Annotated in this window: 55 protein-coding genes (2 of these 55 running past the window's edge); 35 read left to right on the top strand and 20 right to left on the bottom strand. The window is 58.3% G+C overall.

Annotated features, from left to right (window positions below; translation table 11 throughout):
- The 4 genes from ACR0CA_RS00300 to ACR0CA_RS00315 form a co-directional block, all read left to right on the top strand.
- Positions 1-2,239 carry the 3' portion of a sarcosine oxidase subunit alpha family protein gene (locus ACR0CA_RS00300; protein WP_480897129.1) on the top strand. Its footprint begins 791 nt before the window's first position, so the window shows 2,239 of its 3,030 coding nt (coding positions 792-3,030); its start codon lies beyond the left edge, outside the window; its stop codon occupies positions 2,237-2,239.
- Positions 2,232-2,798: a sarcosine oxidase subunit gamma gene (locus tag ACR0CA_RS00305; protein ID WP_480897130.1), complete on the top strand. Its 567-nt coding sequence runs from the start codon at positions 2,232-2,234 to the stop codon at positions 2,796-2,798. Before ACR0CA_RS00300 ends, ACR0CA_RS00305 begins: the two co-directional genes overlap by 8 nt.
- A gap of 60 nt (positions 2,799-2,858) precedes the next feature.
- Positions 2,859-3,470 carry a hypothetical protein gene (locus tag ACR0CA_RS00310; protein WP_480897131.1) on the top strand — a complete coding sequence of 204 codons (612 nt, stop codon included), beginning with the start codon at positions 2,859-2,861 and terminating at the stop codon, positions 3,468-3,470.
- Positions 3,471-3,990: 520 nt separating this feature from the next.
- Complete coding sequence (locus ACR0CA_RS00315) at positions 3,991-4,434, top strand: hypothetical protein (RefSeq protein WP_480897132.1); 444 nt, start codon at positions 3,991-3,993, stop codon at positions 4,432-4,434.
- A 23-nt stretch (positions 4,435-4,457) separates the two neighbouring features.
- Here ACR0CA_RS00315 and ACR0CA_RS00320 read toward each other — a convergent pair whose 3' ends face one another.
- A complete protein-coding gene (locus tag ACR0CA_RS00320; protein WP_480897133.1) occupies positions 4,458-5,198 on the bottom strand; it encodes an FkbM family methyltransferase in 741 nt (246 codons plus the stop codon).
- Positions 5,199-5,319: 121 nt separating this feature from the next.
- On the opposite strand from ACR0CA_RS00320, the gene ACR0CA_RS00325 reads away from it, so the two are divergent.
- Positions 5,320-5,919, top strand: a complete 600-nt coding sequence (locus ACR0CA_RS00325) for a superoxide dismutase (protein ID WP_480502602.1) — start codon at positions 5,320-5,322, stop codon at positions 5,917-5,919.
- A 192-nt stretch (positions 5,920-6,111) separates the two neighbouring features.
- Here ACR0CA_RS00325 and ACR0CA_RS00330 read toward each other — a convergent pair whose 3' ends face one another.
- Positions 6,112-6,858 carry a calcium-binding protein gene (locus ACR0CA_RS00330; protein WP_480874414.1) on the bottom strand — a complete coding sequence of 249 codons (747 nt, stop codon included), beginning with the start codon at positions 6,856-6,858 and terminating at the stop codon, positions 6,112-6,114.
- Between the two features lie 509 nt (positions 6,859-7,367).
- Here ACR0CA_RS00330 and ACR0CA_RS00335 point away from each other — a divergent pair.
- Complete coding sequence (locus ACR0CA_RS00335; RefSeq protein WP_170788863.1) at positions 7,368-7,820, top strand: host attachment family protein; 453 nt, start codon at positions 7,368-7,370, stop codon at positions 7,818-7,820.
- A 35-nt stretch (positions 7,821-7,855) separates the two neighbouring features.
- On the opposite strand, the gene ACR0CA_RS00340 is transcribed toward ACR0CA_RS00335, so the two are convergent.
- Positions 7,856-8,419, bottom strand: coding sequence for an LOG family protein (locus ACR0CA_RS00340; protein WP_480502600.1), 564 nt, complete (start codon positions 8,417-8,419; stop codon positions 7,856-7,858).
- Positions 8,420-8,545: 126 nt separating this feature from the next.
- On the opposite strand from ACR0CA_RS00340, the gene ACR0CA_RS00345 reads away from it, so the two are divergent.
- The 3 genes from ACR0CA_RS00345 to ACR0CA_RS00355 all read left to right on the top strand — a co-directional run bounded on the left by ACR0CA_RS00345 (position 8,546) and on the right by ACR0CA_RS00355 (position 12,217).
- Positions 8,546-9,901, top strand: coding sequence for a LysM peptidoglycan-binding domain-containing protein (locus ACR0CA_RS00345; protein ID WP_480897134.1), 1,356 nt, complete (start codon positions 8,546-8,548; stop codon positions 9,899-9,901).
- A 93-nt stretch (positions 9,902-9,994) separates the two neighbouring features.
- Positions 9,995-11,785, top strand: coding sequence for an ABCB family ABC transporter ATP-binding protein/permease (locus ACR0CA_RS00350; protein WP_480897135.1), 1,791 nt, complete (start codon positions 9,995-9,997; stop codon positions 11,783-11,785).
- A gap of 84 nt (positions 11,786-11,869) precedes the next feature.
- A complete protein-coding gene (locus ACR0CA_RS00355; RefSeq protein WP_480897136.1) occupies positions 11,870-12,217 on the top strand; it encodes a DUF2147 domain-containing protein in 348 nt (115 codons plus the stop codon).
- 25 nt (positions 12,218-12,242) lie between these two features.
- On the opposite strand, the gene ACR0CA_RS00360 is transcribed toward ACR0CA_RS00355, so the two are convergent.
- Positions 12,243-16,031, bottom strand: a complete 3,789-nt coding sequence (locus tag ACR0CA_RS00360; RefSeq protein WP_480897139.1) for an efflux RND transporter permease subunit — start codon at positions 16,029-16,031, stop codon at positions 12,243-12,245.
- Positions 16,028-17,260 carry an efflux RND transporter periplasmic adaptor subunit gene (locus tag ACR0CA_RS00365; protein WP_480897141.1) on the bottom strand — a complete coding sequence of 411 codons (1,233 nt, stop codon included), beginning with the start codon at positions 17,258-17,260 and terminating at the stop codon, positions 16,028-16,030. Before ACR0CA_RS00365 ends, ACR0CA_RS00360 begins: the two co-directional genes overlap by 4 nt.
- A gap of 227 nt (positions 17,261-17,487) precedes the next feature.
- On the opposite strand from ACR0CA_RS00365, the gene ACR0CA_RS00370 reads away from it, so the two are divergent.
- The 5 genes from ACR0CA_RS00370 to ACR0CA_RS00390 all read left to right on the top strand — a co-directional run bounded on the left by ACR0CA_RS00370 (position 17,488) and on the right by ACR0CA_RS00390 (position 22,837).
- Positions 17,488-18,159, top strand: a complete 672-nt coding sequence (locus tag ACR0CA_RS00370) for a hypothetical protein (RefSeq protein WP_170770408.1) — start codon at positions 17,488-17,490, stop codon at positions 18,157-18,159.
- A gap of 42 nt (positions 18,160-18,201) precedes the next feature.
- Positions 18,202-19,524 (top strand): PQQ-like beta-propeller repeat protein, encoded by a 1,323-nt coding sequence (locus ACR0CA_RS00375; protein WP_480897142.1) that lies wholly within the window; start codon positions 18,202-18,204, stop codon positions 19,522-19,524.
- A gap of 48 nt (positions 19,525-19,572) precedes the next feature.
- Complete coding sequence (gene der / locus ACR0CA_RS00380) at positions 19,573-21,036, top strand: ribosome biogenesis GTPase Der (RefSeq protein WP_480502593.1); 1,464 nt, start codon at positions 19,573-19,575, stop codon at positions 21,034-21,036.
- Between the two features lie 165 nt (positions 21,037-21,201).
- A complete protein-coding gene (locus tag ACR0CA_RS00385; protein ID WP_480897143.1) occupies positions 21,202-22,188 on the top strand; it encodes a fatty acid desaturase in 987 nt (328 codons plus the stop codon).
- Between the two features lie 76 nt (positions 22,189-22,264).
- Positions 22,265-22,837, top strand: coding sequence for a helix-hairpin-helix domain-containing protein (locus ACR0CA_RS00390; protein WP_170770415.1), 573 nt, complete (start codon positions 22,265-22,267; stop codon positions 22,835-22,837).
- Positions 22,838-22,890: 53 nt separating this feature from the next.
- Here the strand turns inward: ACR0CA_RS00390 and serS are convergent, their stop codons facing one another.
- On the bottom strand, positions 22,891-24,183 hold the full coding sequence (serS, locus tag ACR0CA_RS00395; protein ID WP_480857487.1) for a serine--tRNA ligase: 1,293 nt from the start codon (positions 24,181-24,183) through the stop codon (positions 22,891-22,893).
- A 72-nt stretch (positions 24,184-24,255) separates the two neighbouring features.
- Positions 24,256-25,917, bottom strand: coding sequence for a mechanosensitive ion channel family protein (locus ACR0CA_RS00400; RefSeq protein WP_170770419.1), 1,662 nt, complete (start codon positions 25,915-25,917; stop codon positions 24,256-24,258).
- A gap of 201 nt (positions 25,918-26,118) precedes the next feature.
- Here ACR0CA_RS00400 and yajC point away from each other — a divergent pair, with 201 nt between their 5' ends.
- The 10 genes from yajC to ACR0CA_RS00450 all read left to right on the top strand — a co-directional run bounded on the left by yajC (position 26,119) and on the right by ACR0CA_RS00450 (position 33,110).
- A complete protein-coding gene (yajC, locus tag ACR0CA_RS00405) occupies positions 26,119-26,406 on the top strand; it encodes a preprotein translocase subunit YajC (RefSeq protein WP_170770420.1) in 288 nt (95 codons plus the stop codon).
- A 33-nt stretch (positions 26,407-26,439) separates the two neighbouring features.
- The gene (gene secD, locus ACR0CA_RS00410; RefSeq protein ID WP_480897144.1) at positions 26,440-28,101 is read left to right on the top strand and encodes a protein translocase subunit SecD; all 1,662 of its coding nucleotides are present in this window, start codon (positions 26,440-26,442) and stop codon (positions 28,099-28,101) included.
- A gap of 2 nt (positions 28,102-28,103) precedes the next feature.
- A complete protein-coding gene (gene secF / locus ACR0CA_RS00415) occupies positions 28,104-29,072 on the top strand; it encodes a protein translocase subunit SecF (protein WP_170782655.1) in 969 nt (322 codons plus the stop codon).
- A complete protein-coding gene (locus ACR0CA_RS00420; RefSeq protein WP_480897145.1) occupies positions 29,053-29,811 on the top strand; it encodes a TSUP family transporter in 759 nt (252 codons plus the stop codon). Before secF ends, ACR0CA_RS00420 begins: the two co-directional genes overlap by 20 nt.
- A 9-nt stretch (positions 29,812-29,820) precedes the next feature.
- A complete protein-coding gene (locus tag ACR0CA_RS00425) occupies positions 29,821-30,174 on the top strand; it encodes an Mth938-like domain-containing protein (RefSeq protein WP_170788846.1) in 354 nt (117 codons plus the stop codon).
- 146 nt (positions 30,175-30,320) lie between these two features.
- Positions 30,321-30,935 (top strand): heme ABC exporter ATP-binding protein CcmA, encoded by a 615-nt coding sequence (gene ccmA / locus ACR0CA_RS00430; protein WP_170770425.1) that lies wholly within the window; start codon positions 30,321-30,323, stop codon positions 30,933-30,935.
- Entirely contained in the window at positions 30,932-31,588 is a 657-nt protein-coding gene (ccmB, locus tag ACR0CA_RS00435; RefSeq protein ID WP_480897146.1) for a heme exporter protein CcmB, read from the top strand. Before ccmA ends, ccmB begins: the two co-directional genes overlap by 4 nt.
- Before the next feature lie 61 nt (positions 31,589-31,649).
- Entirely contained in the window at positions 31,650-32,423 is a 774-nt protein-coding gene (locus ACR0CA_RS00440) for a heme ABC transporter permease (RefSeq protein ID WP_170770428.1), read from the top strand.
- A complete protein-coding gene (gene ccmD / locus ACR0CA_RS00445; RefSeq protein ID WP_170770430.1) occupies positions 32,420-32,578 on the top strand; it encodes a heme exporter protein CcmD in 159 nt (52 codons plus the stop codon). Before ACR0CA_RS00440 ends, ccmD begins: the two co-directional genes overlap by 4 nt.
- Entirely contained in the window at positions 32,571-33,110 is a 540-nt protein-coding gene (locus ACR0CA_RS00450) for a DsbE family thiol:disulfide interchange protein (RefSeq protein ID WP_170782651.1), read from the top strand. The genes ccmD and ACR0CA_RS00450 overlap by 8 nt, the downstream gene beginning before the upstream one ends.
- A 111-nt stretch (positions 33,111-33,221) precedes the next feature.
- Here the strand turns inward: ACR0CA_RS00450 and acnA are convergent, their stop codons facing one another.
- Positions 33,222-35,912, bottom strand: a complete 2,691-nt coding sequence (acnA, locus tag ACR0CA_RS00455) for an aconitate hydratase AcnA (protein ID WP_480897147.1) — start codon at positions 35,910-35,912, stop codon at positions 33,222-33,224.
- Between the two features lie 227 nt (positions 35,913-36,139).
- On the opposite strand from acnA, the gene ACR0CA_RS00460 reads away from it, so the two are divergent.
- Entirely contained in the window at positions 36,140-36,841 is a 702-nt protein-coding gene (locus ACR0CA_RS00460) for a DUF1223 domain-containing protein (RefSeq protein ID WP_480897148.1), read from the top strand.
- Between the two features lie 12 nt (positions 36,842-36,853).
- Here ACR0CA_RS00460 and ACR0CA_RS00465 read toward each other — a convergent pair whose 3' ends face one another.
- The 5 genes from ACR0CA_RS00465 to purB all read right to left on the bottom strand — a co-directional run bounded on the left by ACR0CA_RS00465 (position 36,854) and on the right by purB (position 41,265).
- Entirely contained in the window at positions 36,854-37,777 is a 924-nt protein-coding gene (locus tag ACR0CA_RS00465) for a lysophospholipid acyltransferase family protein (RefSeq protein WP_480897149.1), read from the bottom strand.
- A gap of 106 nt (positions 37,778-37,883) precedes the next feature.
- Positions 37,884-38,948, bottom strand: a complete 1,065-nt coding sequence (locus ACR0CA_RS00470) for a flagellar motor switch protein FliG (RefSeq protein WP_480897363.1) — start codon at positions 38,946-38,948, stop codon at positions 37,884-37,886.
- Between the two features lie 95 nt (positions 38,949-39,043).
- Positions 39,044-39,586 (bottom strand): tetratricopeptide repeat protein, encoded by a 543-nt coding sequence (locus ACR0CA_RS00475; protein ID WP_480897150.1) that lies wholly within the window; start codon positions 39,584-39,586, stop codon positions 39,044-39,046.
- A gap of 103 nt (positions 39,587-39,689) precedes the next feature.
- Positions 39,690-39,842, bottom strand: a complete 153-nt coding sequence (locus tag ACR0CA_RS00480) for an adenylosuccinate lyase (protein WP_170788837.1) — start codon at positions 39,840-39,842, stop codon at positions 39,690-39,692.
- 115 nt (positions 39,843-39,957) lie between these two features.
- Positions 39,958-41,265: an adenylosuccinate lyase gene (gene purB, locus ACR0CA_RS00485; RefSeq protein WP_480897151.1), complete on the bottom strand. Its 1,308-nt coding sequence runs from the start codon at positions 41,263-41,265 to the stop codon at positions 39,958-39,960.
- An 89-nt stretch (positions 41,266-41,354) separates the two neighbouring features.
- Between purB and ACR0CA_RS00490 the strand changes: the two genes are divergently transcribed.
- The 5 genes from ACR0CA_RS00490 (at position 41,355) to ACR0CA_RS00510 (ending at position 43,790) form a co-directional block, all read left to right on the top strand.
- On the top strand, positions 41,355-41,687 hold the full coding sequence (locus ACR0CA_RS00490) for a hypothetical protein (RefSeq protein ID WP_170788836.1): 333 nt from the start codon (positions 41,355-41,357) through the stop codon (positions 41,685-41,687).
- The gene (locus ACR0CA_RS00495; RefSeq protein ID WP_480897152.1) at positions 41,684-42,106 is read left to right on the top strand and encodes a DUF6314 family protein; all 423 of its coding nucleotides are present in this window, start codon (positions 41,684-41,686) and stop codon (positions 42,104-42,106) included. The genes ACR0CA_RS00490 and ACR0CA_RS00495 overlap by 4 nt, the downstream gene beginning before the upstream one ends.
- A gap of 77 nt (positions 42,107-42,183) precedes the next feature.
- Positions 42,184-42,771, top strand: coding sequence for a biotin transporter BioY (locus ACR0CA_RS00500; protein WP_170770450.1), 588 nt, complete (start codon positions 42,184-42,186; stop codon positions 42,769-42,771).
- A gap of 135 nt (positions 42,772-42,906) precedes the next feature.
- A complete protein-coding gene (locus ACR0CA_RS00505; RefSeq protein ID WP_480857471.1) occupies positions 42,907-43,455 on the top strand; it encodes a hypothetical protein in 549 nt (182 codons plus the stop codon).
- A gap of 11 nt (positions 43,456-43,466) precedes the next feature.
- On the top strand, positions 43,467-43,790 hold the full coding sequence (locus ACR0CA_RS00510; RefSeq protein ID WP_170782644.1) for a hypothetical protein: 324 nt from the start codon (positions 43,467-43,469) through the stop codon (positions 43,788-43,790).
- A 6-nt stretch (positions 43,791-43,796) separates the two neighbouring features.
- Here the strand turns inward: ACR0CA_RS00510 and ACR0CA_RS00515 are convergent, their stop codons facing one another.
- Positions 43,797-45,011, bottom strand: coding sequence for a bifunctional alpha/beta hydrolase/OsmC family protein (locus ACR0CA_RS00515; protein ID WP_170770456.1), 1,215 nt, complete (start codon positions 45,009-45,011; stop codon positions 43,797-43,799).
- Positions 45,012-45,252: 241 nt separating this feature from the next.
- On the opposite strand from ACR0CA_RS00515, the gene ACR0CA_RS00520 reads away from it, so the two are divergent.
- Entirely contained in the window at positions 45,253-45,435 is a 183-nt protein-coding gene (locus tag ACR0CA_RS00520; protein ID WP_170788833.1) for a hypothetical protein, read from the top strand.
- Here the strand turns inward: ACR0CA_RS00520 and dddP are convergent.
- Positions 45,432-46,775 carry a dimethylsulfonioproprionate lyase DddP gene (gene dddP, locus ACR0CA_RS00525; protein ID WP_480897153.1) on the bottom strand — a complete coding sequence of 448 codons (1,344 nt, stop codon included), beginning with the start codon at positions 46,773-46,775 and terminating at the stop codon, positions 45,432-45,434. The two genes, ACR0CA_RS00520 and dddP, sit on opposite strands and share 4 nt — an antisense overlap.
- A 123-nt stretch (positions 46,776-46,898) precedes the next feature.
- Here dddP and ACR0CA_RS00530 point away from each other — a divergent pair, with 123 nt between their 5' ends.
- On the top strand, positions 46,899-47,639 hold the full coding sequence (locus tag ACR0CA_RS00530; protein WP_480897154.1) for a heme-dependent oxidative N-demethylase family protein: 741 nt from the start codon (positions 46,899-46,901) through the stop codon (positions 47,637-47,639).
- A 36-nt stretch (positions 47,640-47,675) separates the two neighbouring features.
- Here the strand turns inward: ACR0CA_RS00530 and ACR0CA_RS00535 are convergent, their stop codons facing one another.
- From ACR0CA_RS00535 to ACR0CA_RS00555, 5 genes are all read right to left on the bottom strand, one after another.
- Complete coding sequence (locus ACR0CA_RS00535) at positions 47,676-48,596, bottom strand: hypothetical protein (RefSeq protein WP_331252086.1); 921 nt, start codon at positions 48,594-48,596, stop codon at positions 47,676-47,678.
- A 198-nt stretch (positions 48,597-48,794) separates the two neighbouring features.
- A complete protein-coding gene (locus ACR0CA_RS00540; RefSeq protein ID WP_170770463.1) occupies positions 48,795-49,583 on the bottom strand; it encodes a lytic murein transglycosylase in 789 nt (262 codons plus the stop codon).
- A gap of 70 nt (positions 49,584-49,653) precedes the next feature.
- Entirely contained in the window at positions 49,654-50,283 is a 630-nt protein-coding gene (locus ACR0CA_RS00545) for an MSMEG_1061 family FMN-dependent PPOX-type flavoprotein (RefSeq protein ID WP_480897156.1), read from the bottom strand.
- Between the two features lie 100 nt (positions 50,284-50,383).
- Positions 50,384-51,790 (bottom strand): type I glutamate--ammonia ligase, encoded by a 1,407-nt coding sequence (gene glnA, locus ACR0CA_RS00550; protein WP_170354533.1) that lies wholly within the window; start codon positions 51,788-51,790, stop codon positions 50,384-50,386.
- 30 nt (positions 51,791-51,820) lie between these two features.
- Positions 51,821-52,159 carry a P-II family nitrogen regulator gene (locus ACR0CA_RS00555; protein WP_170354532.1) on the bottom strand — a complete coding sequence of 113 codons (339 nt, stop codon included), beginning with the start codon at positions 52,157-52,159 and terminating at the stop codon, positions 51,821-51,823.
- A 170-nt stretch (positions 52,160-52,329) separates the two neighbouring features.
- On the opposite strand from ACR0CA_RS00555, the gene ACR0CA_RS00560 reads away from it, so the two are divergent.
- The 3 genes from ACR0CA_RS00560 to tig all read left to right on the top strand — a co-directional run.
- Positions 52,330-53,925, top strand: coding sequence for an NAD(P)H-hydrate dehydratase (locus tag ACR0CA_RS00560; protein ID WP_480897157.1), 1,596 nt, complete (start codon positions 52,330-52,332; stop codon positions 53,923-53,925).
- 291 nt (positions 53,926-54,216) lie between these two features.
- On the top strand, positions 54,217-55,341 hold the full coding sequence (locus ACR0CA_RS00565) for a porin (RefSeq protein WP_480897158.1): 1,125 nt from the start codon (positions 54,217-54,219) through the stop codon (positions 55,339-55,341).
- 184 nt (positions 55,342-55,525) lie between these two features.
- Positions 55,526-55,822: the start of a trigger factor gene (gene tig / locus ACR0CA_RS00570; protein WP_170788826.1), read on the top strand. The gene runs 1,035 nt beyond the window's last position; only the first 297 of its 1,332 coding nucleotides appear in the window; it begins with the start codon at positions 55,526-55,528; the stop codon falls past the right edge of the window.

The following is a 55,822-nucleotide window of genomic DNA, read 5'->3' on the forward strand; positions in this document are numbered from 1 at the left end:
CAAGCCGGGCACTCAGGGCCCACGTCACCGGCTGTGGCGCATCCGCGCCAAACAGGTTGTAAATGCCACCGGCGCGATCGAGCGTCCGCTGTCCTTTGCGGGCAACGATGTGCCGGGCGTGATGCTGGCCTCGGCCATGCGCGACTATGTGGTGAACTGGGGCGTGACCCCCGGCGACCGCGTAATCGTTGCGACCAACAATGATGACGCCTATCGCACTGCGATCATCCTGAAACAGGCCGGTGTCGAGGTTCTGCGTATCGTGGATGCGCGCACGACAGCCGGACCGCTGGCCGATGAGGCGCGCCAGCTTGGCATTCAGGTCGATCCGGGCAAAGCCATTGCCAAGGTCAAGGGCGGCAAACGCGTCAAAAAGGTCGAACTGTGCAATCAGGAAGGCATCGGCGGTGCACGCGAAGAGGTCGAGTGCGACGCGGTCGCCATGTCGGGCGGCTGGTCTCCGGTCGTGCATATGTGGTCGCATTGCGGCGGCAAACTGATCTGGGATGAGGCGCAGGCGCATTTCCGGCCTGACCCGTCGCGGCCTCCTCTGGGCGCTGATGGTGAAGGGTTCGTTCTGGCCGCGGGCTCGTCGAATGGTCCGCTGGCGCTGGGCGATGTTCTGACCGACGCGGATGCAGCGGGCAAGGCAGCAGCCAAGGCGGCTGGTTTCACAGCGAAACGCACCAAGGCTCCGGTCGGTGAGACCACGGCTGAGGCTCCGATGGCGGCGGTTTGGTTGATGCCCGCCAATGCCGAGATCGGTTTGCGGATGAAATCTTGGCTGGATTTCCAGAACGACGTCAAAGTCTCCGACGTACAATTGGCCGCGCGCGAGGGTTACGAAAGCGTGGAGCACACCAAGCGCTACACGACGCTGGGCATGGCGACCGACCAAGGTAAGTTAAGCAACATCAACGGCTTGGCGATCCTTGCTGATGCGCTGGATTCCGAAATCCCGAAGGTCGGCACCACCACCTTCCGCCCGCCCTATACGCCCATCTCGCTGGCGTCGATTGGCGGTGAGGCACGCGGTGAGGTGTTCCAGCCGATCCGTCAAACCCCGATGCATGATTGGCACGACAAGAACGGCGCTGATTGGGAGCCGGTCGGCCATTGGCGCCGGACCTATGCCTATGTCCGTCCCGGTGAATCTGTGCATGACGCTGTCAATCGCGAGGTGAAGAACACCCGCGAAAACCTCGGCCTGCTGGATGCCTCGACGTTGGGTAAGCTGATCGTCAAGGGCCCCGATGCGGGCAAGTTCCTGGACATGCTGTATACCAACATGATGTCCACGCTGAAGGTCGGCAAATGCCGCTATGGCCTGATGTGCTCGGAAAACGGCTTCCTGATCGACGACGGCGTTGTTGCCCGCATCGATGAGGACACGTGGCTGTGCCACACCACCACCGGCGGTGCCGAGCGTATCCATGGTCACATGGAAGAGTGGCTGCAGACCGAGTGGTGGGACTGGAAAGTCTACGTCGCCAACGTGACCGAGCAATACGCACAGGTCGCCGTGGTCGGCCCCAACGCTCGTAAGGTGCTGGACAAGCTGAACGCACAGGCGGGCGGCGGCATGGATCTGTCGAAAGAGGCGCTGCCATTCATGGAATGGCGCGATGGCAAGATCGGCGCGTTCGACGCGCGGGCCTATCGCATCTCGTTCTCGGGCGAGCTGTCCTATGAGATCGCGGTTCCCGCATCTCAGGGTCAGGCCTTCTGGGACGCTCTGATGGACGCGGGCAAAGAATTCGGCGTGATGCCTTACGGCACCGAATGTCTGCACATCCTGCGGGCCGAGAAGGGCTTTATCATGATCGGCGACGAGACAGACGGCACCGTGATCCCGCAAGATCTGGGGCTACACTGGGCGCTGTCGAAAAAGAAAGAGGACTATCTGGGCAAACGCGCTCATACACGCAGCCACATGGCCGATCCGGACCGTTGGAAACTGGTCGGGCTTGAGACTGTGGATGGTTCTGTCCTTCCCGATGGTGCCTATGCGGTGGGCGAAGGCGTCAATGCCAACGGTCAGCGCAACATGATCGGGCGCGTGACCTCGACCTATTATTCGGCCAATCTGGGCAAAGGCATCGCCATGGGCCTGATCAAGCACGGCCCTGACCGGATGGGCGAGATTGTCGAGTTCCCGGGCACCGACGGAAAAATCTACAAAGCGAAGATCGTGGACCCGATCTTCTTCGACAAGGACGGGGAGAAGCAGAATGTCTGAACCCATCAGCGCACTGAACCACGCCAGCTTTGAGGGCATCGCCAAAGTCGAAGAATGCGGCCTGCAAGGCATGATCACGCTGCGCGGCGATCTGTCCGATAAGGCGCTGGCGAAGGCCGTCAAAGACGCAACCGGGCAAAAAATGCCCGGTCAGCGCGAAGTTTTCGTCGAAGGCGAGTCCGGCGTGTGCTGGATGTCCTCGGACGAATTGCTAGTGCTGGTGCCCTATGCCGAAGTCGACGCCAAGCTGGCGGCCATGACCAAGACACTAAGCGGCACCCATTCGTTGGCTGTAAACGTGTCGGACGCGCGGGCTGTGTTCCGCGTCTCGGGCGCCAGTTCCCGCGAGGTTCTGGGCAAAATCGCCCCGGTTGAGCTGTCGGCCGAGGCCTTCCAACCCGGTCAAATCCGCCGCTCGCGCCTTGCACAGATCGCCGGAGCGTTCTGGATGGACGACACCGAGACTTTCCGCGTTGTCTGTTTCCGTTCGGCTGCGGATTACGCGTTCAACTTGCTTAAAGTGGCCGCGCAACCGGGCAGCGAGGTTGGGATCTACTGAATCTGAACCTTTATCGTTTTGAAGTAGGGCCGCCATGTCTTGTACTGGTGGCCTTTCTTTTTGAGCGCCCAATTAGTCGGTAAAGCCTACTTTGCAGCACAATTTATTGTCGTGCCGTGCTACGTTCTTTTCCCCCATTGCGGGTGCCTGACCTATGCGGTAGCAATAGACGAAATATTAATAGTGACGTCGGTAATGAGAATTTCAAAATTACTTGTGTATGGCTTCATTGCCGGTCTGAGCCTGCCAAACTTTGCCGCTTCCGAGACATATGCAGAATCGTTTGAATGTGTCTTCGGTAAAGGCCTGGTAAACCGTCCAACACCAACGCGAGTCGTTTTTTCAGTTGATGAAAGTCAACGTTCCATTGTGCTTCACGAAGTTGAAATGCAGGGAATCAATACTCCGAAAACCTGGGCTTTGATCAACAGAACCAGCTATCGTCTACTTTCATTCAGTTGGTTCGGCGAGCCGTATACGTTTTCCGAAAACGGTCGTCGTACCAGGGTTGGCGACCCCAGAACCAAAGTTCTGGATATTGGGCGTCAAGAATTTTCAATCTTTTTGAATCGCCAGACTATGCGCGCAATTGCGAGTTCAAGATCCAATGTGCAGACGTCCCATGATGGCAATGCGAACGGGACCTGCGTTGAGATTGAGTTTTCAAGTTGAATAGCGAAAAGGTTGGCAAGTGAGGCCAAATTCAAGCGCAATTGCTCTCATTTGTGCTTTAACCATCATCCCGGTCGCTTCACTCTCTCAAACTTTCAAAGAGACGTTCGAGTGCGATTTCGGTCCGGGTATTGTTAGCAGCCCTACGCCTCAGCATCTTGTCTTTTCAGTCGATGAATATGGCCGATCTGCCTATCTTCACGAGGTGCAGCTGCCAAATGTCGATACACAGCCTGGGCACGCCCGCATCAAGCGCGACGGCGTCCGAAACCTGTCAATCGCGTGGTCCGGAAAAGACGATGTCTATTCTGATACAGGGCGCACTCTTTCTTCCAGTGCATCACGCTCGGACGTTGTTGATCTGAAGGATCAAGAGTTCGCGGTTTTCTTGGATCGCAAAAATATGAAAGCGACAGCCCGGTCGGAATCCTACCTTGCTGTATTTTCACGTACCGGTTTCGCAGAGGGGAATTGCAGAGCAGTTCCTACACCAAATTAACCAAATGAAGGAAAAATATAGATGAAAGTTGCACTCGTCGCGCTGGCATTTTCTATCGCCGGAACAATGGCTCAGGCGGAAATTGTAAACTATGACTGTGAATTGCATAGCATGGAAGCGCAGGGCTGGATTCCCCCTCGGGTATTGCTGAGCGTGGATGCCGACAACAAGCGCGCGCGCGCCTACGATGGGGCGATTGCCTCGTACAACGAATACAAAGGCTGGTCGGATGAAAAACCGATGGACACAAAATTCAAGGTCAACCGAAAAGACCAGTATCAGATGCAATGGAAAGTGACGCTGTCGACCAGCACGACCCAAAAGCTTCGGGTGTCCTACATGGCGCGTCTGGACCCGAAGACAAACAGGTTTGACATGACAGCCCGGTTTCCAATGGTGGACGTTGTAAACCGCCCCAGTGGTGTCGGACGGTGCAAGCCGGTTCCCAGTCCGAACCTGTATTGAACGAAGGAACGTCAGATCGGCATTTAGCCGTTCAGAAGGAATGTTTGGAAACCGGTCAGGGCAGGGGCTGAGGTAAAGGACTGCAATCCGACCTCGGCCCTGGTCGCATCCTTGCAGGACTTATAGAATGACAAGAGCTGCGCCAATGCTGCCATCCTGTCAGCGCGCTGCTCCTCTGGCAACAAAGGCGCGTGGGTCGACAGGTACAGGGCCGGACGGTGTTCCTCCAGAAATGATATCAGGCTGGGCAGCACGGTGAATTCGGCGCCCTCAATATCCATCTTGACCAGTGACACTTGGGACAGGTCATTCACCGCCTGGAATTGATCCCAAGCAATGGTCAGCGCGTCAGTACCATGAGCGCCATCATGCAGCAGCGAGCTGGTGGAATCGCCGGGCTCACCCCGGACTGAGGCCATACGGGCGACGCCGAACTGATCCGACAAGGCCACCCCAAAGGCCGAGACATTGCGGATGTCATTCAGATCCAGGTTCCACGCCAGATAGCGGAACGCCGTGGGATCAGGCTCGAAACACCAGACCTGCCGTGCACGGCGTGCGCCATACAGAACCGTTGGCCCGATCCACGCACCGATATCCAGATAGTCGCGGTCGGGTGAAAGGTGCTCATCCAGAACCGCGAATGTCTCTGGCTCCCACTTTCCTGCAGTTGCCTTGCGCCAGAATTTCGAGTGATAGGGATCCAGGTGAAACGCTTCACCATTCAGGGACCCAGCATAGTACCCGCGGGCGCGGTAAAACATCTTGCGCGCCTGTGTAAGCATCGCGGACCTTTCGGTTTTGTGATCTCTGCCCTTGACCTATGGCCGTTGCCAAAGCATTTAACCTTTGGAACCGCAACAATCATTTCAACAGGGGGCCGAGATGGCTTTTGAACTTCCTGATCTTCCTTATGCACATGACGCACTGGCAGCCAAGGGCATGTCCGCGGAAACATTGGAATATCACCACGACCTGCACCACAAGGCCTATGTCGACAACGGCAACAAGCTGATCGCTGGCACCGAATGGGACGGCAAGTCGCTGGAAGAGATCATCGTGGGCACCTATGACGCAAATGCTGTCGCCCAGAATGGTATCTTCAACAACATCAGCCAGTTGTGGAACCACAACCAGTTTTGGGAGATGATGGGCCCCGGCGACAATGCCATGCCCGGCGAGCTGGAGAAGGCTTTGGTTGAGAGCTTTGGCTCGGTCGACGAATTCAAATCGCAATTCAGCGCGGCAGGTGCCGGTCAGTTCGGCTCGGGCTGGGCATGGCTGGTCAAGAACGCTGACGGCTCGCTGGCTGTCACCAAGACCGAGAACGGCGTGAACCCGCTGTGCTTTGGCCAGACCGCGCTGCTGGGTTGCGACGTTTGGGAGCACTCCTACTACATCGACTTCCGCAATAAGCGTCCGGCCTACCTGACCAACTTCCTGGACAATCTGGTCAACTGGGAAAACGTCGCCTCGCGGATGTAATCGGCTCATCGGTTATACGTTTTGAAAGGCCTGCTTGCGTAAGTGAGTAGGCCTTTTTCGTTACGTGACGAGTGCTTAAGGTGATAGGGGTTGCCGCAGCAGTTCTTTCGATGACTGTTTGAGCCCAAAGAAGACGTTTGGATCAAGCGCGGCGAATGACTGCATCAATGGTGGTTCAAACGATCTTCCACACTAGGCAAATACGAAATCGTCAGCACTTATTCCGACTACTCCCAGCAGTGTAATTTCGTCTAAGTCTAAAGCGGTGCCATCAAGGTCGATGATCGTGTTACCGTCTATCTCTTGAATATTCAGCGACAAGAAGTCTGTCTCGGCAATACCATAGCCGGAAATGTCCAGTTTATCTTTACCCACTTCAAAGTCATGGACGGTATCTAGCCCACTATTCGGGTTAAAGACGAAACTATCGGCTCCTCCCACGGCCTCGTCAAAGAGAGAACCATCTCCCCAGAGGTCGTCGTTTCCAGCCCCTCCGATAATGATATCGTTCCCTCCGACAGTGTCTCCGTATAGGTTCGGAGCGTCGCCAACGATCAGGTCATCGTCTGCTCCACCGTTCAGAATATCGTCAGAGCTCTGGCCAGAACCAACTGCCCAATCCGTATCTCCGAACAAATAGTCGCCACCATCACCGCCCGAGATCGTGTCATTCCCATACAGTCCGACGACCACGTCGTTCCCGCCACCCATTTCGGCGACATCGTCCAAGTCAGTGAGAATAACATCCTCGCTGACATCGCTGCCAATAACATGAACCGGAGCCTGTTTTCCCTTGGCGGAAAAAAAATCGAAGTGAGGAACATTCTCCTCTTCAGTGAAAAGGTGATCTATAAAGCTATCGAAATTCTTTTTTGACGCAAGCACGCCTAAATCAACTACAGAGCTTTCGCTATCGTTTTTCGGTGGTTTTCGCGGCATTGTATTTCCCTCGAAGATGGAAAGGAATTGCTTCTGCCTGATCTGCCTTCGGCTAACGGTATAGCATCGGTGTGATTGCGTCTACCGGCATTGATTTCGGACGACCGGAGCTTGAGGGTTTCACGTACCTGTCAAAGTTCAGAAATAGTCTTTGGAAATTTGAGAATGTGGGCTTAAGGCTTTCCTCGACTGACAGAGATGCGCGCAATGTGAACAATGATTTCCAGACAACATGCTGCGCAATTTGTTTTTCGGCTCACGTTTTAGCATTTGGATTTGCTTGACGTCTGCTCTCTTGCTGACCGGTAATTTCCCGCCGATAAATTCGAATTAATCTGAATGCGTATTGTACGGGCCGCTCTAGTCCCTAGCTATATAGAGCGGAGGGAGAGAACCGCCAATCTACTAAAAACACTTAAGCAGCGTGCCGAAAAACCGTTGGTACGCAACGGGATGCCTATGTCTGTTGAACAAGGGATGGTCACATAAAACCATAGCAGGAGAAAACGATGGTTGCACTTTCACAGGGAACTTGGATTGTCATCGCAGATGGCGAAAAGGCTTTGTTCATGGAGAATATCACCGATGCCGAAGACCCCAATCTGGTGGTTGTCTCCGTTGAAGAAACCGATGGGGCCAGCAGCAAGCCCTCGGACCGGGCGGGACGGCGGGCGGATTCGGGTCCGAACCAGAAATCTGCCGTTGAAGAACCCAAGTGGAAAGCGCATGCGAAATCCCTGTTCGTGCAGGATGTGGCCAATCTGTTGAACCGCAAGGGGCTGAAAGGCGCGTATCAACGCCTTGTTTTGGTCGCCAGTCCGCATGTTCTGGGCCTGTTGCGCCGTCGCCTTCATGGAGAGGTGCTGAGCAAAGTGGTCGCCGAGGTCGACAAGACGTTGACAAATCATCCGCTCCACAAGGTCGAGCAGGTGCTGATCAATCGTTTGAAACCAGCGACTTAAGCGGAGTTTTGAAAGCAGGTGACGTGGTCGCCTGCTTACCCTATGCTGGGTTCCAATAAATGCCGCAGATTGGTCATCGCTGCATCCGGCCCATCGACCCATGTGATGAAATCACCCAGCGATGCATCAGCAAAGCCCTGACCTATGACCTGCTGCACAAGATCGTGCAGCGCGTCCCAGTAGCCATCCACATTTATCACCAGAATGGGTTTGTCATGCAGACCCAACTGCCGCCATGTCAGCGCCTCGAACAGCTCGTCAAGCGAGCCAGGGCCGCCAGGCAGCACAACGACCGCATCCGCGTTCATGATCATGACCTTTTTGCGCTCGTGCATCGTTTCGGTCACGACAAAGCGGGTCAGATCGGTCTTGCCAACCTCGCGTTGCAGCAGGTGCACGGGGATGACGCCGAACGTGTCGCCACCAGCGTCCTGCGTGGCGCGGGCAACCTCGCCCATCAGACCTACATCTCCGGCGCCATAGACCAGTCGCCAGCCTTCTTGTGCCAGCAACTGTCCGAACCGGTGTGCAGCCTGCGCATAAGCCGCATTAACACCATTGCGTGACCCGCAATACACACAGACAGATTTCTGGGTCATTGTATAGGCTCTCCGGGGTTGTATCTGGGGTTTTGACCCCTGATAGCGAGATTGATAGATTGGCTCAACCGTCAGGCAGAATGCGTGGAAGTCAAAGCATTTGCGCTGCGGAGTGGAAGGAAAAGAATGGACGATCAGTCTGGACGCGAAAGCTCCGGTACTTTCACCTGGGGGGTGATCGCCGGAATAGTGGTTTTGATCGGGGCGGGCGGGGCCTATCTGTCCGGCGCGTTCGATCCTGTGGCCGAAGACCCTGCGCCACAAGCAGAAGCCAACCCCGAACAGCCCGCGCCGACCGAAAGCGCGCAAGCGCCGGTCGTGGAGGAGGAACCGGCCACGTCCGAAGAACCCGTTGCTTCAACGCAGCCCGAGACGACCGCGCCGTCGGAGCCGGAGGTGGCTGAGGATGCTGCGCTGGCTGAGGCTGAACCAGTACCGGAAGACACGGCCGAGGCCGCGCCTGAGACAATCCCGCCCAGCCTTGATCAGATCTTTGTCGAGCCCGACGGTAACGCGGTGCTGTCGGGTAATGCCGAGCCGGGCTCGGTGGTGCGAGTGCTGCTGGATGGTGAAACGGTGCACAGTTTCACCGTGGATCGCAGCGGACAGTTTGCCGAGTTCGTCCTGATCCCGTTTTCCAGTGCGGCGCGTGGTTTGACGCTTGAAACCGATGGGCAGGATCAGCCCGTGCGCTCGGATGACTACCTGATCGCAGCCTTGCCCAAACCTGTGGTGGAGGCTGAACCGGTCCAGGATGAACCCCCGGCGACGGTGCAGGAAGACGATGCGCCACCGGCGGATGAAGGCACACAGATTGCCGAGAACACTGCGTCCGAGGAAGAACAGGCTGCTGAAGCTCCGGAAGAACCAGCGGCGGATGAGCAAACCGCCGCAGTGGAACCAGAGCCCAAAAAAGAGGAACCGGAACAGCAGGTTGCAATCCTGCGTTCAGGTCAAGATGGGGTCGAGCTGGTGCAGCCTGCAACACCTCAGGAAGACGCGGATCAGGTGGCACTGGATACGATTGGGTATTCCGACACTGGAGATGTGGAGCTGACCGGGCGTGTGCCGGATGGCTCGGTCGTTCGGCTTTACCTCAACAATAAGTTGGTGGATGACCTGCCGCCTGCCGATGACGGCAAATGGCGCAGTGAGCTGGAGGATGTCGATCCCGGCGTCTATACTCTGCGCGTGGATGAGGTGGGCTCTGACGGCACCGTTGTCAGCCGGCTGGAGACGCCGTTCAAACGCGAACCGCTGGAGGTTCTGCGCGCGGCCGAGGCGTCCAACGCGGCTGCAGCCGCGGCTGAGGCCCCGGCTATCCGATCCGTTACCGTGCAAGAGGGCGATACGCTCTGGGCGATATCGCGGGAACGCTATGGCGACGGTCTGCTGTTTGTGCGCGTGTTTGAGGCCAACCGCAGCGCCATCCGCGACCCCGATCTGATCTATCCGGGGCAGGTCTTCACCATTCCTGAATAATCCTGTACCTCTGGCCCTCTTGGGTCAGGGGCCAATCTCTGACCGCAGTTCTGGTACGTGATGAGACGAGCAGCCCCTATGCAATCCGCAGATATGCCTGAAACCGACGAGCGACGGTCGGGTTGGCGCACGATCCGCAAGGTCGCGCCCTACCTTTGGCCGGATGATGAGCATTGGGTGAAACGGCGTGTTGTGATCGCCATGGCAATGCTGGTGCTGGCCAAGGTGATCGCGGTCTGCACACCCATCCTGTATCGCGATGCGGTGGACAGCCTGGCCGGAGACGGCGTGCCGCCGCTGGCGTTGGGGGCCGTCGGATTGACCATTGCCTATGGCGTCGCGCGCATGATGAATGTGGGCTTTCAGCAGCTGCGCGACGCGGCCTTTGCACCCGTGGGTCAACGCGCCCTGCGCGCCTTGGCGCTTGAGACCTTCCAGCACATACACCAACTGTCGATGCGCTATCACGTGACCCGCCGCACCGGCGGCCTGAGCCGCATCATCGAGCGCGGTGTGAAGGGTGTCGAGTTTCTTTTGCGGTTCCTGCTGTTCTCCATCGGGCCGTTGATACTCGAGCTGTTGCTGGTCGCGATCATTCTGATGTGGCTGTTCGACGTGTGGTATCTGGTCGTCGTAGCCGTCACCATCGCGCTTTACATCTGGTTCACCTTTGCCGTGACCGAATGGCGGGTGAAACTGCGCCGGGAGATGAACGATCAGGACACCGAGGCCAATCAACGTGCCATAGACAGCCTGCTGAACTTCGAAACCGTCAAATATTTCAACGCCGAAACGCGCGAAGCTGAACGCTATGATGTCTCGATGAAGGCCTATGCCGGGGCAGCGCTCAAGACGGCATATTCGCTGGCTTTTCTGAATTTCGGACAGTCGTTCCTGATCACCTGCGGGTTGATCGGGGTCATGGTTCTGGCTGCAATCGGGGTGCAGAATGGCACGCTGACGGTGGGTGATTTCGTCATGGTCAACGCCTACATGATCCAGATCACCGTGCCGCTGAACTTTCTGGGCACGGTTTATCGTGAGATCCGGCAGGCTCTGGTCGATATGGGGCAGATGTTCGACCTGCTGGAACAACCCGCCGAGGTGACGGATAAGCCGAATGCGCCCGCGCTAAAGGTGACGGGTGGCGAGGTGACCTTGCAGGATGTGCGCTTTGGCTATGACGCGGACCGGGAAATCCTGAAGGGAGTGTCGCTGACCGTACCGGCGGGGCAGACGGTGGCCATCGTTGGGGCGACAGGTTCGGGCAAATCCACCATTGGGCGGCTGTTGTTCCGCTTCTATGACGTGACAGGTGGGGCGCTGAAGATTGACGGGCAGGATGTGCGGGATGTCTCGCAAACCAGCCTGCATTCAGCGATCGGAGTGGTGCCGCAGGACACCGTCCTGTTCAACGACACGATCCGCTACAACATCGCCTATGGCCGCGATGGCGCCACGCAAGAGGATGTTGAGGCCGCCGCAAGGGCTGCGCAGATTCACGACTTCATCGTGACCCTGCCCGAAGGCTATGACACGAAGGTCGGCGAACGCGGCCTGAAGCTGTCGGGCGGAGAAAAGCAGCGCGTCGGGATCGCACGTACTTTGCTCAAGAACCCGCCGATCCTGTTGCTGGACGAGGCGACCTCGGCGCTGGATACAGACACCGAGCAGGACATCAAAGATGCGCTAGCCCGCGCGGGCGAAGGGCGCACGGTTCTGACCATCGCCCACCGTCTGAGTACCATCGCCGAAGCGGACCGGATCGTGGTGCTGGAACAAGGTGAGATTCTGGAGCAGGGCACCCATGACGAGCTGCTGGAACGTCAGGGCCGCTACGCCCAGTTGTGGAGCCGTCAGCAATCGGATGCCCAAGCTGCATAACCTGTTATACTGCCCCCATTGGTTGGAGGTCTGGTGATGCGTATTTCTTTGAAACTGGCAGTTACCGCAATTATTTTGAGCGCGATGCCAGCGCTCGCGTCAGATGATCCGATTGTCGGAGTGTGGAAGACTGAACCGGACCGCAAGAACCTAACCTCGCATATCAAGATCACTGCGTGCGGCGACAAATTCTGCGGTCAGATTCTGTCGGCCTATGATTCCTCGGGGAAAGAGGTGCAGACGCCCAATATTGGCAAAAAGCTGTTCTGGGACGTGTCCAGCCAAGGCGGAGGTAGCTATGGCGGCGGTGAGTTCTGGGTGCCGTTGATCAATGTGGACGCGGTACCGCAGATGACCTTGCAGGGCGATACGCTCAAGGTCAAAGGGTGCGAGCATCATATCTGCGCGCACCAGTCCTGGACCCGGTTATAAGGGCTTTCCGTGGGTTGACCCAGTTCTATTCGGCAGCTTTCAGCGGTGGACCAGGCGGATGCCCCGGTTTCTGATCGCGGTCATCTGCCGTTGAATCATCCCAAACCATTTCGGACGCTTGCGCCTTACGGGCAGCACGCCGGATCGCGACCTCTTGCGCAAGCGCGCTGTTCTCACCCGCCGTGACGCGCATCAGCAACCGGCTTAGCCACAGGGCGTAGGTCGTGACCCAGACGCGAAGCGCCAGCATCGAGGGCGTTACGATCAGCGTCAGCACCGTTGCAATGCCCAGCCCGAACACGACGGCGGTGGCCAACTGTTTCCACCACAGTGCAGTCGGGCTGTCGATCGAGTAGCCACCATTGATGAAATCCAGCGACAGGCCGAACATCATCGGCGTCAGACCGGCCATGGTGGTCAGCGTGGTCAGCAAGACCGGGCGGATACGGGATTCGGCGGTGCGTATGATCGCCTCGATCCGGGGCATATAGCTGCTGTATTCCTGATAGGTGTCGATCAGAACGATATTGTTGTTCACCACAATCCCGGCCAGAGCCACGATGCCCGTCCCGGTCATGATGATCGAGAAGGGCTGCTGCATCACCATCATGCCGATCAGCACCCCGGTGGTCGACAGGACCACCGCCAGCAGCACCAGCACCGAGTTATAGAGCGAGTTGAACTGCGCCAGCAGGATCACAAACATTAACCCCAGCGCCCCTAGGAAGGCATTCGCCAGAAAGGCTCCGGATTCGGCCTGTTCTTCCTGATCTCCGGTCCATTCCCACGCAATCGCGGGACCAAACGGATCGCTATCCAGCCACTCGGTCAGCAGCGCGATGCGCTCGTTCGGTGTCACGGGCCGGTAGGTCGCGGTTTCAGCCTGGGACAGCAACTCTTGCATATCCGCAGCGCCGGTTAGTTGCACGACCTCATAGGTCTTTCCATTGCCCCCTTCGAACGTACTGAGCGACGAGGACGCACCGTCCAGAACCTCGCGAACCAAGGCAAGACGCTTGTCTTCGATGCTCTGTCCTTCGCTGTCGGTCGACATGGCGACCATATCGACCAAACCCGGTTCCACATCCGCCTTCACATCATAGTAACGCTGCTGGTCGACGCGATTGATCTCGGCCAGTTTGGCGACAGGTTGGCGGGTCACAAAGTTAGACAGGGGCACCAGACCGTCCGCTGTGCGCACTTTCAAGGTATCCAACGTTGACAGCACGCGGTCATCTTCGGGCAGTCGGACGCGTATTTCGATCTCTTCATCGACCGTGTCGGGACGCATTTCACCCAGCAGTAAGCCGCGGGTCACAAGCTGAACCATGGCACCGACGGTCGCCACATCCGCGCCAAACCGGCCCGCTTTGGCAACGTCCACGTCGATCTGCCAGTCGATACCGGGCAGGGGCAGGGTGTCTTCGATCTTGATCAGCCCCGGCGTTTCGTCAAACACTCCGCGTGCGGTTTGCGTGGCAGCAGTCAGCTCAGGCCAACTGTCGCCCTTCAGGCGCAGGTGTACCGGCTTGGCCGAGGCCGGGCCCTGTTCCAGCGGCAGAATCTCGACCACGATGCCGGGAATGGTAGCCAGTTCGGCATTCAACTCGTCCAGAACGACATCGCCGTCAAACTCTGGCGCGATGGTCTGACGGTCCAGCAGACCAAACAGGATCGGCTCGGAAATGGTTGGGCGATCCTCCCATGGGATGATCTCGAACTGAACGCGGCCCACGGTGTCAGCGGGGGCCTGCGCGCCGCCATTGTTCTGCGTCAGGCCACCTTCTCCAGCGAAAGAGAACACATTGACCACGGCGGGGTGCGATCCGATGATCCGTTCGGCATCTAGAACCATCTGGTCCATTTCAGCCAGCGATATGTTGCCACGGGCGCGCACATAGGCAGTGGCTTGTTCGGGTTCGTTTTCGACAAAGAACTCGACCCCGCGATTGTTGTTGCCATAGGCGATCATGACCATGACAACAGCGGCACTTACGACAAGAATCGACACCACCGGCATGATCGGATTGCCGACTAGAAACTTAATCACATGGCCAAAGCGAGTGTGTTCGCGGGCGGTGTGCACATGCGGGTCCGGCGCGCGTTCAATCCGAGCGGCGCTGAGCGTGACAGAGCCGGCAAACGCCCCCAGCGTGAACAGGATGGCCCCGAATACCAAACCGCCCGAGCTGCCAGCAGGCATCAGATAGGCCGGGTTCAGGACCTGCATGGCCCCCAGAAAGATCAGCAGCAGTGCAGGCGGTACCAGCGCGACACGTGCGCGCCATGACAAACGGGCACGCAGCCAATCTGCGGCATGGTCGAACACACGGCTCAGACGGCCAGATACGCCGCCCATCACGGGTAGGTAGATCAGCGCAACGATCAGTGAGGCAGACAGAACAAAGATCAGCGTGACCGGCAGCATGCCCATGAACTCACCCGGTACGCCGGGCCAGAACAGCATGGGCAGGAAGGCACAGAGTGTGGTCGCAGTAGACGACACGATAGGCCAGAACATGCGTTGCGCCGCCTCGACATAGGCATGCATGGGCCCGACGCCATCTTTGATGCGCTTGTCAGCATATTCCACCACAACGATCGCGCCATCGACCAGCATCCCCACCGCAAGGATCAAGCCAAACATCACGATGTTGGAAATACTGACGCCCATAACGGCAAGGAAGGCAAAACACAGCAGGAATGAGGTCGGGATCGCAAACCCCACCAACAGCGCCGCCCGCGTGCCCAGCGAGGCCAGAACGACGATCATCACCAGCGCAATCGCCGTCAGGACCGAGCCTTCAAGCTGGCTGACCATCGAGCCAACGATGCGGCTCTGATCGTTCGAGGTGCCCAGTTCGATCGTGGCGCGCATCTGGTCGGGCCATTTCGCCTGAGCTGTGGCAATGGTCTTTTTGACGTCCTCGACCGTGTCGATCAGGTTGAAGCCCTTGCGCTTGACCACTTGCAAGGCGACCGTGGATTCGCTGTTAAACCTTGCGGTGCCTTCGCGGTCTTCGAAAGTGTAGTTGATCTGCGCTAGCTCGCCCATGGTCACGACCCGGTCGCCATTGACCTTGACCGGCAGGTCGTAGACATCCTGCGCCGTTTTGAACGACGAGGGGATCTTGACCGAGAATGTACCCTGTGCGGTTTCGACCTCACCTGCGGCGATCAGTTGGTTGTTGTTCTGAACGACGTTGATCAGTTCTGCTGCGGTGACGTTGTAGGCCTCAAGACGAAGGGGGTCGATGATGACCTCCAGCAGTTCGTCCCGATTGCCCGCGATACCGGCCTCAAGAACCGAGTCCATCGCTTCCAGATCGTCCTGCAAGTCCTTGGCGACGCGCGCCATTGTGCGCTCGGGTACCGCGCCGGTTAGGTTGACGATGACGATGGGGAATTCGGAAAAGTTGATCTCTGTCAGCGAATATTGCTCGGCCCCTTCCGGAAATTCGGCCTGAGCGCTGTTCATCGCATCGCGCACATCCGCCATGATGGCGGTCTTGTCCCAGCCAAAATCAAATTCCAGCGCGACCCCGGCATAGCTTTCGGCGGCGGTCGAGGTCATCTCTTTCAGACCATCAAGATCGGCCAGCTCGGTTTCCATCGGCTTGACCAACAGATTCTCAGAATCTTCCGCCGAGATGCCGGGGAACTGAACCGAGACGAACAGGGCCGGGATCTCGATATCCGGCTCGCCTTCTTTGGGCAGACCAATATAGGCATAGCCGCCAATCACCAGCGAGATGGCGATAAAGGCCAGGACCATCCGGGCCCGGCCAGCGGCCCAGCTGACGATTCCGGTCATTCGGTCAGGTTCCTGTAGGTGGGGGCGACTTCCACACCCGCAGTCACAAATTCCTGCCCGATCACGATGATATCCACCGTTTCAGGCAGGCCATCGACCCAGACACCTTCGGACGTGTCGCGCAACAGTTGGATCGGCTGGAAGGCGACAATGTTGCCCGCCGCAATGGTGCGCACACCGACTTGCCCCTCACGGCTGAGGGTCAGGGCCGATTGCGGCAGCAGGTGCGCCTTGGTGCCTTCGGACGCGATACGAATATCCGCCGTCTGGCCATCGCGGATTGTCAGATCAGGGTTGGGGACGGTGATTTCCACCTCGAATGTCCGGGTGGTTTCGTCCGCGGACCGGCTGAGAAAGCTGACCCGGCCAGCCACCTGAAGGCCTGTAACCAGTTGCGCCGTCGCCTCAGACCCGACAATCACGCGGTTGACCTCGGTCTCGGGGACAAAGCCGACCAGCTTAATCGGGTCAAGCTGGATCACTGTGGCGCATAGCGAGCCGGGCAGCATCAGACTGCCAAGTTCGGCAGTGTCGCTTTCCAGTAGGCCTTTGAACGGGGCCTCGATCGTTTGACGGTCGATCTCGCGCCGGGCCGCTTCGACCTCGGCAATGGCGGCTTCGATACCGGCGCGTGTGGCTTCCAGACCGGCCTCGGCAGTTTTGATACCCGCCTCGGCGGTGCGCATGGCGGCCTGACTGGCAACCCGCCGCGTTTCCGACCCAAAGCCAGTTTCCGACAGTCTTTGCGCGGCGGTTAGGTTGATCTCGGCCTCGGCCACCAATGCGTGGGCTTCTTCCAAGCGGGCTTCGGCCTCGGGGATGCGGCTTTCGGCCTCAAGCTTGGCGGCCATTGCCTCGGCCAGACTGGCCGGGCGGGTGCCGGGATCCAGTTCACACAGCAAATCCCCGGCCTCGACAAAGGTGCCCTTGCGCTTGGGTTCCGAGATCACGGTCGAGGTGGTTTCGGCCAGAACTTCGACCTGACGATTGGCTTTTGTTTGGCCCCGCAGCGACACAGCGCTGTCAATCTCGCGTGCGACTGAACGCAGGGCAACCACGTTGACGGCGGACTTGTCCGAAGCATCTGACTTTGGTTCAGGCGATTCGGTTGCGCTTGTTTCGTCGGCTTCGGCCCGCCCTGCGAATGCAAACAACGCATCGCGCTCGAACACCAGCAGGAACAGTGCGACTGTTACCAGAACCGCATTTACCAGCGAAATCAAGCGCATAAAGGGTTTCTCCCAGAAATTTTCGCCAAGATGGTGTTGGCGCACGTACTTAAATGTGGGGCTGATTATGCAGCTTTTCCACGCTAAACTGAATAGTTTGGTTCACTTTTTTCCGCAAGCCTGTGCCGCCTAGTGGGAAATGTGCGAATTCGAACCCTTGGCTTGGCAAATGTGGCGGGTTATGACATGGCGCCATACACCACGGATTACAGCCCCGGAGGGCAGGGATGAGCGACACCGACAGTTTCATTGATGAGGTGACCGAAGAGGTCCGCCGGGACCGTCTTTACCTGCTGCTGCGGCGCTGGGGCTGGGTCGGTGTGCTGGCCGTGGTTCTGATCGTCGGCGGCGCGGCCTTCAACGAGGTGCGTAAGGCGCGGGCAACCGGACAGGCCCAGGATCTGGGCGACTCGATTCTAGCGGCTCTGGCGTTAAACGACTCGGCGGAACGTGCTGCTTCCCTGTCGGAGGTTGAGGCGGCGGCGCCAGGTGGAGATGCAGTCCTGAATATGTTGCTGTCGGCGTCCCAGGTTGAAGCCGGGTCCGAGGCGGATGCGGTTGCAAGTCTGAACACCATTGCGGTGCAGGGGGACCTGCCTGAGATCTACCGGGCGATTGCGGCTTTTAAAGCCTTGTTGCTGCAAGCGGATAGCCTGCCCATCGCAGACAGACGCCAGCAATTCGAAGCCTTGGCTGCGCCGGGTGCGCCGCTGCGCTTGCTTGCCGAGGAGCAGTTGGCGCTGCTGGATGTGTCTGAAGGCAATGTCGACGCGGCGATTGCGCGGTTGCAAGCGCTGCGCCAAGATGCCGAGATCGGTGTTGACCTGCAACAGCGTGCTGCGCAACTGATTGTAGCCCTTGGGGGTGAACCCGAACCGCTGATAGCCCGGCAGGGCTAATCCGGGGCGGAACACATATTGGACAGGCGAGTGCGCAACATCATGGTAACAAGTCTATTTTCCCGCGTCGGAGCGTCGGGCGCAGTTCTTTCCCTGACAGTACTGGCTGCCTGTCAGGAAGCCGAGGTGATCCTGGTCGGCCCCCGTGAGGATATCCGCCCCGCTGCGGATTCCGAGGCGGTTGAGACACGTGGAGCCAAACCGATCAGCCTGCCGGCCCAGCAAGCTAATGTAACCTGGCCGCAAAGTCCTGGCACAGCGGCGTTCCGCACCACGCATGCGCAATTGCGCGCGACTCCGCAACGGGTATGGTCGAATTCCATCGGTAAGGGGGATTCGCGCAAACAGCGCATCACAGCCGAGCCTGTCGTAGCAGGCGGTTTGATCTACACTCTGGACTCTGGCGCCAACGTCACCGCGACATCCGCACAAGGCGCAACTGTCTGGAGCGTTAATCTGATCCCTGCACAGGATGGCGACGCGGACGCCACAGGCGGTGGCTTGGCCTATGCTGATGGTGTTTTGTATGTGTCATCTGGGTTTGGTCGCCTTACCGCGCTGGATGCCAGAACCGGCGTAACCCGCTGGCAGAAACGGTTGAACGCCACCGGCAGCGGCGCGCCTTTGGTGAATGGCGGCTTGCTGTATCTGGTCGCCGGGGATGAGACCGGCTGGGCCGTGGATGTCAAAGACGGGCGGATCGCTTGGCAGATTCAAGCCACGCCGAGCGTCGGAAACGTCCTGGGTGCGCCCGCTCCGGTAATCGCGCAGGAATTTGCCGTGTTCGCCTTTGGCTCTGGCGATGTGTCGGCCACGTTCCGTCGTGGCGGCATCCGCCGCTGGAACGCCTCGGTGGCCGGTGGGCGCCGTGGACGCGCGGCGGCGCAGATCGTTGATGTCACCGGTGGCCCGATGGTGGTGGGTGACACGATTTATATTGGGAACCACTCGGGCCGCACCGTGGCCTTTGACGCGGATTCCGGTGAGCGAAAGTGGACCGCCGATGAAGGCGCAATTGATACGGTTTGGCCTGCGGGCAACAGCATTTTTCAGGTCAGCGACCGCAGCCAGCTGATCCGTCTGGACGCAGCGACTGGTCAGGTAGTCTGGGCGCAGGACTTGCCAGGCTTCGTAAAGGACAAACCCAACCGTCGTGGTCCCATAGTGGCTCACTACGGCCCGATTCTGGCCGGAGGGCGCATCGTAATCGCCTCGAATGATGGCTACCTGCGCTTCTTTAATCCCGTCGATGGCGCGCTGGTCAACCGGGTCGAGGTCCCCGGCGGTGCCACCACTGCGCCTGTCGTGGCGGGGCAGACCTTGTATGTTGTATCGACCAAAGGTGATCTACACGCTTTCCGTTGACGAAAAGATGCGCTAAAGGGCGCGTCTGAGTCTTGAAAGTTGAATGTCATGTCACTGACCCTCGCCATCGTGGGGCGCCCGAATGTGGGCAAATCCACCCTTTTCAACCGCCTTGTGGGCAAACGTCTGGCCTTGGTCGACGATCAGCCCGGCGTGACGCGTGACCTGCGCGAGGGCGAAGGGCGTCTGGCCGATCTGCGCTTTACCGTGATTGATACCGCCGGGCTTGAGGACGCCACCGATGACAGCCTTCAGGGTCGGATGCGTCGACTGACCGAACGTGCAGTGGACATGGCCGATGTCTGCCTGTTCATGATCGACGCACGCGTGGGCGTGACGCCGACCGATGAGCTTTTTGCGGATATCCTGCGCAAACGCTCGAAACATGTGATCCTTGCGGCGAACAAGGCTGAAGGGTCAGCCGCGGATGCCGGTGTGCTTGAGGCGTATAACCTTGGCCTTGGCGAACCCGTCCGACTGTCGGGCGAGCATGGCGAGGGGATGACGGACCTGTATACCCAATTGATGCCTCTGGCTGATGCAGCCGAGGAGCAGGCCGTCGATGACGCCCCCCAGACCGATATCGAACTGGATGAGGATGGTGAGGGCGAAACCCCTCTGATCACCGCAGCTAAGCCGTTGCAGGTGGCTGTTGTAGGTCGCCCGAATGCGGGAAAATCTACGTTGATCAATAAGATCATGGGCGAAGATCGTCTGCTAACCGGCCCCGAGGCCGGGATCACCCGCGACGCGATCAGCCTTCGGGTAGACTGGGCCGACCCGGATGGCGACAGCACGCCGATGCGGATTTTCGACACGGCAGGCATGCGTAAAAAGGCCAAGGTGCAGGAAAAGCTTGAAAAGCTCTCGGTTTCCGACGGGTTGCGCGCGGTGAAGTTCGCCGAAGTCGTGGTGGTTCTGCTGGACGCAGCAATTCCATTTGAGCAGCAAGACCTGCGTATTGCCGATCTGGCCGAGCGCGAAGGTCGCGCGGTCGTCATCGCAGTGAACAAATGGGATATTGAAGAGGACAAGCAGGAGAAACTGCGCGACCTCAAGGAGTCGTTTGAACGGCTGCTGCCGCAACTGCGCGGCGCGCCTCTGATCACGGTGTCCGCCAAGACGGGCCGGGGTCTGGAACGTCTGCGTGCGGCCATCCTGCGTGCGCATAATGTGTGGAATCGCCGTGTGCCCACGGCTGCGCTGAACCGCTGGCTGACTGCGATGCTGGAACAGCACCCACCGCCCGCACCGCAGGGCCGCCGGATCAAGCTGCGCTATATGACGCAAGCCAAAACCCGTCCGCCGGGGTTTGTGGTGATGTGCTCGCATCCCGACAAGATGCCCGAAAGCTATAACCGCTATCTGATCAATGGCTTGCGCGAGGATTTTGACATGCCCGGTACGCCCATCCGCCTGACATTGCGCGGCCAGGGCGACAAGAACCCCTACAAAGGACGGCGTAAGAAAAACGCCGGTGCTTTGGCCAAACATCTCAAAGGGCGCGCGTAACCGCGCCAAATCGCAGCATTTTCGGCTGAGGGGCGTGACAGGCCCCAAACTGCACGCTAGCATTCACTGGCGTGCATTTGTTTTCGCGCGTGCGGGTTGCATGTGAGAATTCCACGCTTAATTTCAAATTGATATTAAACCGGGCCATCGTGAGGGGCGGGCTGGATGGATCTAAGAGAATACACGCGACAATATGCGGTGCAGGACAACCGGCTGGCGGCTCTCAGTTATTTTGGGACTTTCGCGGTGTATTTTGCATCGCTTGCGCTGGCCATCGCTTATGTGGATCGCTGGTATATTATGGTCCCCGCCGGGATTGTTTTCGCATTTGCCGCCGTGCGCCTGTATGTCTTGCAGCACGATTGCGGCCACCATTCCCTTTTCGAAACACGTCTACAAAATGAATGGGCCGGGCATGGGCTGTCACCTTTCACCTTTGCCCCGTTCGAAGTGATGAAGCAGAACCACAATCTGCACCATTCCGGAATCGGAAACCTGGAACATCGCGAAACCGGTGAAATTCACACGATGACAGTGCGCGAGTGGACTAAGGCGGACTGGAAAACCCGTTTGTTCTATCGCCTTTACCGCAATCCGTTCATCCTTGTCCCAGTGGGCGCATTGTTCACCTATTTCATCCGTTATCGCTGGCCCAAGAACACGATGCGGTTCGGTGTGACCGGTGTCGTTCTGCACAACCTGTCTATCATCGTGTTTCTGGGGCTGCTGTACCTGATGGCGGGCAGTACCGGCATTCTGGTGTGGCTTGTCTTCTCTTTGTTGGGTGGGATGCTGGGCGTATTCCTTGTATATCTCCAGCATAATTTTGAGGATACCTATTGGGATCGGCGTCCTGACCTGGACCCTAAACTGGCGGCTTTGCAGGGGTCGTCCGCATTGGATTTCGGTTGGTGGTTCGACAACGCGGTGGCCTGCATTACGTTGCATGACATCCACCATTTCAACGCGCGTATCCCGTCTTACCGACTGCGGGAATGTCACTACAACCTACCGCCCGAATACACGCCGCGCCGGATCAAGTTCCCCGAAGCGGTGGCGGCATTGAACCTCAAACTGTGGGACGAAGACGCCAAACGCCTGGTGCCGTTCCCAAAGAAACGACAAACAGCCAACTTGGCCCATAGCAGTTAGGTCTGGGATCATACGGCTTGCGGATCTGTATATTCAGTGTATATACATCTGCTTGGAGATACAGAAAGGACAAGGAATGACCTCAGTGACCGACGTTAAAGGTGTGGGCGAAGCGTTAGGACAAGCGCTTACGGCAAACGGTTTTAGAACCGCAGAAGCCATCGCCAAGGCAAGCCCTGCCGATCTGGTCAAGGTCCCCCGAATTGGTGTCGCGCGTGCGCCGCTGCTGATCGCTGCAGCGAAAGAGGCGATTTCGACCAAACCAGCCGTCAAGCCGGCTGCCACCAAGCCAGCCGCACGCCGAACATCGACGCGCAAACCGGCGGCGCGTAAACCGGTCGCGCGCAAGACGGTGGCCGCTGCCGAAAAAACGGCTGAGGCGGCGGCCCGCAAAGCGGCCGAGGAAAAAGCAGCCGCAGATGCCGCCGCAGCCAAAGCACGGAAAAAAGCCAAGGCCAAAGCCAAAGCGGAAAAGGCCGCCAAAAAACGCGCCGAGATGGAGGCCGTGTTCTCGAAAGCCAAGGACAAGGTGAAGGCAAAGGCGAAGAAGGACAAAAAGTCCAAAAAGGACGACAAGTCCAAGGACAAGAAGAAAAAAGACGACAAGAACAAAGACAAGAAGAAAGAAAAGAAAAAGGCGAAGAAGTAACCCTTCCTCGCCTTTGAGATTTGCGAACCGGCGGCTGTGGCGCGCCGGTTTTGTTATGCCAAGCTGCCGTCCAGTTGCAGTGTCAGCTTGCCACCAAGATAGGGAGCCAGCACCTTGGGCAGGGTGACGGTGCCGTCGGCGTTCTGGCCGTTTTCCAGCACTGCAATCAGGCAACGCCCCACCGCCAGACCCGAGCCGTTCAGCGTGTGGACATATTCCGGCTTACCCCCGCCTTCGGGACGAAAGCGTGCGTTCATGCGACGAGCCTGAAAGTCTCCACAGGTCGAGACCGAGCTGATCTCGCGGTACGTATCCTGACCGGGCAGCCAGGCTTCGATGTCATAGGTGCGGCGCGCGCCAAAGCCCATATCGCCGGTACACAGGATCACGGTGCGATAGGGCACGCCCAGCTTTTCCAGAATCCCTTCGGCGCAGCGCAACATGCGCTTCTGCTCGTCGTCGGAATTGTCCGGATGTGTGACGGAGACCATCTCGACCTTCTCGAACTGGTGCTGACGCAGCATCCCGCGCGTATCTTTGCCGGCAGAACCGGCCTCGGACCGGAAGCACAACGAATGCGCGGTATAGCGGCGGGGCAGGTAGTTTTCCTCGATCAGCGTGTCGTTGACGATATTGGTTAGCGAGACTTCGGACGTCGGGATCAGCCACCAGCCTTCGCGCGTCTGATAGCTGTCTTCGCCGAATTTCGGCAGCTGACCAGTGCCCTGCATCATTTCCGACAGAACCAGAACGGGGCCGTTGACCTCGGTCAGGTCGTTCTCGTTGATATGCGTGTCCAGCATGAACTGCGCCAGCGCGCGGTGGATGCGTGCGACGCCGCCGGACAGCAGCACAAAACGCGAGCCTGACAATTTCGCGGCGGTCTCGAAGTCCATGCCGTTTTGCACGGCGTCGATCTCAAAATGCTCTTTCGGGGCAAAGTCCAGTTCGCGTGGGGTGCCCCAGCGATTGACCTCGACATTGTCATTTTCATCCGCGCCTTCGGGCACGTCCTCGGCAGGCAGGTTGGCGATGCGGATCAGCTGGTCTGTCAGCAGAGCGTCCAGATCCTTGGCTTCGGTCTGCATTTGGGCGATCTCGGCCTTTTTCTCGGCGACTAGCCCGCGCAGACGTTCGAACTCGGCCTCATCGCCGCGCGCTTTGGCGGCGCCGACCTCTTTGCTGGCCTTGTTCTGTTCGGCCTGAGCGGTCTCAGCTGCCAGAATTTTCGCACGGCGGCTTTCGTCCAGCCGAAGCAGGTCCGACGACACCGGCGCGTCCCCACGGCGCGCAAGGGCGGCGTCGAAGGCGGCGGGGTTTTCGCGAATGGCGCGGATGTCGTGCATGTCTCAGATCCTTGAATGCGTGAATCACTGAGACCGCTTATGCACCATCTGAACCGCAGGGTGTAGCACCGGTTACGACTTATCCGCGCCCTCGTGGGATTCATGCGCCAGATGGCCATCCCAGTCTTCGCTGGGGATTTTCGGATCGGGCGGATCTGCCATATAAGACGGCGTCATGATCTGCACGCCGTTTTCGTTGAACACGGCCACGATATTGCGGTGCAGGTCCGAGCGGATTTTGGGAATGATGCTGCCCCGCGTGGTATAGCCGTTGATCTGGTAATTAATCGCGTAATCGGCTAAAGCAGTCCACAAAACAAAGGGTTCCGGCTTGGCCTTGATCCCCTTAGTGCGGTGGGCAGCCTCTATTAGCATGGCCTCGACCTTCTCGGGCGGTTCCTCATAGCCGATGCCGACAGTGGTGTGCAGTAACAGCCCGCTGCCATCGGTTTTCTTGGAAAAATTCACCACGTCCGAGTTCATCAACTGCGCGTTGGGGATCGAGATCAGTTCGTTCTTGATGGATTTCAGATGCGTCTCCATCAGCTTGATCTGCACCACGTCACCGATGTGATCGCCAATCTGGATGCGGTCCCCAATCGAGGTCGAGCGGCGATAGATCACAAACAGTCCCGCCAGCATGTTTGAAACGACCGAGTTCGCGCCCAGCGACAGCATTGCGCCCACCAGAATGGTCAGGCCTTGAAAGGCAGCCGAATCTGATCCCGGAATATAAGGAACGGCAAAGACCAGCGCGATTAGTATGACGACGACGCGCGCGATGTTGAAGGTTGGGCTCACCCAATGTTTCTCAAAATCCCCCAGATCGAATGACCCGGCCTCGACGGCGTCAAAGAACACCCGCATGCCCCGAATGATATAAAGCGTGACCCAGCTGATTAGACCCAGCATGATCAAGTTGGGGATGTAACTAAGGATGCCCTTGAAGATCAGTAGAACAGGCTCAGTCAGGTAAGTCAGCAGAAGCTGCGCGAAGTACCGTGTTTCGGCAAAGGCGAGTAGGACGAAGGACAGGTAATAGTAGAAACCCAGAAAGAAGATCACCAGCAGGACGAAATTCAGGGTATATCGAACCAGTGCGGCAATCGCTTCAGCCTGAACGCTTTTTGCGGTGGCGTTTTCCACGTCCTTCAGATGCCGTTGTACGAATTTCAGCGTTTTGCGTCTGATCCTGCGATGCAGCCAAAGGATGATGGCTACAAAGACACCAAAGCCTATTGTCCATGCGGTGGCTTCGATCGCTCCGGAAACTCGCGCTTGATCAGTTCGATTGGACCTGTAGGCTAGGATCGCTTGCTCAATGGCCTCGCCATGGAGAAAACCGAGAACTTCCAGTTCAATCTGCTCCAATTCCGCGTCGGCGACTGTCACAACCGATACCGAAAGTCCGTCGACCAGTATGCGTGTACCGAGTTCAGTATCCTCATAAGTGATTGTGACTTCAAGGCTATCCGAAGCTTCGGCCGCCTCTATTATTTTTTCCTGTACTGCTTCGGCGCGTTCCGATGCTGGTAGTGCGCTGGAACCACGTAAGAAAAACAGAGTATCGCCGTCCACGATAACGGGTGCTTTGAAGGTCTCGGATTGTTCTTCGTTTTCGACAGGTGCTTCGACCGTTTCCTGACCAGAAGCAGGCGCTGCACAAAGGCCAACCCATAGGGTCGTGACCAGTATCTGAAGTAGCAATCCCAGTTTCAGATGAATCTGCGCCATTGGACCTCCCGCGGTTCAACTATATCGACGCAAGCGCTTGTTTCTAGGACTTAACTGCAACGCTTGGCCAAATCTTTGCGCATTATCTGAGTTTCGGTGCAAAAACCTGTACCGCCATTCCTTGCAAACAGTCAGTTCAAAGAATAGGTTCTCGCAAAATTTGCGGGCCCTCCGCAAGCACCAAACCAAAAGGAATATCCCATGGAAGGTGGCGCAATCGCCCAGTTTCTCCCGCTGATCCTGATCTTTGCGATCATGTATTTCCTGCTGATCCGTCCTCAGCAGAAAAAGATGAAGGAACATCAGGCCATGGTCGAAGCTGTGCGCCGGGGTGATCAGGTGGTCACGCAGGGTGGCCTGATCGGCAAAGTGTCGAAGGTCAAGGAAGGCGAGAACGAGATCGAGGTTGAACTGGCCGAGGGTGTCAAGGTTCGCGTCGTCAAATCGACCATCGCGCAGGTTCTGAACAAGACTGAACCGGCGAAGTAACGTCGCGCGTCAAATCCTTGAAAAGGCAGGGTAATGCTGCACATTGATACCTGGAAGCGGGTTCTGATCTGGCTGGTCTGCGTGACCGGCCTGCTGATGGCCCTGCCGAATGCGTTTTACACGCGCGTTGAACAATCCAACGATGCCAAGGCCGCGATCGAGCTTGGCATCGACACGCCCGAGATGCAGGCCGAAGCGGCGCAGTGGCCAAACTGGCTGCCGTCGTCCTTGGTCAATCTGGGTCTTGACTTGCGGGGCGGTGCGCACTTGCTGGCCGAGGTTAAGGTCGGCGATGTCTACGAATCCCGTATGGATGCAATGTGGCCTGAAATCCGCGATGCGCTGCGGGATGAGCGGGCGACCGTAGGCACCATCCGCCGTCAGAACTCGGCCCCCGATGAGATTCGGGTGCGTATCAGTCAGCCCGAAGGCATGGCGCGCGCACTGGAAGTCGTGCGTGGTCTTGCCCGGCAGGTGCAGACGCTGTCCGGGGTAGGGGCCACTGATATCGAAGCCCGCGCCGAAGGCGACACCATCGTCGTGCAACTGTCGGATGCCGAGAAGCTGGCCTCGGACGATCGCACCGTTCGACAGTCGCTTGAGATCATCCGCCGTCGTATCGACGAGGTCGGCACGCGTGAACCCACTATTCAACGCCAGGGCGCGGATCGTATTCTGATCCAGGTGCCGGGCATCGGCAGCGCGGGTGAGCTGAAAGAGATCATCGGAACCACTGCGCAACTGACCTTCAATCCGGTTGCTGGCCGCACGACCGATGCGGATACCGCGCCGGGCATCGGGCAAGAGGTCGTCCCTTCGCTTGATGAAGACGGTGTGTACTACATTCTGGAATCCGCCCCCGTTGTGACGGGTGAGGAACTGGTCGACGCTCAACCCGCGTTCGACCAGAACGGCCGTCCTGCGGTCAATTTCCGCTTTAACACGTCCGGTGCCCGCAAATTCGGCGACTACACGCTGGAGAACATCGGCGCGCCTTTTGCTATTGTGCTGGATGACGAAGTGATCTCGGCCCCAGTGATCCAAAGCCGTATTCCGGGTGGTTCGGGCATCATCACCGGCAATTTCACGGTTGAGGAAAGCACCAATCTGGCCGTCCTGCTGCGCGCAGGTGCGCTGCCGGCGGGGCTGGAGTTCCTTGAAGAACGCACGATCGGCCCCGAGCTGGGACAAGACAGTATCGACGCAGGCAAGGTGGCCACCATCGTGGCCTTTGTTGCCGTCCTGGTCTTCATGGCGCTCAGCTATGGTTTGTTCGGTATCTTCGCCAATATCGCGCTGATCCTGAACGTCGGGCTGCTGTTCGGTCTGTTATCACTGATCGGGGCGACGTTGACCTTGCCGGGGATCGCGGGGATCGTACTGACAGTCGGTATGGCGGTGGATGCCAACGTGCTGATCTTTGAACGTATCCGCGAGGAACTGAAATCCGCCCGAGGTCCGGCCCGTGCAATTGAGCTGGGTTATGAAAAGGCACTGTCGGCAATTCTGGACGCAAACGTCACCACATTCATCACGGCGACAATCCTGTTTGCCATGGGCAGCGGACCGGTGCGGGGCTTTGCCATCACTCTGGGTCTGGGCATCCTCACCTCGGTCTTCACCGCGATCTTCGTGACGCGCCTGATGATCGTGATTTGGTTCGAACGCCGCCGCCCGAAAACGATCGAGGTTTGATCATGAGACTGAAACTTGTCCCACAAGAAACCTCGTTCGATTTCTTCAGCCGCTGGAAGGTCTGGCTGGGTATTTCCGGCTTGATGATGGTCTTGGCCTTTACGTCCTTCATGTTGCAGGGCCTGAATTTCGGCATCGACTTCCGGGGCGGCACCACGATCCGCACCCAATCGGCGCAAGAGATCGACGTGGGTGCCTATCGCGACGCCATCGCTCCGCTTGAACTGGGCGATGTCACAATCACCGAGATTTTCGACCCGACCTTTGGCGAGGACGAAAACGTCGCCATGATCCGCATTCAGGCGCAGGCGGAAGCCGAAGCGGTCTCGGCCGCAACAGTAACGGCTGTGGAAGAGGCATTGAAGGCGGCAGCCCCCGATATCCAATTTGTGTCCGTTGAATCCGTCGGTCCCAAGGTTTCGGGTGAGCTGATCCAGACCGCCGTGATCGCCGTTGTCCTCGCGATTGGGGCCGTGCTGGTCTATATCTGGCTACGGTTCGAATGGCAGTTTGCCCTGGGGGCGGTGGCCGCGCTTGTGCATGACGTAATCCTGACCATCGGCATCTTCTCGGAACTGCAAATCCGGTTCGATCTGGCGATCATCGCTGCGCTGCTGACCATCGTGGGCTATTCGCTGAACGACACGGTGGTTGTCTTTGACCGGGTGCGTGAGAACCTGCGCAAATACAAAAAGAAAGACCTAAAAGAGGTCCTCAACATCTCGATCAACGAGACCCTCAGCCGGACGGTCATGACCTCGGTGACAACCCTTCTGGCGCTGATCTCGCTTTATGTGTTGGGCGGAGACGTCATCCGTGGCTTCGTCTTCGCGATGATCTGGGGCGTGATCGTCGGGACGTATTCTTCGGTCTTTGTGGCCTCGACCATCCTGCTGTGGCTGGGGGTCAAACGCGACTGGTCCAAACCGTCGAACACGGCGGGCAACCAGTTTGCAAACATCGACGCCTGATCTTTTTGGCCAGTCCCCCACAGGGCTGGCCATTATTCTATGCGCCGCCTTCCTCAGCGGCATCGTGCGTGGGTTTTCCGGCTTTGGCACGGCGCTGATCTTCCTGCCTATCGCAACGCCTTTTCTGGGCCCGTTCGGCGCGCTGATTGGGCTGACCATCATGGATATCTTCGGTCCGCTCCCCAACCTGCGCCGTGCGTGGCGCGAGGTTGACCGGGGCGACCTGATCCGGCTGGTGGCCGGGTGCGCCCTGATCCTGCCACTTGGGCTTTGGATTTTGACGCAGGTCGATGCGAATGTCTTTCGGTACGCGGTTAGCCTCCTGTCGATCGCGATGCTGGCGGTCCTGATCCTGGGTCTGCGCTATCACGGCTATGTCAGCCGCACGATGGTGGTCGGCATTGGCTGCGCTGCAGGATTTCTTGGAGGCGTGGCAGGCCTGCCTGGTCCAGCGGTCATACTGTTCTACATGTCCCGGCCACTGCAAGTGACGGTCATCCGCGCCACCATTCTACTATTCCTATTTGCCTTCGACTTTCTGCTACTGGGGTACCTCACAGGTATGGGGCGGGTGACCGGAATGGCCGCGCTTCTGGGGTTGCTGCTTGCTGTGCCAAACCTGATCGGCAATTGGCTGGGCGGCAAACTGTTCCGTCCCGAACACGAAAGGCTCTACCGCGCTGCCGCGTATCTGGTGATTGCCGTTGCGGCCTTGTCGGGCCTACCACTTTGGGGCTAGAACGCACCCATGCGCCTGAACGAGATCACCTATACCAACGCCACCCCTGTCGATGGCTACGGCCCCGGTTTCTTCCGCGTGGGCGGCGCGCTCTTTCACGGCGCGGTTCTCACCGGCCCAACCGGCACCTCGGAATGGCGGGGCTATGAGGATGCCCAACCGCTCCTCGATCTTGCCGCCAACATTGACGTCCTGTTCATCGGCACCGGGGCAGAGCTGGCACATATTCCCGCCAAACTGCGTAACACGCTTGAAGATGCGGGTATCGGGGTCGAGATCATGAATTCCCCCGCCGCCTGCCGAACCTACAACGTACTGCTCTCTGAAGGTCGCCGCATCGCCCTTGCCGCGCTTCCGGTCTGAGGGATCCCCCTTAACCTGGCCAAAAATATCCCGGGGAGCGTGAGGGGCTGGCCCCTCACTCCCACCCCAACCACATCGCGTTCCGTCTAAAGCTCTGCGTCAATTCCGACCTTTTGTCCGCCCCCACAATCCGCTAAGCGAGCGCTATGACACTGACCGTGACCGATCTGGCCATCACCCGTGGTGGCATTCCCGTGCTCGAAGGGCTCAGCTTTTCATTGCCCGCAGGCAAAGCGCTGATCCTGCGCGGTCCCAATGGGATCGGCAAAACAACCCTTCTGCGCACGCTGGCCGGGTTGCAACCGCCGCTGCATGGCCGCATCGAAGGGGCCGAGGATCAGATCGCCTATGCCTCACATTCCGACGGGCTGAAACCCACGCTAACGGTTGTCGAAAATCTTAGTTTCTGGGCCTCGGTCTTTGGCACGCAAGGCATACAACCGGCGCTGGACGCCTTCGCTCTGAATGATCTGGCCGACCGCAACGCAGGCAACCTGTCGGCGGGACAGAAACGGCGGCTGGGGCTGGCGCGGATGCTGGTTACAGGGCGACCGATCTGGATGCTGGACGAACCCACCGTCTCGCTGGACCAGAACGCAGTGAAAATGTTCGCCGACGCCGTGCGCGCGCACCTGGGGCAGGGGGGATCAGCCCTGATCGCCACTCATATAGACTTGGGCCTTGACGGAGAGGTTCTGGATGTCGGCCCCAACAAGGCCAAACCCAAACCCATCGACGATTTCGACGGAGGCTTCCTGTGATCGCCTTGCTGCTGCGTGACCTGAAACTGGCCTTCCGCGCCGGAGGGGGCTTCGGCCTTGGGCTGGCTTTCTTCCTGATCGTGACCGTGCTGGTGCCATTCTCGGTCGGGCCGCAATCCTCTCTGCTTTCGACTATCGCGCCTGGTGTGCTTTGGCTGGGCGCACTGCTGGCCTGCCTGCTGTCGCTCGACCGCCTGTTAGCGCTGGATTGGGAGGACGGCTCGCTCGACCTGCTGGCCACGGCACCGCTGCCGCTGGAAGCCGTGGTTACGATCAAGGCGCTTGCGCACTGGCTGACCACAGGCCTACCACTGGTTCTGGCCGCGCCGTTTCTGGGCGTGCTGCTGAATCTGCCGGTGCCGGGCTTTTCGTGGCTGGTGATCTCGCTGCTGATCGGCACCCCCGCCATGAGCGTCATCGGCACCTTCGGCGCAGCCCTGACCGTCGGCCTGAAACGCGGCGGTTTGCTGTTGTCGCTGTTGGTCCTGCCGCTTTACGTGCCCACGCTGATCTTCGGCGCTGAAATGGCCCGCCGTGGCGCCACGGGGATGGAGACCCAGACCCCGCTGCTCATGCTGGCGGGGATCACCGCCGCCACAATCGCACTGCTGCCCTTTGCCAGCGCCGCCGTTTTACGCATCAACCTTCGGTGACGTGCTCAAACTTTGACCAAGGTCAATTGAGAACGAACCCGACTCGGACTAGATAAGGCCCATGTCTATCGCAGCCAAAGCCAATGCCCTCTGGGAATACGCCAACCCGCGCAAGTTCCTTGCGACCAGCGAACGGGTGATGCCGTTCTTCTGGATCACCTCTATCGCGTGCATCGTGGTGGGGCTGATCTGGGGGTTTTTCTTCACGCCGGATGACTATAAACAAGGCTCGACCGTCAAGATCATCTACCTGCATGTTCCGGCGGCGCTGATGGCGATCAATTGTTGGCTGATGATGCTGGCGACCTCGCTGGTCTGGCTGGTGCGCCGCCACCATGTCAGCGCTCTGGCCGCCCGTGCTGCTGCGCCAATCGGCATCGTGATGACTTTGATCGCACTGGCGACAGGCGCGATTTGGGGTCAGCCCATGTGGGGTACTTGGTGGGCCTGGGATCCGCGCCTGACCTCCTTCCTAATCCTATTCCTGTTTTATCTGGGCTATGTCGCCCTGTGGGAAGCGATCGAAGACCCCGACACCGCCGCCGACCTGACCTCGGTCCTGTGTCTGGTGGGCTCGGTTTTTGCGATCCTCAGCCGCTATGCGGTGAATTTCTGGAATCAGGGTCTGCACCAAGGCGCATCGGTGATGCGTGCAGCTGCCATTACCGGGGCGGATACCGAGGAAAAAGTCAGCAACATCTATTTCTACCCGCTGCTTCTGTGCATCATCGGGTTTGTTCTACTGTTCATCGCGCTGGTGCTCTACCGCACGGGTACGGAAATTCGCGCGCGCCGGATCAAGGCGTTGCTGGCACGGGAAAGGGTAAATGGATGATCCCCGATCTTGGAAAATACGCCGACACGGTCTTGTGGTCCTATGTGGTTTCAATCGGACTTCTGACAGCGCTGATCCTGTTCAGCGTGATGCGCGGCCGCAAGGTTCGGACCGAGATGGAAAAACTCGAAGAACGGATGACCCGCAATGGCTAAAATCTCGCCTCTGATGATCGCGCCACCGCTGATCTTTGGCGCCTTTGCCGTTCTGGCCGGCATCGGCATGTTCCGCGACGATCCAAACGCGTTGCCATCCGCCCGCGAAGGCCAGCCCGCGCCACCGGTCGTCCTGACCGAATTTCAAGGCAAACCCAATTTCGACGACGCCACGCTGCGCGACGGGAATGTCAAACTGGTCAATTACTGGGCCAGCTGGTGCGCCCCATGTCGTGTGGAACACCCTAACCTTCAGGCCCTGTCCGACGAAGGCATCCCGCTTTACGGCATCAACTACAAAGACCAACTGGACAATGCCGAAGACTTCCTGACCGAACTCGGCGATCCGTACACTGGCATCGGTCGCGACGAACAGGGCCGAATGGGCCTCGATTGGGGCGTCTACGGCGTACCCGAGACCTATGTCATCAACGGCGAAGGCACCATAATCCTGCGCTTTGCCGGACCCATCACCCAACGCGTGATCGAAGGCACCATCCGCCCAGCCTTGGAAAAAGCTGCAGGCAAATAAAGCCCGCCCGTTCTTCTGTTCAAAAATACCTCGGAGCGCGAGGCAGAGCCTCGCAAATAACAAAAGGACGCCCTTAGGCGTCCTTTCTTATTCTATATGCACAAATTCCGGTCATCCAGCCTTTGCAAGGTTCCGTAGTACGTAGTGCAGTACGCCACCGTTTTCGATATACTCGATTTCGGGCGCGGTATCGATGCGGCACTTCAGGGTGATGGTCTTCTCGGACCCATCGCCGTAGACGATGGTGCAGGGCACCTCTTGCAACGGCTGGATCGTGTCCAGACCGTGGATCGAGACCGTTTCGTCCCCTTTCAGACCCAGCGACTTGCGTGTGTCACCGCCGGTGAACTCAAACGGAATGACGCCCATGCCAACCAGGTTCGAGCGGTGAATACGCTCAAAGCTTTCGGCGATCACGGCCTTGACGCCCAGCAGAGCCGTACCCTTGGCCGCCCAGTCACGAGAAGAACCCGCACCGTACTGTTCGCCACCAAAGACAACCAGCGGGGTGCCCTGTTCCTGATAGGCCATCGATGCCTCATAGACCGAGGTCTGTTCGCCATCGGGGCCTTTTGTGTAACCGCCCTCGACACCGTCCAGCATCTCGTTCTTGACGCGGATGTTGGCGAAGGTGCCGCGCATCATGATCTCGTGGTTGCCACGGCGGGACCCGTACGAGTTGAACTCGCGCGGCTGAACCTGGCGGTCGGTCAGATACTTGCCTGCAGGCGTGGTCGTCGCAAACGAACCGGCCGGTGAGATGTGGTCTGTGGTGATCATATCACCCAGGATCAGCAATACCTTGGCACCTTCGATGTTCGAAATCGTACCCGGCTCGGCCCCCATGCCTTGGAAATAGGGCGGGTTCTGGATGTAAGTCGATGTCGCGGGCCAATCATAGGTTTCCTGCTGCGGAACATCTACGCCCTGCCACTTTTCATCGCCCTTGAAGACGTCGGCATATTTCGATTGGAACGCCTCACGCGTAACGGTCTGTTCAACCAGTTCAGCGACTTCCTGGGCCGATGGCCAGATGTCTTTCATGAAGACGTCGTTACCGTCCTGATCCTGACCAATCGGCTCGGACGTCAGGTCGATATCCATGGTGCCTGCCAGCGCATAGACCACCACCAACGGCGGCGAGGCCAGATAGTTGGCGCGTACGTCAGGCGAGATTCGTCCTTCGAAGTTCCGGTTGCCCGACAGCACCGACGTGGCGACCAGGTCGCCTTCGGCAATCGCCTCGGACAGTTCTTTTTGGATGGGTCCCGAGTTACCGATACAGGTGGTGCAGCCATAACCCACGAGGTTAAAGCCCACTTTGTCCAGATCTTCTTGCAGGCCAGCGGCCTCAAGATAGGCTGACACAACCTGCGACCCAGGAGCCAGCGAGGTTTTGACCCAAGGTTTGCGGTTCAAACCCAGCGCTGCGGCTTTGCGCGCCACAAGGCCCGCGCCAATCATCACATAGGGGTTCGAAGTGTTGGTGCAGGAGGTGATCGAGGCGATCACGACCTTGCCCGATTCCATGGTGTAGTCCTCGCCGTTGACGACGACTTCCTTGCCCATGGGACGCTTGAAAGTCTCTTCCATTTCCTTGGTGAAAGCGGCCTTGGCGTTGGTCAGTGCAACATAGTCCTGCGGGCGTTTTGGACCCGAGATCGCAGGAACGATGGTGCCCATGTCCAGCGACAGGGTGTCGGTATAGATCGGTGCGTAGTCCGCATCGCGCCAGAAGCCGTTCTCTTTCGCGTAGGCTTCAACCAGCGCGATACGGTCTTCGTCGCGACCGGTATTGCGCAGATAACGCAGGGTTTCGCCGTCGATCGGGAAGAAGCCACAGGTCGCGCCGTATTCGGGGGCCATGTTGGCGATGGTCGCGCGGTCGGCCAGGGGCAGACGATCCAAACCTTCGCCGTAGAACTCGACGAATTTGCCGACAACACCTTTTTCACGCAGCATCTCGACGACCTTCAGAACCAGGTCGGTGCCGGTGGTGCCTTCGACCAGATCGCCGGTCAGCTCAAAGCCCACAACCTCGGGGATCAGCATCGAGATTGGCTGACCCAGCATCGCGGCTTCGGCCTCGATCCCGCCAACACCCCAGCCCAGAACGGCCATGCCGTTGACCATGGTGGTGTGGCTGTCGGTGCCGACCAGCGTGTCAGGGTAGGCGACTTCGTTGCCGTCCTGATCGGTGTCAGTCCAGACGGTCTGGGCCAGATATTCCAGGTTCACTTGGTGACAGATGCCGGTTCCGGGGGGCACAACGCGGAAGTTGTTAAAGGCGTTCTGGCCCCATTTCAGGAACTGGTAGCGTTCCATGTTGCGTTCATACTCGCGGTCCACATTCATCTGGAACGCGCGCGGGTTGCCAAACTCGTCAATCATGACCGAGTGGTCGATGACCAGATCAACCGGGTTCAGTGGGTTGATCTTCTGAGCGTCGCCGCCCAGTCCTTTGATGCCGTCACGCATTGCGGCCAGATCGACAACCGCCGGAACACCGGTGAAGTCCTGCATCAAAACGCGGGCAGGGCGATAAGCGATCTCGCGCGGGTTCTTACCGCCGTTGGCGCCCCATTCGGCAAAGGCCTTGATGTCGTCGACCGAGACCGAGAAACCGTTATCCTCGAACCGCAGCATGTTCTCTAGCACCACTTTCAGCGCGGCGGGAAGGTTTGAGAAATCACCCAGACCGGCCTCTTGTGCGGCGGGGATGGAATAATAGGAAATGGACTTGCCATTCACGCTCAGGCTGCGGCGTGTCTTGGCGGTATCCTGTCCGACTTTGATGGGCATCTAGTGGCCTCCCTCTCAAATGACGTGGAATATGGGATTCGCTGAGGGGTATCTGCATCACCCAAGCCGCCGGTTCAAGGTCCAACAGCCCACCTGCGGCAATTTTTGTATACCATTGCACACATTTTTTTGAAATCTGGCTGTCGCGGCTCTCAAGAAACCTTGATTGGAGGTTGAGCGGCGATAGATGTACACCTGTCTCGCATCCCACAAATCCCGAGAGCCCCATGATCAGAACCGTTACTGCGACCGCGCTTGTTTCCCTGTTTCTTGCCTCGTCTTCGATGGCGGAAAGTGACCCGGTGGTTGTGGAGTTGTTCACGTCTCAGGGGTGTTCTTCCTGTCCCCCTGCGGACAAGCTGATGCATGAGCTTGCCAAGCGCGACGACGTTATCGGCTTGGCGCTGCACGTGGACTATTGGGACTATATCGGGTGGGAAGATGAATATGCCAATCCCGATCACACCACCCGGCAGCGCGCCTATGCGAGTGGGGGCGGGCGGTCGATGATCTATACGCCGCAGATGGTGATCAACGGGCAGCAGGATGTTGTGGGCGCCAAGGCTGATGAACTAAATCGCATCATCGAAGCCCATCTGAAAGCTGCGCCAGAGGCATCGGTCTCAGCAACACGGGCGGCGAATGATGTCACGGTGGATGTCACGCCGATCGAACTGCCCGAAGGGGCGACCTATGAGATTCGGGTGGTGGAGTATTCACCGATGCGCCATGCCTCGATCCGCCGAGGGGAACTGGCAGGGCATGAGCTGGACTATGCCAATGTGGTGGAATCCTGGCACTGGGCGGGATCCTGGGATGGCAACCAGGCACAGCAATATTCGGTTGCGCTGACTTCGGACCTGCCTGCGGTTGTGCTGGTTCAAGAGGCGGGTCATGGCCCGATCGTGGCCGCTGCGCGGGTCAAATAGGTCGACCGCCCATTAAACCATGTCTTCCGGCTGAACACCCAGCCCATTCCAAGCTTTCCAGCGGCGGTGAATCCAGAACCACTGGCCCATGTTTTTGCGCACCATCGCCTCAAGATCGTCATTGGTGAACTGGGTCATGGTCTTGGGGTCGGTATGGGGGACGGGGTCGTGCAGGACGATCTCAAAGTCGATACCGTTGGGCTGGCGCACGGCATAGCAAGGGATCAACACCGCCTTGTACTTCATCGCAAGCTCGGCATTCAGAACCGAGGTCACGGCGGGTTTGCCGAAATAGGTCAGCTCTTCGCCGCCATGGGCATGCAGGTCCGATACGATGGCGATGATCCCACCCTTTTTCAGGGCGCGCACCATCTCAACCATGCCGCGGCGGCCCTGTTCAAACATCGGCGCGCCGGTTTTGTAAAAGGCGTCGACATACATGTCGTTGAAATAGGGGTTTGCCATCCGGCGATAGAGACAACCGATCGGTTCGCCGCTGCGTTCCTGTAGCGCGATGCGCGCCGCAAGGTAGTGGCCGAAATGGGCGGTGATCATCATCACCGGCTTGCCCTCGGCAACGGCGGCGTCAAACGCGGCGATACCAGGACCCGAAACCTTTGCATGGCGCTGTCGATCCGTAAAACCTTCGGGCGAGAAATGTTCCATAATCGCGCGGCCAGCATTGTCAGGGACGGCCTGGCAGATGCGATTGACTTCATCCTCGGGCAGGTCGGGGCAGGTCAGCTTCAGGTTGTCGCGCACGCGTTTCGAAAACCCCACCACTGGTGCAAGCGTGCGGACCAATGCGCCCATTGTCGCAATGCGGCGCTCATACGGCAGCAGGCGCATCGCGCCAATCAACCCTTTTAGGAACAGGCCGGTCACGTAATATTTGCCAAGCTCAATCCGGCTGAGTTCTGACTTTTCTACGGGCATCTGTGGCTCTCGGCGGCTATTGCGGGCGTTGCCGGGCCAGACATACAACCCCGACCGAGCGACCACAAGCGTTCTGAATGGGTTACAAGGGCACGGAGGCGTCTCGTTATTCCTCGGCCTCTTCTTCGACAAGGGTTATCGCGCCGCCATCCACCAGATCGCGGATTGCGCCAACGATCTGGGTCATGGCCTCTTCTGCCTCAGCCTGTTTGACCTTGCCGCGTTCGGTCATTTCCTCGCGCAGATTGTCGGCCATGCGCGAGGACATGTTGGTCAGAAGAAATTCAACCGTTGCCTTGTCATCCTCGGTCTCGGTACCGGCGAGCGCCGTGACCAGAACCGGTTGATCCACGCCCCGAAGGATAGCGGGTACGTCGCGCGGCAGGATGCGCGTTGGGACATGGGCGAATGTAAAGATGGACCGGCGTACGACACTGGCGAAATCCGAATCCTCCTCATCCAGAGCGCTAAGCAGCCCGTCGCGGGTCGAGGCGGCGGATTGGTTGAGGATGGCCCCCACGCGCGCACCGGGGCCATCTGTGAATGCCATGGTCGGGCGTTGATCCAGTTGGGTGGCCAGCGACCATCCGATTCGGTCCACTGCCTCGGGTGTGACATTGGCGGTTTTTGACACCGCATAGGTGATCCGTCGCGCCACCGGGCCGGGCAGGTGGCCCAATAGCTGCGCGGCCTTCGCGGTTTCCAGCTTCGAAAGCATCACTGCCGCGACCTCGATACTTTCGGCCTGCGCCATGTCGGCCAGATCCTCGGTTGGGATTTCGCGCAGGCGCTGCCAGGGATCGCCGACTTGACGCACCCCTGCGACTTTGCGCAGCCGCGCGGCGGTGGCCGGAGCGATTTTGCCGTTCACAGCATCCAGCGCACCCGCAAGTCCGTGCGGAAAGGAAAGCCCGACACTGTCCAGCGCTTCGGCGAATTCAGCGGCCACAGCGTCCAGCGTCACCCGGTCCACCAGACCCATCTGCCCCAGTTGGTGGGTCAGCTTTTCCTGCAAGTCATCGGGAAGATCCTCAAGCGGGATATCCGCGCCGTCATTTAACAAAAGCCGTACGACCACTGCCGCCTTTTGTCGATTGCTCAGCGCGCGTGGTACCACGCGCGGCGCTTCTTGTTCTTTGTCGGCAATGGGGGCCGAAGCCCCCGGCGCCATTTGTACCAATGTGTGTGAGTCCTGCATCTGCCTGCGGTGCCATCATTCTGATCCACGGGCAGAATAGGGAGACTCGGGTAAAAAAAACCTGAAGCTTAGTAGTTGAAGGTCAGCCCCGTGCGGATTGCCTCGCGCAGAGACGCCTCGGCCCAGGTGCCTTCACCACCGCGCGCCTTGATCTCGCGCCATTGCTCGATGGCCAGATCGGTGCGACCTTCGGCGACATAGCCTTGTGCCATGTACGAGCGCGCCAGAATATTGTCGGGATTGACCCTGATAGCGTCCTGATAGAACAGATTGGCCTGTTCCAGATCGCCCAGCTTTCGGAATGTAAAGCCCCAATAGGTCAGAACACGGTCATCATCCTGATCCATGATCCGAAGGACGTCCTGCGCGTTTTCCAACTGCCCGTAATAGGCAAGCTCACGCACCGCGCCATAAAGTTCGTCCTGAGTGAAATTTGTTTTGTTCGGTTTCACACAGCGCCCGGCGTCCTTGTCATAGACCCGACCGAACAGACACTTCTTGGTCGTGTTCGTCGGTTTAGGCGGGCTGCTGTCCCCACCGCCAGCGGCGTGGGCAACTGGGGCGAAAGCGAATGCCTGCAGGGCAATTGCTGAGGCTAGTACTAGGCGCATTTTCCTACTCCGTTCTCTGGGCTGCTCTGATCAAGCATAGCGCGATCCGATAAAAGACGAACAATCGGCGGCTCGCTTTTATTCACGAGTAGGAAATATTTTCTTAGCTGTTCACGGTTTTGGTACAGCTCTGGGTCTCATAGTCCCATTGGGTGCCCGGCGCGCAGGATTGCGTTTGCTTGGAATGTCCGCTGCAGGCCATCGCGATCGAGGCAGAGCAGGTCAGAGCCAATGCGCATAGAAGAGTACGGGTCATGGTGGGTCTCCTGTTCGGAACAACGACCCCATCATATCCGAATTTGAGCAACCTGACAAAAAGACAAGGCCCGAATCCGCCTATACGGTCCGGGCCTTGTTTAGTGCGTTAGGCTTTATTCCTCGCCAAACACGCGCGCGAAAATCGTGTCTACGTGCTTGGTGTGATAGCCAAGGTCGAATTTCTCTTCGATCTCCGCGGGGCTGAGGGCGGCGGTGACATCGGCATCGGCCAGAAGTTCTTCTTTGAAATCAGTGCGGTGTTCCCAAACCTTCAAAGCGTTGCGCTGAACCATGGCATAGGCGTCTTCGCGGCTGACACCCGCTTGGGTCAGAGCCAGCAAAACCCGTTGGCTCATGACCAGACCGGGGAATTTGTTCATGTTCTCCAGCATGTTTTCAGGGAAGATCAGCATCTTGTCGATCACACCTGTTAGACGGGCCAGCGCAAAGTCCAGCGTGATCGTGGCGTCCGGCCCGATCATGCGTTCCACCGAGGAATGCGAGATATCGCGTTCGTGCCAAAGTGCCACATTCTCCATCGCAGGGATCACCGCCGCACGCACCATACGCGCCAGACCAGTCAGGTTCTCGGTCAGCACCGGGTTTTTCTTGTGCGGCATAGCTGACGAGCCCTTTTGACCCATCGAGAAGAACTCGGCCCCTTCCAGAACCTCGGTCCGCTGCATATGGCGGATTTCGATAGCGATATTTTCGATGCTGCTGGCGATCACGCCCAATGTGGCAAAGAAGGCCGCGTGACGGTCGCGCGGAATGACCTGCGTGCTGATCGGCTCGGGCACCAGACCAAGTTTGTCGCAGACATGCTCTTCAACCGCAGGGTCGATATTGGCGAAGGTGCCGACCGCGCCGCTGATAGCGCCGGTGGCGATCTCGGCCCGCGCGTCGCGCATGCGAGACAGATTGCGGTCCATCTCTGCGTAGAAACGCGCAAAGGTCAGACCCATGGTGGTGGGCTCGGCATGGATGCCGTGGCTGCGGCCGATGCGGACAGTGTCCTTGTGTTCGATCGCGCGGCGTTTCAGGGCGGCCAGCAGACCTTCGAGATCGGCGATCAGCAGGTCGGCAGCGCGGGTCAATTGTACGTTCAGGCAGGTGTCCAGCACGTCGGACGAGGTCATGCCCTGATGCACAAAGCGTGCCTCTTCACTGCCGACGTGTTCGGCCAAGTGGGTCAGAAAGGCGATGACGTCATGTTTGGTGACGGCTTCGATTTCATCAATCCGTGCTACGTCGAACTCCACATCCTTGGCTTTCCACACTGCCTCGGCGTTTTCGCGCGGGATCACGCCCAGATCGGCCATGGCGTCACAGGCATGGGCTTCGATCTCGTACCAGATGCGGAACTTGCTTTCGGGCGACCAGATGGCAACCATCTCGGGGCGGGAATAACGTGGAATCATTGGCAGCGGCACCTTATTGTGATTTGGCAGGAGGCGTTGCGGCGCGGTTTAAACCCGACCCGCCACGGGAACAAGATGCGAGTGCGCAGATGAGACGGTTTGCCCTGATTTTAGCCCTTTGGCCCGATATTTCGGCCGCGACAGAGTTTTGGCCACTGACCGGGAGTGAAATCGTGTCGACCTTGACCGGACAGAAACTCAGCTATGGCGAAGGCGTCTGGCAAACCTTCGATGCAAGCGGGGCCACGCAGTATTTCTCGGGGCGACCCAGCAGTGGACGGTGGGCAGTTCGCGGAGATCAGTATTGTTCGACCTGGCCACCATCCGGGCTTTGGGCCTGCTATGATGTGTTGCAAAGCGGGGTAATCATTCGATTCATCGACGACAGGGGCGGGATCACGGACGGGTATCTGCCGGAATGATCGCTCCGAACAGCCTGTCCGATTTCGAAGGCTGCTGGGGCCTGACGCGCACCATCCGCGACGCAAGAGCGGGGCAGGTGGTGCAGGCGGATGGGATGGCGTATCTGCGTCCTGTTGATGACGGCCTGATCTATGACGAAGAAGTGGTTTTGCGCATACCCGGTCAGGCTGAGGTGAAAGGCGCCCGGCGCTACCTTTGGCGTGCGGACCGCGACGACGTAGCAGTCTTTTTCGACGACGGGCGGTATTTCCACCGTTTGAATCTGGGGGTTCCGCAGACATCGGATCACCATGATTGCGCGCCAGACAGTTACGACGCAGTCTATGATTTCTCGAACTGGCCGCGATGGAGCGTACGCTGGATAGTCTCCGGGCCCCGAAAATCCTACGAAATGGACACGGAATACGTGCTACGGTAGCGTAATCACCTTGAAGTGAGCGGCCGGATTGGGCATTGCTGTCGCAGAATTCCGATCCGAATTGGGGAGAAGTGAAGATGAATGCAAATGTACTGGCCAATGCGTTTGGCCCGCGCGAAGGCACGGCGCTGCGTGTTAAGCAAGTGATCCTGGTTGCGCTGGGCATCGTTGCTTTGGCCGTTGCCGCGAAAATCAAAGTGCCGATGTGGCCGGTTCCGATCACCATGGGCACCTTTGCCGTTCTGACCATTGGTACCGCCTATGGCGCGCGTCTGGGTTTGGTGACCATGCTGGGTTACCTGCTGATCGGAGCGCTGGGCTTTGATGTGTTCGCCGGTTCGTCGGCCGAGAAATTCGGGCTGACTTACATGATGGGTGGCACAGGCGGCTATCTGGTGGGTTATGTGCTGGCAACCCTGGCTCTGGGTGCTCTGGCCGCGCGCGGTTGGGACCGCTCGGTTGGCAAGCTGGCGCTGGCGCTGGTTCTGGCCAATGTGTTGATCTACGTCCCCGGCCTGCTTTGGCTGGGTCAGCTGTATGGTTGGGATCAGCCGATCCTGGCCTGGGGCCTGACGCCGTTCCTGGTGGGTGATGCGATCAAACTGGCGCTGGCGGCGCTGCTGATCCCTGGCCTGTGGAAACTGGTGGGCGACGCCCGCGCCTGATTTCCCGCTTTTGAGAACGACGAAACCCGCGCCCGGAGCAATCCCGGCGCGGGTTTTTTTGTTATGGAATGAGACTGGACAAATCCGGTCATCGCGGGCCACTCTGAGCCAACAGAAACAACAGGTTATTATGATATGTTTTTGCGATTAAGCTCTGCCATTGCGGCGATATGGCTTGGCGCCGCGCCAGTGTTGGCCGATACCCCGGTGACGTATACGGATAATGGACGCGCCTTGTTCAGCTTTTCGGTGCCCGATTTCTGGGCCGTGCGGACAGGTGGCACACGCGAGATTGAGGATACGCAACTGGGAGATCCCCGCGCAGTGGCTCGTGTCATGGGGATACGGCCTGTAACCGATGACAACGTCTGGATCGGTTTTGTCGCACCCGCCGGCGTCGCCTCGATCGACGGAGGATTGCGGTATCTTCAGGATGTCGACAAGTTTCTGGTCAAATCTCCAGTGGTTTCAGACAATGTTTCGACTCGTATCGGAGGGCTGCCCGCGCAAGTGATCCGGGGCACCGGTACCCGTGATGGGCGGGGCATTAACTTCACTGCGACTGTGATCGACCTGCCCAATGACCGCGTCGCCGTGGCCGTGGCCGTTCTGCGCGATGGGGCCGATCCGGCCTATGTGGATGATCTGAACGCAGTGTTTGCCTCGTTCCGGGCTGCTCGGTGAGGAGGGGGAAGATGACCAGAAAACTGATCAAACGCACCTGTCTTGCCCTGAGTCTGGGCGCAGCCAGTTTTACCCTTTCGGCCTGTGATGGGGTCACTGTTGGCGTGGGATACGGATATGATCCGTTTTACGACTCGCTTCTTTGGAACGACTATTACCACGACGTAGATGTGGACATCGACGTAGATCGCCCGGTTCGCCCGAAGCCGCCGGTTGGGAAACCGCCTGCACGGCCCAAGCCACCGATCGCCAAACCGCCCGCGCGGCCCCGGCCACCTGTGGCTCGGCCCCCGACAGCACGGCCGCCGATCCATCGACCGGCACCGCGACGGTAAGGTGCGTCAGGTCAGCAATTCGGTCGTAATTTCCGCCGAACCCTCAAGTGTCCTGTGAACAGGGCACTTGTCGGCAATTTCCAGCAACCTGGCGCGCTGTTCGTCGTCCAGAGGACCTTCGAGCCGGATCTTGCGCCGGAACAGATCAACCTTTCCGTCGCCGACTAGCCCCGCATCCTGCCCGTGGACCTTGTTGTGGCAGACATCGACAACAATGCCCGTCAACGGCCAGCGTTTGCGACGCGCATACATGCGAATTGTCATCGAGGTGCAGGCCCCCAATCCGGAAGACACGAAACCGTAAGGCGACATGCCTCGGTCGGTGCCGCCATACGAGGCAGGCTCGTCCGCGACCGCATGGTGACGGGGGCCGGATTGAATGTCCTGCAAGAAACCGCTGGGGTCGGCCTCGGTCACGCGCACAATGCCTTCGGGGGCGCCGGGCGGTGGGGCTGGTGGGGACAGGGTTATGTAGCGTGTCACCCAGGCCGCAATCACATCGGCCGCATATTCAGCGTCACAGGCCCGCGTGATCAGGTGGTCGGCATCATCCAGAGTAACAAAGCTTTTGGGGTGCTTGGCGGCCATAAAGATGGCGCTGGCGTTGTCGACGCTCACGGTCTCATCCAAGGGGGCGTGCAGGATCAGCAGCGCGGCTTTCAGCTCTTTGATGGCGGGGGTCAGTTCGGTTTCCGATATGTCATCGACGAAGGCCTTACCAATGCGGAAAGGACGCCCGCCTAGCGTTACTTCAGCCGAGCCTTCCTGCTCGATCTCGGGAAGAGCGGCCTGGAAATGGTGCGAGACATGGCCCGGATCAGCAGGTGCGCCCAGCGTGACCACCGCTTTGACGCTGGGAATGCCAGCGCGGGCGCGCAGCACAGCAGCTCCGCCAAGCGAGTGCCCAATCAGCAACGACGGCGCCATGTCGCGCCCGGCAAGATAGTGAGAGGCGGCAATCAGGTCTTCGACATTAGAAGTGAAAGTGGTGTTGGCGAATTCGCCTTCAGAGTGACCCAGACCGGTGAAGTCAAAACGCAGAACGGCAATACCCATTCCAGCCAAGCGAGCCGCGATGCGACGGGCGGCGGGAATGTCCTTGGAGCAGGTAAAACAATGGGCAAACAACGCTGTGGCCAGAACCGGCCCGTCAGGCAGGTCGAGGCGCGCAGCAAGTTGGTTGCCGTCGTGACCGGCAAAGGTAATGCGTTCGGTGGGCATGGCAGTTCCTTACGTCGCAAGTTAGCGCCAATACTGTGGGCTTCTACCGGGTCGCTCAACCCATATGTAACGCGCGTCACGGGAAGGTGAGAACAGATCGGTCATCCAGTACATGAAGCGGAACGTAGGTTTCAATTACCATCAAGTTATGTGATGAGGTATCAAAATAATATTCGTTTTAAAAATATGTTTGGAGCCTCCACATTGACTTTGTTCACGTCACACAATCTCGGAGGCCATGATGGCACACATTTCTTGCGCACCACGCAGCACCGCGCTGCGCCCCGATCTTCTGATCATTCTTGCCCTGACGGCGCTGCTTAGCTTTGCGGCGGGTCACAACTGGCCCGAGGCCGCGCCGGTCGCGGCGCAAACCGCTGAAGACTGGCACGGCAATGTCAAACGCTCAACCTGGCCGGACTAGGCCAGACCCATCAGCTGGGGGTCGAACGGATAGGTTGTCAGGTTCTCATACCCTTCCTCGGTGATCAGAACCTGATCCTCCAGCTTGATGGAAAAGTCACCGCCCACTTCGCCCACGGCGGCCTCGACACACAGGACCATGCCGGGCTCCAAGGCATAGTCGTAAGCGCCGGCAACCGCCTTGTCCGGGTAGGCCACCAACGGCCATTCATCGCACAGGCCGACACCGTGCATCAGGCAACCGTATTTCTGTGCCTGAAACTTGTCGTCCAGTTTGTGTGAGTTGGCCGTCAGATCGGGGATCATGACGCCGGGTTTCAGCATCTCCATATTGGTCATGATATGCTCATGCGCGTGCTGCATGGCATAGATCATGTCCGGGCGGGGTTTCTGATCGCCGATCCACCATGTGCGTGAGATATCGATACATATACCGTAAGAACCGATCAGGTCCGTATCAAACGCGATAATCTCATTTTGTTGCGTGATCCGCGGTCCACATTCCTGAAACCACGGGTTCGTGCGTTGCCCTGAGGCGAGCAAGCGGGTTTCAATCCATTCACCGCCGCGTCGGATGTTTTCAGCGTGCAGAACGGCCCAAATGTCATCCTCGGATGTCTTGCTGTCGCCGACATTGACGCGGGCAAACTGCTCCATCGCGCCAACAGCGGTCTCGCAGGCATGATGGGCGCAGCGCATGGCCAGAATCTCGTCCGGGCCCTTGATCGCGCGGGTCTTTTCAGTGAGTTCTTCGCCCTCCATGATCTCGAACCCCTGCGCCTCGAGCGCGCGCAGCCCATGCAGCATGATCTTGTCCACGGCCAAGCGTTTGTTGCCGCCGCTATGCTCTTCGATCAGCACCCGCACCTCATTCGAGAACACATCAGCCGCCACATCCACCTTGTCTCCCCGGTCGAAATAGAACAGGTCGGCGCCTGAACGCTGTTCGCGCACCAGCGGGTTGAAGGTCGAAAGGAAGGGCGAGTTTTTATAGTCCCAGATTACCATGTACCCATCGGCGCACAGCAGTACGGCGCGAAACGGGTTGTGGGTGTTCCAAAGCTGCATGTTGGTGCTGTCGGTGGCATAGCGGATGTTCAGCGGGTCGAACATCAGCACCCCGCCATAGCCGCGATCCACGACCGCTTGCGTCAGGCGTTTCCAGCGATACTCGCGCATGTTGGCAAGGTTGGGCAGGGTCAACCCGGCGGCCTCCCACTCGGAAAAGGCTAGTTGGGTGGGACCGATCTCGATCCGGTCCAATTCGTTCGGGGTGCCATCACCAAGGGTCGCGCCTTTGGTGGGGTCGATTTTGCGGCCGTCGCGGTAATGTGTGTTCATGGATGCCCTCTCTGCCTGTTTTTTCAGCGTGGAGAATCATTGCCGCGCAGTCTCGATAAATTGCGACGGTCGGATCGTCGCTTTTTGACCGACAGCTCTGCGTTGCAGTGATAGATCAGCCTTATGACGATTTTTCAGACCGCAATTCCCTACAACCCGCTAGATCAACGCCCACTGCCGGGTATCCAGCCCGACAGTATGGAGACATGGCTGCACCGGGATGATGCGTTTGCGGCGCAGATGCAGCACCGAGAAGCTTTGTTGCGCGACCGCCGGGCGGATGTTGTGGCGCTGGACCCAAGCGCTGAACCGGCGGCGCAGGAGCTGCTAGATCTTGTGCTGTACCACGCCTATCCGGGGTGCTCCGACCATGTCACCCGACCCGATGGACAAGAGGTGGTCATTGATCGAGCCCAGCCGATGGAGACCCTATGCAAACTGGTGCAGGAGGATATCTGTATCTTGCAAAAGCACGGCGAAGAACATGTTCTGACCGGGGCCGTCTTGTGTTTTCCGGCCAGTTGGCGCCTGTCCGAGAAGTTCATGCGCCCGCTGATCGACATCCATGTGCCGGTCGACAGCTATGACGATGACATCGCCCGCCGTGTCCAGCGCTTGTTCGACGGGATACGGCCGGGTCGGCCGCTCTGGAGGTTCAACGCGCTGTGGTACGATGATGCCGAGTTGCACCAACCCCGAAGCGCGCATGAGCCACGTCACATCAAAGACCCCGGATCCGCGCCTTATCTGCGCAGCGAAAAGCAAACACTGTTGCGGCTGCCGCAGACGCAGGCGGTGGTATTTACAATCCATACCTACGTGCTGAAAGCGTACAGCTTGCCAAATATAGAAAACCCCGCCTGATGGCGGGGCCTCCTAGGAGGGTCTTAGGTTCGTGAATCACATGCCCAAAACGTTGGCAACACCTGCGAAGGCCCCGCTTGTGCTGAGAGCGGAGATCGCTACCGAATAGGCAAGCACCTGAGTGTTAAGGCGAAAATCTTCGCCCCGGATCAGGTTCACAGCGGCCATAGAGGCCGCGATCGGAACAGACACACTGGCCACGGCACCGGTCAATCCCCAACTGGTCAGTCGCAAGATATCACTGGGCTGTTCGTCGTGGTCGAGGGGGTGCGTGTCGTCCCGATCCAAAGGCTGCTCGATAGGTTCTGTCCGAAAAGCGATGCTGAGCAACTGCTCATCCGACAACTGGATCGGCCGGGCTGCCGGGGGCGGCGCCTTTTTTTGTGGCTCGTCCAGTGGGTCTTCCTCAATAGTGTCCAGTTCCGCGAACGGGCCTGAGACTGCCTCGAAAATCTGTTTTCTATTTCGCTTCTTTTTTTTAACGGGGGGCAGAGTGTCAAACGCACTCATGAATTGTTCGATGGTCAGCACGGTGTTGGGCGTCAGCCATTCAACCCGCTGCGTGGCGCAGATGTCGACCATGCGATACAGGACAACCACCAGCATCAGCTCGGAAATCTCGCGGTCGTCCAGAAGCGGTGAGACCGGCGTGATCGTAATGGTCAGCCGGTTTTTCGGCAACGTCACCACGGGCCGTTGCAGCGTCTTCAAACCAGCCGAGCGGTTCATGCGCTCAAACCGGTCTTCAGCCACGGGCACCTGTGTGTCCAGCGTCAGACGCACCAGATATTGATTGCAGACGATGCTGGCTTCGGTCGCGTCACGAATGCTTTTGCGTTCGACCAGATGCCCGTAATCTTCAAGCGTTGCAGAAACAATGGCGCTGAACCGCTCGATCGCGCCATCGGTCTCGCCGTCAAACTGCAAACCACCATGATAGCTGTTCTTCGGAGTCACTGCGCATTCCTTTGTCGCATCCTGTTTGGACTCCAGTCTAGTGAGAGAAATGGGGCAGATTTGGGCGAAAATGGAAAAAAATCACAAATTGCAAAGATTGATTACGGTCTGGAAACCTAGGCAATTTAAGGGCCATTAAATGTCTGTGGCAGGAATGTGGCTGAAATAAGGAGGCGCGTGCCGAGATTGTGGCCAGCCTTAGCCGTCGATTCGCGCGGCCATGATGGCGATGGATTGCTGGTACACGGTGGCAGCATTCCATTGCTGAATGACGGCAAAGTTTGGCTGCCCTTGCTGGTAGCCGCGCCCCGGTTTCCAACCCTTTTTGCGAAGAAAATTCGCGGTCGAGGCCAACGCGTCGGTCATGTTGTAGAAATCCACTTTGCCGTCCCCCGTGGCATCGACCCCATAGTTCAGTGCGTTGCCGGGCAGGAACTGCGTGTGCCCCAATTCGCCATGTTTCGCCCCCCGTGTCGCGGTCGTAATGCTGCCTTGATCCACCAGTTTCAGAGCGCCGATCGCATGGGGAATGAAGAATTCCGACCGGCGGCAATCATAGGCAAGGGTGGTGATTGCCGAAACAACCTGACTGTCGCCCATAAAGCCGCCAAAGCCGGTTTCCATGCCGTGAATGGCGATCAGAACACCTGCTGGAACGCCATATTGCCGCTCGAGCGCCGCGTAGAATTGCGGGTTTCGCGCCTTGCGCTTGCGTCCCTGCGCGACAATCGTGTCGGCGCCGCGAACCTGCATGAATTTGTCCAGCGAATATTTGAAACTCTTCTGGTTGCGATCGGCTGCAATAGTGCGTGTTGCATAGGTCGTCTGGGCGAGTGCCTGGAGGCCTTTCTTCTTTACACCCGCGCGTTTGGCTTGTTTCGCGAAGTCCTTTTTCCACGCCTCAAAATCGGCGCTTGTGTCACCGCAGGGGGCAGCAATCGCAAGAGTTGGAAGGATCAAGGCGAAAAGCAGGGCAAGGCGAAACATGGTGAAAAACCTGATGGACTGAAAAGAACAATTCCCATCTTACGTACCGAGAGCTGTCCCGCAAAGGGGGTCAGTACAGATCCAGTTCTCCGCTTTGCTTGAGGGTTTCGAACCATTCATCCGGAGTTTTGTTGATCCGCGCGTGCTTGACCATCATGGCGTTCATGTTCGGCAGGTTTGACGAATCTGGCCAATCCTGAGGGTTCCACAGGTTTGCGCGGATCACGCATTTGGGGCAATGGGCAAAGACGGTTTGAACTTTGATCAGCAGCGCCAGCTTGGGCGCGCGACCTTGCACAGCCATGGCGTCCAGCAGCTTTGGATCGGCGCAGATTTGGGCCGTTCCGCGCATGCGCAATGTCTCCATCTTGCCAGGCACGATGAAAATCAAACTGACGCGTGGGTCTTTCAGAATGTTGTGGAACGTGTCCACGCGTTTGTTGCCAGGGCGGTCGGGGATGGCGATCAGGGTGTCCGAGAGCACGTGAACAAAACCGCTTGGGTCTCCGCGCGGTGACACATCCAAATGTCCGTCGGGATTGGCAGAGGCAATGATGCAAAACGGCGAGGTTGCAACAAAGTCGCGGCACATCTGATCCAGAGCGGGCAATTCCTTGGCGATGATCTGGGGCAGAGGCGCGCCGGTTATCTGTTCCAATTCTTCGGCGGTGGTCACGAAATGCGTAAACTCGGTGTCCATGGGATCTCCTCCTTGGCAGGCAGTCTGGAAGATCACCCGAAACGAAACAAGGGCGCCCGGTTGGGCGCCCTTGGAAGAATTTTCGTCGGAAATTCTTGGATCAGCAGCTGTAGTACATGCCGTACTCGACCGGGTGCGGTGTGTGCTCGTAGGTTTCGACTTCTTCCATCTTCAGTGCGATGTAGCCGTCGATCTGGTCTTTGGTGAACACGTCGCCCTGCAGCAGGAAGTCGTGATCGGAGGCCAGAGCTTCCAGCGCTTCGCGCAGCGAACCACATACGGTCGGGATGTCGGCCAGTTCTTCGGCCGGCAGATCGTACAGGTTCTTGTCCATGGCTTCGCCCGGATCGATTTTGTTCTTGATGCCGTCCAGACCAGCCATCAGCAGAGCAGCAAACGCCAGGTAGGGGTTCGCGGCTGGGTCGGGGAAGCGAGCCTCGACGCGCTTAGCTTTCGGGCTTTCGGTCCACGGAATACGGACACAACCCGAACGGTTGCGGGCCGAATAGGCGCGTAGAACAGGTGCTTCGAAGCCCGGGATCAGGCGCTTGTAGCTGTTGGTCGACGGGTTGGTGAAGGCGTTCAGGGTCTTGGCGTGCTTCAGGATGCCGCCAATGAAGTAGATCGCTTCATCCGACAGGTCAGCGTATTTGTCGCCAGCGAACAGAGGCTTTCCGTCTTTCCAGATCGACATGTTCACGTGCATACCGGTGCCGTTGTCACCTGCGATCGGCTTCGGCATGAAGGTGGCCGATTTTCCGTAGGCGTGTGCAACATTGTGGATGACGTACTTGTACTTCTGCAGCTCGTCAGCTTGCTTGGTCAGGCTGTCGAAGATCAAGCCCAGCTCGTGCTGACAGGAAGCAACCTCGTGGTGGTGCTTGTCCACTTTCATGCCCAGGCGCTTCATGGTCGACAGCATCTCTGAGCGCAGGTCTTGCGCTTCGTCAACAGGGTTCACGGGGAAGTAGCCGCCCTTGACGCCGGGACGGTGGCCCATGTTGCCCATCTCGTACTCGGTGTCGGTGTTCCACGACGCGTCGGTTGCATCAACTTCGTAAGATACCTTGTTGATGCTGTTAGAGAAACGGACGTCGTCGAACAGGAAGAATTCGGCTTCTGGGCCCATGTAGGCAACGTCACCAATACCCGAAGCTTTCAGGTAGGCTTCGGCTTTCTGGGCGGTGCCGCGCGGGTCACGCTCATAGGCTTCGCCGGTGTCGGGCTCAACGATCGAGCAGTGCAGGCAGATGGTCTTTTCCGCGTAGAACGGATCAACATAGGCACTTTCGGTGTCGGGCATCAGTTTCATGTCCGATGCTTCGATCGATTTCCAGCCAGCGATCGACGAGCCGTCGAACATGAAGCCTTCTTCCAGGAAGTCTTCGTCAACCTGGTCCGACATGATGGTGACGTGCTGAAGCTTGCCGCGCGGGTCGGTGAAGCGGATGTCGACGTATTCTGCGTCTTCATCACGGATCAGCTGAAGAACTGCGTCCTTGCTCATACTCTCTATTCCTCTGATTGGAGTGTTCGATTACAGCGCTTCCGAGCCGGTTTCACCGGTCCGGATGCGAATGGCTTGCTCAACGGGCGACACAAAAATCTTGCCGTCGCCGATCTTGTCGGTCTTAGCGGCCGAAACGATGGCGTCGATGGCAGCATCGACCTGATCGTCGTCCAAAACGACCTCGACTTTTACTTTGGGCAGAAAGTCGACGACATATTCCGCGCCACGATAGAGTTCGGTGTGGCCTTTCTGACGGCCAAAGCCTTTGACCTCAATCACACTGAGACCCTGGACGCCTACGTCCTGCAGCGCCTCTTTTACTTCGTCCAGCTTGAACGGTTTGATGATCGCTTCGATCTTCTTCATACCGGGCTCCCTTTAACTCTTGTCAGGATGGCACTGACCACGTCTAAGATTGGTCGGCAATCGGATTGCGGATTTGCTCTGGTGCAGGTGCAGGGAAAAGAAGTGATAGATTACTTTTTGTTCGACTTGCTCAAAAAGTAATCAGAATTGAATCGAGTTGGGTTTTTGAGATGACAGAATTGCTGACTGCGGCGCAGATGAGGGCCATTGAACAGGCAGCAATTGAGTCTGGTGAAGTCACTGGGCTGGAGTTGATGGAGCGCGCCGGGCAGGGTGTTGTCGAGGCTATTTTTGAGGAATGGCCGGAGTTGAACAGGCGAGGGGCCAGCCCCTCGCGCTCCCCGGGATATTTGCGGCCAGATGAAGAGGATCCGCTGCGCGCTGTGGTGCTGTGCGGGCCAGGGAACAACGGTGGTGACGGGTTTGTTGTAGCGCGGCTTTTGCATGGGTTGGGGTGGGCAGTTGACGTGTTTCTGTATGGAGATGCCGAGAAACTGCCGCCGGATGCACGGGAGAACTATGGGCGGTGGGTGGAGTTGGGGGCTGTTCAGCATTTGAGCAAACAGGGCGCACTTCAAAATGCGGCAAAGCCCGACATCGTCGTGGATTCGGTCTTCGGTACGGGCTTGGCGCGTCCCGTTGAAGGAGAACTAGGGCAGGTCTTGCAGTACTTGGATGCGTGGATTGCGCTAGGGGGCGTTAAAGTTATCGCGGTTGATACCCCGTCTGGGCTTTGTTCTGATAGCGGTAAGTCACTCGGTCCGTTTGCGGTGGCCTCCTTGACGGTCGCATTTCACCTTGCAAAGCGTGGACATTTTCTTGATCGCGGGGCCATCCAATCGGGCCGCTTGATCGTCAAGTCCATCGGGTTGGCGGAGCATTGGAATAGTCAGGCCGAGCGCCCGGTTTTGAAAATGATCGAAGGTGCTCCAAAGCGCGTGTTCAAGGGGCGCGCAGACCACAAATACACCCACGGCCACGCATTTATCCTCACGGGCGGTGCGGCTAAAACCGGCGCTGCGCGATTGGCGGCGCGGGGCGCTTTGCGGATTGGGGCGGGGCTGGTGACGCTTGGGGTGCCAGGTTCGGCTCAGATGGAGGTGGCGGCGCAGGTGACGGCCCTCATGTTGCAGCGGGTTGATGGGCCCCAGGGGCTTGCGGCTGTGCTGGGCGACGAGCGGTTGAATGCGCTCTGCCTTGGGCCGGGAATGGGGTTGGAGCGGGCGCGCGAACTGGTGCCGGTTGTGTTGCAGGCCAAGCGTGCCACCGTGCTGGATGCGGATGCTCTGACGGCGTTTGCAGATGATCCGGCGGCCCTGTTAGGGCAGTTGCACGAGAATTGCGTTCTGACCCCGCATGGGGGCGAGTTTGCGCGGCTCTTCCCGGATATCACCGAAAAGCTGGCGGCGACGCCGACAAAGGGACCGGCTTATTCGAAGGTGGATGCCACGCGAGAGGCGGCCAAGCGTGCCGGGTGTGTGGTGCTTTTCAAGGGGCCGGATACGGTGATTGCGGCGCCGGATGGTAGATGCTCGATCAATGCGGCTTTTTATGACCGTTCTGCCCCTTGGTTGGCAACGGCGGGGTCTGGAGATGTGCTGGCCGGGTTCATCACCGGTTTGCTGGCCCGAAGGTTCGCGCCCATGCAGGCTGCGGAAACTGGGGCGTGGTTGCATGTGGAATGTGCGCGCAGCTTTGGGCCGGGCTTGATTGCCGAGGATTTGCCTGAGCAACTGCCATATGTATTGAAAAACATAGATATATGATTGTATATTCGAAGTGTCGTCAAACGCTGGTTGCTGCACTGGTAATGGCCGTCTGAAGGGTGAAGCTGACCAATCGACAATTGTGTCTGTGCCTTGGGACGAACCAACCTGGAAGCAAAGTCAGGTTTTGCGAGAAGTAAGAATTTAAAAAGAAGTCAGATTTCAAGGACGCGGTGTGAGGTACGTTACGGAAGGCAATAGGCATCAACTTGTGCGTTCAGCGCCCGTCCTAGGCAGGTAGAAGACAAAAAATTGAGCAGCGCCAAAACAGTTTTTCTCATGGTGACTGAAATGACCCAGAATTTTAGAATTCATTCTCTGGCTGCAGTGTTGGCCGTAGCGACTGCCGTTCCGGCAATGGCGCAATTGCGATACGACAATAACAGCGGCGGCTATGTCGAGCTCTACGGCCAGATTCACCCGGTCATCGTCTCGGTAGATGACGGGGAAGAAACGGAAACCCGTTTACTCGACAATGATCTGTCGAACAGCCGTGTGGGGCTTCGCCTGATGCAGCCCTATGGCAGCAACGAGTTCACGTTCTGGTTTGAAACCGGATTGGGGCTGCCCAGCACCGGTTCGGCCAATCAGGACGGCACCAATAATGATGGCTGGTCGCGCGAAGATATTCGCCACGTCGATTTCGCCCTGAAAGGCAGCTATGGCAAATTCTCGGCAGGGCAGGGCAGCATGGCGTCCGATGGCGCGGCCGAGGTTGATCTGTCCTATGTTGGCACTGTGCTGTATTCGTTCACCAATGACGAGAACGGTGCCTTTTTCTATCGCCAGCCCGACGGGATACTGAGCGACATCACGGTTGGAGATTCCGCCGACAACTTTGACGGGGCGCGGCGCGGGCGTATCCGTTATGACACGCCTAGTTACAATGGGTTCTCGGGCGCTATCGCCTATGGTCAGAATATTTTGTCCAGCAGTGACGACGACGATTATTACGATATTGCAGTATCTTACGGAAACACCTTCACAAATGGGATCGAGTTTGCGGCCACAATCGCCTATGCGGTGCGCGACTTTGATGATGGGTCAGGTGAACGTCGGGATACGATCGGATCGGCCTCGGTGCTGCTGCCGAGCGGGTTCAGTTTCACAGCGGCTCTGGGGACGCGGGACAATACCTCTGACGGGGCTAGCGATCCGGATTATTGGTACACAAAGATCGCCTATGAGACCGATTGGGTGTCTTGGGGGCAAACCGGTATCGGGATCGACTATTTCGACGGATCCGATTTCCAGAATGAAGGATCAAGCACCAAATCCTGGGGCATCGCGGTTGTGCAGCGGATCGACAGCATCAACACGGATGCATATCTGAAATACCGCCGCCACGATTTTGACGATATGGTCGATTTCGACGAGAACGAAGCCTGGGCTCTGGGCGCGCGCTGGCGGTTCTGAGACGACAGTTGCAGCCAACAACAAACGCTCCGGCCCAGTCCGGGGCGTTTTTTCTTCAAATCCGCGGCAAAACAAGGCTGATCGGGCAGTTGCCCCTTGCACGTTGGGGGCAGGGCAAATAGAAGGCCTCAAATTTGCCCGGCGCGCCGTTTTGCGCGCCCCGAATCCTATGGGGACTACCATAATGCAGGTTACCGAGACGCTGAACGAAGGTCTGAAACGCGGTTACAATATTGTCGTTTCCGCAACTGAGCTGGACGACAAAGTGAATGAAAAACTGGTCGAGGCACAGCCGGAAATCGAAATGAAAGGTTTCCGCAAAGGCAAAGTGCCGATGGCGCTGCTGAAAAAGCAGTTCGGCCAGCGCCTGCTGGGTGAAGCGATGCAGGAAAGCATCGACGGTGCGATGAATAAGCACTTTGAGGATAGCGGTGACCGTCCTGCGCTGCAGCCCGAGGTCAAGATGACCAACGAGGACTGG

The sequence above is a fragment of the Ruegeria sp. F12 genome (assembly GCF_056533885.1).

What these genes read in the sequence shown, in the direction of transcription:
- ACR0CA_RS00565 (WP_480897158.1), top strand. Translation starts at nt 54,217, where the DNA reads ATGACCCAGAATTTTAGAATTCATTCTCTGGCTGCAGTGTTGGCCGTA.
- ccmD (WP_170770430.1), top strand. Translation starts at nt 32,420, where the DNA reads ATGATCCCCGATCTTGGAAAATACGCCGACACGGTCTTGTGGTCCTAT.
- ACR0CA_RS00355 (WP_480897136.1), top strand. Translation starts at nt 11,870, where the DNA reads ATGCCAGCGCTCGCGTCAGATGATCCGATTGTCGGAGTGTGGAAGACT.
- ACR0CA_RS00475 (WP_480897150.1), bottom strand. Translation starts at nt 39,586, where the DNA reads ATGCGCCTAGTACTAGCCTCAGCAATTGCCCTGCAGGCATTCGCTTTC.
- ACR0CA_RS00450 (WP_170782651.1), top strand. Translation starts at nt 32,571, where the DNA reads ATGGCTAAAATCTCGCCTCTGATGATCGCGCCACCGCTGATCTTTGGC.
- serS (WP_480857487.1), bottom strand. Translation starts at nt 24,183, where the DNA reads ATGCACGACATCCGCGCCATTCGCGAAAACCCCGCCGCCTTCGACGCC.
- ACR0CA_RS00540 (WP_170770463.1), bottom strand. Translation starts at nt 49,583, where the DNA reads ATGTTTCGCCTTGCCCTGCTTTTCGCCTTGATCCTTCCAACTCTTGCG.
- ACR0CA_RS00340 (WP_480502600.1), bottom strand. Translation starts at nt 8,419, where the DNA reads ATGACCCAGAAATCTGTCTGTGTGTATTGCGGGTCACGCAATGGTGTT.
- ACR0CA_RS00360 (WP_480897139.1), bottom strand. Translation starts at nt 16,031, where the DNA reads ATGACCGGAATCGTCAGCTGGGCCGCTGGCCGGGCCCGGATGGTCCTG.
- ACR0CA_RS00495 (WP_480897152.1), top strand. Translation starts at nt 41,684, where the DNA reads ATGATCGCTCCGAACAGCCTGTCCGATTTCGAAGGCTGCTGGGGCCTG.
- ACR0CA_RS00320 (WP_480897133.1), bottom strand. Translation starts at nt 5,198, where the DNA reads ATGTTTTACCGCGCCCGCGGGTACTATGCTGGGTCCCTGAATGGTGAA.
- ACR0CA_RS00375 (WP_480897142.1), top strand. Translation starts at nt 18,202, where the DNA reads ATGGTAACAAGTCTATTTTCCCGCGTCGGAGCGTCGGGCGCAGTTCTT.
- yajC (WP_170770420.1), top strand. Translation starts at nt 26,119, where the DNA reads ATGGAAGGTGGCGCAATCGCCCAGTTTCTCCCGCTGATCCTGATCTTT.
- ACR0CA_RS00465 (WP_480897149.1), bottom strand. Translation starts at nt 37,777, where the DNA reads ATGCCCGTAGAAAAGTCAGAACTCAGCCGGATTGAGCTTGGCAAATAT.
- ACR0CA_RS00470 (WP_480897363.1), bottom strand. Translation starts at nt 38,948, where the DNA reads ATGGCGCCGGGGGCTTCGGCCCCCATTGCCGACAAAGAACAAGAAGCG.
- secF (WP_170782655.1), top strand. Translation starts at nt 28,104, where the DNA reads ATGAGACTGAAACTTGTCCCACAAGAAACCTCGTTCGATTTCTTCAGC.
- acnA (WP_480897147.1), bottom strand. Translation starts at nt 35,912, where the DNA reads ATGCCCATCAAAGTCGGACAGGATACCGCCAAGACACGCCGCAGCCTG.
- ACR0CA_RS00305 (WP_480897130.1), top strand. Translation starts at nt 2,232, where the DNA reads ATGTCTGAACCCATCAGCGCACTGAACCACGCCAGCTTTGAGGGCATC.
- ACR0CA_RS00480 (WP_170788837.1), bottom strand. Translation starts at nt 39,842, where the DNA reads ATGACCCGTACTCTTCTATGCGCATTGGCTCTGACCTGCTCTGCCTCG.
- ACR0CA_RS00515 (WP_170770456.1), bottom strand. Translation starts at nt 45,011, where the DNA reads ATGCCCACCGAACGCATTACCTTTGCCGGTCACGACGGCAACCAACTT.
- ACR0CA_RS00365 (WP_480897141.1), bottom strand. Translation starts at nt 17,260, where the DNA reads ATGCGCTTGATTTCGCTGGTAAATGCGGTTCTGGTAACAGTCGCACTG.
- ACR0CA_RS00330 (WP_480874414.1), bottom strand. Translation starts at nt 6,858, where the DNA reads ATGCCGCGAAAACCACCGAAAAACGATAGCGAAAGCTCTGTAGTTGAT.
- glnA (WP_170354533.1), bottom strand. Translation starts at nt 51,790, where the DNA reads ATGAGCAAGGACGCAGTTCTTCAGCTGATCCGTGATGAAGACGCAGAA.
- ACR0CA_RS00385 (WP_480897143.1), top strand. Translation starts at nt 21,202, where the DNA reads ATGGATCTAAGAGAATACACGCGACAATATGCGGTGCAGGACAACCGG.
- ACR0CA_RS00555 (WP_170354532.1), bottom strand. Translation starts at nt 52,159, where the DNA reads ATGAAGAAGATCGAAGCGATCATCAAACCGTTCAAGCTGGACGAAGTA.
- ACR0CA_RS00510 (WP_170782644.1), top strand. Translation starts at nt 43,467, where the DNA reads ATGACCAGAAAACTGATCAAACGCACCTGTCTTGCCCTGAGTCTGGGC.
- ACR0CA_RS00490 (WP_170788836.1), top strand. Translation starts at nt 41,355, where the DNA reads ATGAGACGGTTTGCCCTGATTTTAGCCCTTTGGCCCGATATTTCGGCC.
- ACR0CA_RS00400 (WP_170770419.1), bottom strand. Translation starts at nt 25,917, where the DNA reads ATGGCGCAGATTCATCTGAAACTGGGATTGCTACTTCAGATACTGGTC.
- der (WP_480502593.1), top strand. Translation starts at nt 19,573, where the DNA reads ATGTCACTGACCCTCGCCATCGTGGGGCGCCCGAATGTGGGCAAATCC.
- ACR0CA_RS00350 (WP_480897135.1), top strand. Translation starts at nt 9,995, where the DNA reads ATGCCTGAAACCGACGAGCGACGGTCGGGTTGGCGCACGATCCGCAAG.
- ACR0CA_RS00460 (WP_480897148.1), top strand. Translation starts at nt 36,140, where the DNA reads ATGATCAGAACCGTTACTGCGACCGCGCTTGTTTCCCTGTTTCTTGCC.
- dddP (WP_480897153.1), bottom strand. Translation starts at nt 46,775, where the DNA reads ATGAACACACATTACCGCGACGGCCGCAAAATCGACCCCACCAAAGGC.
- ACR0CA_RS00335 (WP_170788863.1), top strand. Translation starts at nt 7,368, where the DNA reads ATGGTTGCACTTTCACAGGGAACTTGGATTGTCATCGCAGATGGCGAA.
- purB (WP_480897151.1), bottom strand. Translation starts at nt 41,265, where the DNA reads ATGATTCCACGTTATTCCCGCCCCGAGATGGTTGCCATCTGGTCGCCC.
- ACR0CA_RS00520 (WP_170788833.1), top strand. Translation starts at nt 45,253, where the DNA reads ATGGCACACATTTCTTGCGCACCACGCAGCACCGCGCTGCGCCCCGAT.
- ACR0CA_RS00325 (WP_480502602.1), top strand. Translation starts at nt 5,320, where the DNA reads ATGGCTTTTGAACTTCCTGATCTTCCTTATGCACATGACGCACTGGCA.
- ACR0CA_RS00390 (WP_170770415.1), top strand. Translation starts at nt 22,265, where the DNA reads ATGACCTCAGTGACCGACGTTAAAGGTGTGGGCGAAGCGTTAGGACAA.
- secD (WP_480897144.1), top strand. Translation starts at nt 26,440, where the DNA reads ATGCTGCACATTGATACCTGGAAGCGGGTTCTGATCTGGCTGGTCTGC.
- ACR0CA_RS00545 (WP_480897156.1), bottom strand. Translation starts at nt 50,283, where the DNA reads ATGGACACCGAGTTTACGCATTTCGTGACCACCGCCGAAGAATTGGAA.
- ACR0CA_RS00440 (WP_170770428.1), top strand. Translation starts at nt 31,650, where the DNA reads ATGTCTATCGCAGCCAAAGCCAATGCCCTCTGGGAATACGCCAACCCG.
- ACR0CA_RS00370 (WP_170770408.1), top strand. Translation starts at nt 17,488, where the DNA reads ATGAGCGACACCGACAGTTTCATTGATGAGGTGACCGAAGAGGTCCGC.
- ccmA (WP_170770425.1), top strand. Translation starts at nt 30,321, where the DNA reads ATGACACTGACCGTGACCGATCTGGCCATCACCCGTGGTGGCATTCCC.
- ACR0CA_RS00500 (WP_170770450.1), top strand. Translation starts at nt 42,184, where the DNA reads ATGAATGCAAATGTACTGGCCAATGCGTTTGGCCCGCGCGAAGGCACG.
- ACR0CA_RS00505 (WP_480857471.1), top strand. Translation starts at nt 42,907, where the DNA reads ATGTTTTTGCGATTAAGCTCTGCCATTGCGGCGATATGGCTTGGCGCC.
- ACR0CA_RS00530 (WP_480897154.1), top strand. Translation starts at nt 46,899, where the DNA reads ATGACGATTTTTCAGACCGCAATTCCCTACAACCCGCTAGATCAACGC.
- ACR0CA_RS00345 (WP_480897134.1), top strand. Translation starts at nt 8,546, where the DNA reads ATGGACGATCAGTCTGGACGCGAAAGCTCCGGTACTTTCACCTGGGGG.
- ACR0CA_RS00315 (WP_480897132.1), top strand. Translation starts at nt 3,991, where the DNA reads ATGAAAGTTGCACTCGTCGCGCTGGCATTTTCTATCGCCGGAACAATG.
- ACR0CA_RS00425 (WP_170788846.1), top strand. Translation starts at nt 29,821, where the DNA reads ATGCGCCTGAACGAGATCACCTATACCAACGCCACCCCTGTCGATGGC.
- ACR0CA_RS00560 (WP_480897157.1), top strand. Translation starts at nt 52,330, where the DNA reads ATGACAGAATTGCTGACTGCGGCGCAGATGAGGGCCATTGAACAGGCA.